Raw genomic sequence first — 57,671 nt, 5'->3', positions numbered from 1 at the left:
AAAACTGCCGTGAAAAAGCGGAGTTACAGGGGATAGAAGATGTTCAGACCGTCCTCCGCTCCGGAAATCCCCGGTCTGACATTCCGAAAGCACTGGCATCTGAGTTTGGTGTCGATTTGTTGATCGCTGGCGGAAGCGGATTAAACAGTGTCGAACGAATGATTATCGGCAGTGTCACGGAGGCATCTATGCGCCGAGCGCCTTGTGATGTCCTGACCGTTAAAACACAAAATAACGAATACCAGAATATTCTCGTGGCTGTCGATGGCTCAACCCAATCCGAGCAAGCATTAGCCAAGGCCATTCAGATAGCAAACAACAACTCAGCCACGCTTACGATTGCGCATGTCATTGAGCGAGGAAACTTTACCACGGATATGGCTTTCTATCCGCAAAACTACGAAGCAACAGCGCAAAAAAATGCGGAGCAGATGCTGCAGACTTATAAGGAAGAAGCAGAAGAACACGGGGTGGAAAATGTTCAAATTGTCACACGTCTCGGCAACCCCCGCGTTGATATTCCGCGTGTACTTACGGCTAAACATGGCATTGACCTTCTCGTTACTGCCGCAACGGGCCGAAATGCCGTGGAACGAATCTTTACCGGCAGTGTTGCTGAAGCCTCTCTGCATCGTGCTCCCTGTGATGTGATGACGGTGAAAAAATAATTTCCTCTATTAGTAGCTAGCGTCGTTGCTGCAACGATGCGTGGAAATTCATGTGAAAAACTTCACAATAAATCATGGAGGTGTTTATGATATGTTCATCACATTTTTGAAGGAATCAAAATGGGCAATGGGGATCTTTTTCATAGCACGGCTTTTTCTCGGTTGGACTTGGCTCACGGCAGGTATCGGGAAACTGAGGGAAGGCTTTGACGCGGGTGGTTTTTTGCAAAATGCAGTGGCCAATCCTGTTATCGATGATGGAGGAAATGCCGCATACCCCCTTTATACAGCCTTTCTCGAAAATGTCGTTTTGCCTAACGCCTCACTGTTTAGTGCATTTGTGATGTGGGGGCAAATACTCGTTGGTCTTGGCCTGATCGTCGGTTTGTTAACAACGACTGCAACCTTTTTCAGTGGTACAATGAACCTGGCTTTCTTACTGGCAGGCGCCGTGTCGACGAACCCGCTTATGCTCATGATCGCGATTTTCATCATGATCGGCAAGGGAAATGCCGGGGCAATCGGTCTTGACCGGTTTGTGCCAGTAGTGATGGACAACGTGAAAGGAAGGCGTGAAATAAGGAGCATCAGTCATGGACAAAAAGAGACCAGCACATAACCAAAATGTAGATGAATTCGTCGAAACGTATACGTCAGATCCAGCGTCGGGGCTTAGCCGGGAGGAGGCACGTAAGCGCCTCGACCAATACGGAAAAAATGAATTGCCGGCAGAAGAAAAAGAACCGCGCTGGAAAGCTTTTATGAGGCATTTTCATGATATCCTGATCTATGTTTTACTCGCCGCTGCTGCGATCACGCTGATTCTCGGGCATTATATTGATACGGCTGTCATTCTCGTCGTCGCGGTCGTCAACGCGGGCATTGGTTATTTTCAGGAAAATAAAGCGGAAAAAGCCCTCGAAGGCATTCGAAATATGCTCTCTCTTGAAGCTAATGTGCGAAGAGATGGCAAACGGCACACAGTCTCATCTTCAGAACTGGTTGTCGGGGACTTGGTCATGTTATCCCCGGGAGATAAAGTGCCGGCGGATTTGCGCTTGATCCGAGCTGAAGAATTAAACGTCGAGGAAGCGGCGCTAACAGGAGAATCCACCTCTGTTCTTAAACATACGGAACCATTGGAAAAAAACGCTGTATTGGCGGATCGGCTTAACATGGTTTTCTCCGGAACGACCGTTGTCTCGGGAACAGGTGCCGGGATTGTCGCGGCTACCGGCGTGAAAACGGAAATTGGTAAAATCAACCGCTCCATGTCCGATATTGAAGATATCAAAACACCGCTGCTGAGACAAACCGCTCAATTCGGGAAAATGATTTCCGTTGCCATCGTCGGCCTCGCGTTCGTGATGTTCGTCTTCGGTTATTTTTTCAGAGATTATGAGATCGGTGAATTGTTTCTATCAGTTATTGCTCTTGCCGTAGCGGCCATTCCCGAAGGGCTTCCCGCTATTTTATCGATTATCCTCGCGATCGGTGTCCAAAATATGGCCGGGCGAAATGCAATCGTCCGAAACCTTCCTTCTGTTGAAACCCTCGGTTCCGTTTCTGTCATTTGTTCGGACAAAACTGGTACGCTCACCAAGAATGAAATGACCGTAACTTCAGTGGTGACGGCCGACAGGGAATACAATGTATCCGGCACCGGTTACGCGCCGACAGGCACTATTTTTCATAACGAAGAAGAAGCGGACACAAGAAAAGATTCAGCTCTTCATCACTTTCTTTTAAGTGTAAAAAACAATAACGATGCCGAGTTGCACCAGGATGAGGAAGGACACTGGGGCATCATGGGTGAGCCCACCGAAGGTTGCCTTGTAACTCTGGCGGAAAAAGCGAGCACGGTAGTCGATGAATTAACCGTCGAATCGAAGATTCCTTTTGATTCCGATTATAAATATATGGCGACGTTGGTCACGTTGGAAGGCCAGAAAATGATGCTGATCAAAGGGGCGCCTGACCGCATTTTCGATATGGCCGAGCAAGAAGCTTTGGCAGACGGCGCAAAACAACCGTTCAATCGTGATGTATGGACACAAAAGATGGGCGCCCATGCCAAGCACGGCGAACGCGTTCTCGGTGTTGCCATCAAACCGATGCCTGAAGACACGGAGAAAATTACACGTGCTGATCTTTCTGAAGGGGTGACCATGCTCGGTCTCGCGGGGATCATTGATCCGCCGCGGGATGCCGCGGTCAGGGCGATTACCGAATGTAAGAAAGCCGGCATCCAGGTGAAGATGATTACCGGTGACCATGCCGAGACGGCGATGGCGATCGGCAAGCAGATGGGCATAGAGACTGGCGAAGCCGCCCTCGAAGGCAAGGACCTCGACGCTATGTCACAGGAAGAACTGGAAGAAGCGGTTGAAAAGTATCAAATTTTTGCCCGCACGAGTCCGGAAAACAAGTTGCGTTTACTGGAAGCTTTACAGGCAAAGGGGAAAATCGCGGCCATGACCGGAGATGGCGTCAACGACGCTGCTGCACTTAAACGAGCGGATGTCGGAGTGGCGATGGGCATTAAAGGCACCGAGGTGGCTAAAGACGCTTCCGAGATGGTGCTCGTCGATGACCATTTTAAAACGATTGTCAATGCCGTGGAAGAAGGGCGCAGAGTCTATGACAATTTGAAAAAAACGATTCTTTTTATTCTCCCGACCAATGCGGCTCAAGCTTTATTAATCATGGCAAGTATTCTTATAGGGGTGGCGATGCCATTATCACCTGTGCAAATACTTTGGGTGAACATGGTCACTTCTGTCACTATTTCGCTGGCGTTGGCTTTTGAAACCTTGGATAAAGGCACGATGGAAAGATCGCCCCGTCATCCGAACACCCCGCTTTTGAGTGGATACTACATTTTTCGTATTCTGTTTGTTGCGTTTTTGATCGGTGGAGGCACTTTGGCCATTAACTTCACTATGATCGGGCAAGGGTACGATCAAGGCATTGTCACTACGGTGACACTGCAGATGATTGTATTGGCGCAAATGTTCCACTTGTTTAACTGTCGCTCGGAACTTAATTTTGCATTCAATAAGGACTTCTTCAAGAACAAAGCCGTTTTTGTTGTTTCTGCCATACTGATCGGCCTCCAGCTCGCGATCACTTATGTCCCGTTTATGAACACGATCTTTGGCACCCAGCCGATTGAACTTGCACATTGGATATTCCCGATCATCATGGGCATCGTCGTGTTCATCGTCGTAGAGATTGAGAAGGCGATTACGAAGCAGATTGTTAAGAGGAAAGGGACGTAGTGTAGTCCTGTTATTAACATGATGGAAATAGAGCGGGCGCTTTTCACAACGTGAGAAGCCCTCTATTTATGCATAAGCTCGATCTCGCCTGTAAATGACTTTACCGGCTTTCATGATTTCGTCCAAAAACCCGCCTCCTTCATTTACATATAGCCTCTCGGCATTCGCCGAGGCTGATGCGCCAAGGGATTTCTTGACACATGCTTTTTAGTTTCCTCCTACCACCGGTAGGAGTTTTTAATTTTTTGGTTCGTATGAACCGCGAAAAATAAATTTTAAATTCGGGTCAAAAAGCACTTGACATTTCAAATCCACCCTCATAATCGCCGGTGAAGGGAACTTTTTTTCCCTTACTACGATTTTGGGGGTTTTTATTTGAAACCAACGGTTCGCTCTCATGACACGTACCAGAACTTTGTCCTGCAACAACTTCAGGAACATTACGGACGATCCATCATCCATCTGAATCAGGATTGGCCGCTCATCCTCAAATGCTGGCAGGCCGACCTTTCCGGCATTACCGCTCAGCTGCAGGATCAGTACTCGGATCAAGGGCCGGAGGCCCGTGACCCGGCTTCCATGTTGCGTTCCTATCTTGTCTTTTTGTTCACGAATCCCGGTATCGGGATCACTAAATGGATCGACGAAATGAAACGCACGCCCATTTATGCCATCCTCAGTGGTTTTTCTCCTGATGATCTCCCCGGGGTTGGCACGTTCTATGAGTTTATCGAACAACGGATCTGGCCCGAGGTGGACAAAAACATGAAGCCCAAGAAGCAAAAACCAAAAAAGAAAGGAAAAAAAGGTAAGAAGGGCCAAAAGCCGAACCCCAAGCCAGGCAAAGTCGAGCGTATCGTACGATGGCTGGAACGCCATATGGACATTTTTAAACCATTGCCCGGTGACCCTCTCTTTCAGTTTTTTGAGCAGAACATCTTAAAGGTTTCTGCGGACCTGGGCCTCATTGGAGATCCGAATGCGCTTAGTGTCGCCGGTGATGGTACTCCTGTGGTCACGCAAGCCTATCGGCGAAGCAAGCCGACCTGTGATTGTCGGGCAAACGGGATTTATGATTGTAGTCATCATCGCATCTATTCCCAGCCCGATTGCGACGCCGGGTGGGACAGCTCCCGTGAGAAGTACTTTAACGGCTATCATCTCTACATGTTCACGGCCGCGGACAGCCCACATGATTTACCGTTGTATCCACGTCTGCATCCGGCTTCCCGGCATGATGCGGTCAGTTTGGTCGCGAGCGCGGTTGAATTCAACCAACGCTACACCCTGGGATCCGTGGATCGTATGATTCTGGATGCCGCTCACGATGCCGGTATCATTTATGAGCTCTTGGATAAACAAGGGACCGAGCCTTTCATCGATTTGAACAACCGAAGCAAAGCAAACATCGAAACGGGCAGTGATATTCAGATTTCTCCCGAGGGCATTCCCATCTGTCCCAATGGAAAGAAAATGAAATCGAATGGCTTTGACAAAGCCCAGAACCGCCGGAAGTGGCGGTGCACGCGATCCTGCGGGTGTTCGGACGCGACATATGGTCGAACCTATCATACGAAATCAAGCGACAACCTGCGTTTGTTTCCAAAAACACCACGCGATTCTCAAGCGTGGAAAGACACCTACAAACGCCGAACTTCAAGCGAAAGGACAAACAAGCGCGAGAAGAAAGATTATCAGTTGGAAGCCGGCCGACACCGTTCCACGATGATGTGGACTATGCGCATTTATGGCATTATGATCTGCCAACATATAGACGCCTGGTACGAAAGCCAAAAAAACGACTGGAACAAGCTCAAAACGACCATCTGCCCGGCCGCCGCTTAAGTTTTTAAAAAAGCGACATTCAAAATTCTGCACGTATGCCCAATTTTGAAAATGGTTTTCATTCCCAGGTCATTTAGAGCTTACTTGGGACTATTAACCCTTTGATCGTTTGTCCGAACCACCTCCACCGCCTTCTAATTCCGAGAGGCTATTACATGTATTAGCGCTTCAACAGAAGCGGTTGGAGGCGGCGGTCAGGTAAAAAATGAAGTACGCAACAGTCTGACCGAAGTCTAGTTAAAAATCAACTCCAAGGCGTCTTAAACATAACCAAAAATGCTGTATTTTTGGTATAATAAAAAGAAACGACAGGAGTACGAAATCGTTAAGTCTATCATTATATTTCTGAAAGCCAAATTCCCCGAACGTTCCATGGATCGTTACAGAGAAAATGGAGTCCATCGAAAGCCCGGAATCGCTTGAAAAGATCCAAAAAGAGTTAGCTCAAACTGAAACGTGGACGGAAGTAGAGAAGTTGCTGGATTAGCAAAAACAGTAAAGGAGTATGCCAGCAATGAACCGACAGAAATTACGGCAACGCGTGTTCCAACATTCGGAACAAATTTTATCGGAAAAGGGCTATGTGAGTCCCATTGATGTTCTTCTGAAGCTGGAGCGCTTAACACCGAAAGAAGTCGAAGACTGGAGATTCAAACGGACACCCCACCTGGAACGCTCGATGCGGGGCAGTCTTCCCAGCCAAAATTTTGTCTTAAAAACCATTCGCGAATTTGCCCAAAAGAAAGGACTCAAGCCATCATTCACGTTTTATAAAAAGTGGGGAAAAGGCCCGAAGCAACGTTTGCAGTTTTCCAAGTCCGGGACGAAAGCAATCGAAGAACGGTACGCGACGCATTATATTTCGAAATGAATGAGGCGATAAAGTGGCTAACCTGGGTACAAGCAAAAAGCCAATCATCCTCCGTGTTCCTACAGAAGAACGAGCAGTTGAATTAAACGATTTTTGTGATCGTCGAGGCTGGAAGGTGATTGTCGGAATTGAAGAGGACAAGCCTGAGGACATTTCCGATTTGCAGAGGATGATGGGGGAGAAAGCCGAGAACACGAAAACGATTGTAAACGAAACGAAGGTCGGACGCAATGATCCTTGCCCGTGTGAAGTGGAAAAAAGTACAAGAAATGTTGTGGGTAGTACAATTGATCTGTCCCTGCAGGCATAAATAAGTGATTTTTTGATAGATTGACTTTAATAGAACCTTGGGGGAGGAAAAGCGTACGTATGGTTACCTTAAGTTATAAGGACTTCATGACTGAAGTGAGGTTGCGGTTGGATGATTTTTCAAAAGAAGATCTTCAAAACCTGATCTTGCAATGGGCAGGTAAAGAACACCCCTCTCGTAGAGAGGATTTTTTGTACAAATTGACATTTAAGGACGGAGAAACGGTAACGGCCATCAATAGAGACGAACATCTCATCGCCCAGATTGATGCATTTGCCGAAAGGGTGGAAGACGAAGAGTATGTGGATGGATTTGGCTGGGATCCTGTCCTCCGTGAGGAAAGGGAGTTCGGCGATGAAAGCTGGGCCGAGGAAATGGATGATTTGTTTCTGGACACCAGAGATTTGCTGATGCAGGGGGATTATGCAGTCGCGGAAGAGGCGTATAAAAAGTTGTTCGATATATTGGGAATGGGGGAAGAAGGGCTTTTACCTGGCGATTATGATATCACTCATATGCTGGATGTCAATGTGAGGGAGCATAATGCTCTTTTTCTCAGGGCGGTTTATATGAATATAGAAGCAGATGAGCGGATGCGTGTGCTGTATGATTCTATGATGGACTATGGTTATGTGGGCTTAACCAAAATAAAGCTCAAAGACATAAGAGATTCGTTAGATGCACCCTTGCCGGATTTTGCTGCTTTTTTGACAGACTGGATCGCATTTTTAAAAGGAAAAACGCCTTCTTCTGATGTGAGTGAGTTACTGAGAGAAGCTGTTTTTCTTAAGGGCGGCATCCCGGCGATTTCGGAATTCGCCAAGACGCATGCAGAGTCATTTCCGAAAGCGTATGTGGATTGGCTAGAGGCTTTGGAAATGGAAGGGGATAATACGTCCATTCTTCAAGCGGCTACAGAAGGTTTGTCCAACATTCCGAGCAATTACACGATAAGAGCAGAGGTAGCGGAAAAATTAACAGAGGCAGGCAAGAAACGCGGAGATAATGAACTGAAACTGAAAGGGCTTAGAGAAAGCTTTTACTCCAACCCGTTAATGAAATATTTGCTTGATCTGTATCTTACGGCGGATAAAGAAGGTTGTTTCGATGAAATTAGAGATGAAGTGGAAACAAGAATGTTGGAACTGAAAAATGAGGAAAGAGGTAATTTTACGTTCAAGGATCTGGAAAGGGTGACATCACCCTTTCGTGAGAGGGTTTTCATTCATGCCCAACTTCTCGGGGGTCATTATGAAGAGGTGTTTCATCGCTGTAAGGGAGAAGATTCTCTCGGTTGGAGTTTCGGTTCAAATTCTAAGCCGATCATGCTGTTATTTTTGATGGATGTTTTATCAAAGGATCAGAAACATTCCAAAATCCTTCTTGAACAATGGAAGTCTGTCATTACCCAGAGGCTTGATGACGGGGATAAAGTGGATGCAGAAAAATACATGAAAAACATGGCCCGCGTCAAAGCATCCCTTCATTTAACAGCGGAAGAAGAGGATTTTTACCTGGAATGGTGCAAAAAAGAAATCGGGCACAGAGTCGATGCTATCGTTAGCAATCAAAAACGGGGGAGCTATGATAAAGCGGCCAGAATTCTGGTCGCGATGGCCGAAACCCTGGCTAATAGGGAACAAGTACAAACAGCTCATCATCTTATAGCGAGGTATCGTGAAAAATACCCACGGCATAGGGCTTTTAAAACGGAACTTACTGAAGCGTTGCAAGAATCGGAAATGTAAGACCAATCATTCCCCGGCACGCCGGGGATGAACAAAATCACCGCTTTTCCCGCCGGTTTTTTCAATAAGCAATGTTTCTTTTATAATCATCGATTTGTCAACAGCCTTACACATGTCATAAAAGGTGAGCGCGGCGGCGGTGACCGCTGTTAAGGCTTCCATTTCCACGCCGGTGTTGCTTTTTACGGTCACGGTGGCGCGGATGATCAGTACATAGTCCTCGTCAGTTTCTTGGTAATCAAAGGATAAATCGGTGCCTTGAAGTGGAACCGGGTGGCACATCGGGATCCAGTCCGGTGTTTTTTTCGCGCCCATCACGCCCGCGATTTGCGCGGCTTGTAAGGGGTCCCCTTTTTTCAAGGCTTCGCTTTGAATGGATTCATATAATTCTTCGGAAAGCAAAATACGGCTCTCAGCCGTCGCGGTTCGCGTCGATTCCTGTTTTTGCGAGATGTCGACCATTTTCGAACGGCCTTCTTCATTATAATGGGAAAACTCACTCATGATGCTCCCTCCAGTCTTCAGGACGATTAATATTAATAAACGCCGGATGATCGTTTGAAAAAGACAGTGTACGAGTTTTTACGGCTTCGTATAAAGCTTTCATGCTGCTTTCATTTTCCACGAGCTCTCTAAGTATCGGCAAACAACGCGTATGATAAGCAGCGTGAAGGGGCTGATGCCGGCCATTGGTTGTAGGCAGGATAATGTCGGCGGAAGGATGAGCCTTGGCCGTTTGCAGGATGGTCTCTACCGTTGGTGCATCAACATAGGGAAGATCGCCAGCCAATACTTGCACCCAATCACTCGGCAACATCTCCATCGCCGTATGTAACGCGTGCAGCGGTCCGCCGTGGGGTTCTTCCTCGATGATGACCGGATGCTCAAAAGCGGGCGCGAGTTCCCGGTTCGTCACGATATAAATTGACGAGATCCCGGCATTTTGCATCGCTTTAATGCTTCGTTGAAAAAGAGCCCGCCCCTCATATGCTTCAAAAAGTTTCTGTTTGCCGTAGCGTGAAGACTTTCCCCCGGCAAGTAAAAGACCGACGATGTTCATTTGCGGAGTTCTCCAACGACATGAGGAAGTACTGGCAAAATCAGCTTATTCATGCCGAGTCGCACGGCATTTGAAGAGCCTGGAAGTACATAGACAGCCGTTTGCGCGATCACACCCGCGAGTGCCCGGCTGAGCATCGCTTTTGCCCCGATTTCCTCATAGCTTTTCATGCGAAATAACTCGCCGAAACCCTCGATTTCTTTTTCAAGCATGCCTGCCACGACTTGATGGGTGACATCTTTGGCGCTAATACCGGTTCCCCCGTTAGTAATGATGACATCGAGGTCATCATCGCTCGTCCAATCAGCGAGCACAGATTGAATCGCATCACGATCATCCTTGATGACACGATATTCGCTGATGTCGTGGTTGTGTCCCTCCAGGTACGAGCAAATGAGTGCGCCGCTTTTGTCGTCATCTTTCGTGCGCGTGTCCGACATCGTTAATATCCCTGCCCGAACCGAAGAAGCGTCTCGTTCATGATGCATTCTTTTCCATCCTCCTCCCGCCTGTGTTAAACTTGTATTATCAATTATTTTATCAGGTTGGCACGTCGATACCAAGGAAGGAGGCACTTGAATAAAAAAAATAGACCACGGATTCTGACTAATCTACAACTAAAGACACCTTTTCAAACCCAGCATCTGTGATTCTCATCAAACCCTTATCCGACAAACGTATCTCAGGGATGACGACCAGGGCCAGAAGCGATAATGTCATAAATGCATAATTCATCGTGCAACCTGCGTTGGCAAGCGTTCGACTAACCGCCCGAGAAGCTTCCGCTACTTGTTCAAATGGGGCATCCGACATCAATCCGGCTACCGGTAAAGGTAAACTGGTTTCCTCTGTTTCCGTAATAACGGCGACTCCCCCTTTCATCTGCACAACTTTGTTTGCTGCCTCGGCCATCTTGTCGTCATTATTGCCGATGACCATGAGATTATGACTGTCATGAGCTACGGTTGAGGCCATAGCAGCCGACTTATGAAAATCAACACCTTTCAAAATACCAAACCCTTGATTTCCATTCACACCGTGACGTTCAATCACTGTGATTTTACAGAGATCATCTGTAAGTTGGATCTCTTCATTATCACAAGGAAGTGTAACGTGTTGCTCTTTAGTACCGACCTGATTTTCCATCACCTCAATGGTGCGAATGGTTGTCTCATGACGATCGGTAGGTGCAGCAATCAAGAAATCATCTGCTTTGATTTCCTTCTTAATATGAACTGAATTAACGGCTTTTTCAGGTAGCGAAAAATTAGGGAGGTCGGAAAGCATCTTGCCGTTTTCCGCAATTACTTGACCGGCGGCAACCGTCATCTTAACGTTCACGTCAGCTAACGGTCCATCCAATAAAAGAAAATCAGCAAATCGTCCGGGAGCAACTATTCCGACATCGTTGGAAACTCCAAAACGTTCCGCAGGATTAAGCGTTGCCATCTGAATGGCTGTAATTGGCGGCACCCCTTGGGAAATGGCATGCCGAATAACGAAGTCCATATGTCCTTCATCGATAAGGGATTCAGGGCTACGGTCGTCTGTAACCAAAAGCATACGTCTTGTATTAATACCATGTTCGGTGTAAGCTTTTATAGTTTCTGCAACATCATGCCAAGCCGAACCTCGCCGCAGCTTTGCATACATCCCAAGCCGAACTTGGGAAATAATGTCTTCTTCTGACGTATTTTCATGATCTCCGCTTATTCCTGATGCTGTGTAAGCGGATAACTTGCGATCGTCTTCCGGTGGCCATGTATAATGACCATCTGCTTGTCTACCCGCATGCAATGTTTCTTCTAGAATTGATAACATTCTTTCGTCACCATAAACGACACCGGGGAAGTTCATCACTTCACCAAGGGCATTTATGTCAGTGCCCCATGAAAATGCTTCTGCGACTTCTTCAGGACCAATAAACGCACCGTTTGTTTCAAAGTTTTCGTTCGTCGAAGGCACACATGAAGCCACTTGCATATAAGCGGCCATTGGTGTCTGCCGCACGCCTTCCAACATGAGCTTAAGACCGTTAAGACCGAGAACATTCGTAATCTCATGGGCATCAAAAAACCCTCCGGTTGTCCCTCTTGGCATAACCGCTCTAGCAAACTGGGTCGGGGTAATTTGGCTGCTTTCGATATGACAATGTCCATCCAGGAAACCAGGGGTTAAATACTGACCGTCGGCATATATAACTTTTGTTTTGTCACCTATCGTATGATTCGCATTTTTTCCAACATAAGCAATTCGGGAATCTTTAACAGCAATATCTGTATTGGACAAAATTTCATGTGAGGTGACGTTTACGAGTTTCGCGTTTTTGATGACCATGGTGGCATTTTGATCCCCTCGAGCTGTTGCGATTAAATCTCTGATGCAATCAGCATGATTAGGACGTATAAATCGTGCTTTCGACATTTTATCGCTCCTTATTTATTAGTAGTTGATAAAAGTATACTGTTAAGCTAACCAAATGAAGTAAGCAATAAAAATAAATATTATAAGGTACATGATGGGGTGAACCTTTTTATAATCGCCTTTTACAATTTTTAAAATAGGATAAGCGATAAACCCTAGGGCTAGTCCATTCGCAATGCTATGAGTCAAAGGCATGGCAATGATAGTCACAAAGGCAGGTATGGCATATTCCATTTTGTCCCAAGTTATTGCCCCCATAGAAGATGCCATTAAAACACCAACAATAATTAATGCTGGGGCTGTTACAGCATCAGTCACAACTTCCAGAAGCGGTGACAGGAATAAGAATAGGAAAAGACAAACAGCTGTAATGATAGAAGCAAAACCTGTTCTTGCCCCCGCAGCAACACCTGAAGCGGATTCAATATAAGAATTAGTCGTTGATGTTCCTAAGATTGCAGCAATTACAGATGAAGTAGCATCGCTTCCCAATGCTTGTTTAGCTCTAGGTAATTTATCATCTTTTAAAAAACCTGCTTTTTTAGTAACTGCGATAATTGTTCCTGTCGCATCAAAGAAGTTTACGAAGAGTACGGTGAACACCACCGTGAACATTTCTGGTTGAAGAATGTTTGGCAATTCGGTAATCGCAACACCAAAAGTTGGTGCTAAACTCGGTGGAGTAGAGATCATTTGAGAGGGGAGTGGGATCAAACCAGTCATTATTCCAGTTACAGATGTGATTATCATGCCGAAAAAAACTGCTGCACTAAAACCTCGTACTAGCATGATAGCAGTGACGATGAGACCAAACAGTGCCAATACAGTAGTGGGAGAAGTAATATCACCAAGTGTCATTAGTGTTGCCTCATCTGCAGCCACAATCCCCGCATTCTGAAATCCTATAAAGGCGATAAATATTCCGATTCCTGCTACGGTAGCATCTTTTAATTGAGGCGGGATAGCATCGATAACTTTTTTGTATGAAAACAACCATTATTGGAGCAGCGCAAACCAATCAGTATAACCAACATATGTCACGATTATACTTTTTGCGCTAAATCAGTTGTTTTCATGGTAGATGGTGGCTACCGGCAGCGTAGCCACATTGTTTCCCTTAATCCAGTTAAGGTCATAAGAAGAAAGATTAAACCAGCTACCAACGTGCCAGCAATAGCTGTTTCCCATGGGATTCCCATGCCTATTACAATCGTATATACAAACAAGGCATTCAATCCCATTCCAGGAGCTATAGCGATCGGATAGTACTTAACATAGCCGGGTTGACGAAAAGTATATACGACATGGCCATAAAGGTGGTTATACCACCTATAGATTCTGTTTTGAAGTTCGTATTTTTTTCTCTGAAACCAAAATGTTGTTCAATCTTATTGTTCTTCACTTTATTAGTTTCGGGTTCCAGGTTCGAACTCATATTTACTTTTCTCCCCTCAACAAAATATGGACTTTCAGAATCCAGAATATGATTTACCCACCGTATAATTCGTACTTTTCCAATATAAAATTTTAATAGCAACTTTCGTTTTCGGTATAATGGTGTTTTTGGCATATCACTCCTTCCTGTGAAAGGAATTAATCTAGGAGTCGTACATTATCTAAGCTAACCAGATAAAATACGAGATAAAAATAGCTAACAACAGGTACATAATAGGATGCAACGCTTTGTATTCTCCTTTAACAATTCTTAAAATAGGATAAGCGATAAACCCTAAAGCAATTCCATTGGCAATACTATAGGTTAAAGGCATAGCAATGATAGTCACAAACGCGGGTATAGCATATTCCATTCTGTCCCATTTTATTGACCCTAAAGAAGATGCCATTAAAACACCAACAATGATTAATGCCGGGGCAGTTACAGCCTCAGTCACAACTTCCAGAAGCGGTGACAGAAATAAGAATAGAAGAAAACAACCAGCCGTGACTAATGAAGCAAAACCTGTCCGCGCCCCCGCAGCAACACCTGATGCAGATTCAATATAAGAGTTAGTATTTGAGGTTCCCAAAATAGAACCAACTACAGAAGCAATAGCATCAGCTCCCAATGCTTGTTTAGCTCTAGGTAGTTTATCATCTTTCAAAAATCCTGCTTTTTTAGCGACGGCGATAATTGTTCCTGTGGCATCAAAGAAGTTCACGAAAAGTACGGTGAAAACCACTGTGAATATTTCTGGTTGCAGAATGTTTGGCAATTCAGTAATCGCTACCCCAAAAGTTGGTGCTAAACTCGGTAGAGTAGAAACCACTTGAGAGGGGACTGGGATCAAACCAGTGATAATTCCAGCTACAGCTGTTATTATCATCCCGAAAAAAATTGCAGCATTAACACTCCGTACCAGCATTATGGCAGTCACGATAAGGCCAAACAGCGCTAATACAGTAGTGGGTGAAGTAATATTGCTAAGCGTTATTAGTGTCTCTTCATCTGCAGTTACAACCCCCGCATTCTGTAGCCCGATAAAAGCGATGAACATTCCGATCCCTGCCACAGTAGCATCTTTTAATTGAGGGGGAATGGCATCGATGACTTTTTCTCTTAGACCTGTTAATGTTAAGATCAAGAAAATTAAACCCGCTACCAAGAAACCAGCAATAGCTGTTTCCCATGGAATGCCCATACCTATTACGACTGTATAAGCAAAAAAAGCATTCAATCCCATCCCGGGAGCTAAACCGATCGGATAGTTGGCCCATAACGCCATAATAAGACACGAAATAGCTGCAGTTAGCCCAGTAGCTACAAACACAGCTCCTTCATCCATCCCTGCATCACTTAGAATAGCCGAGTTTACGAACAATATATAAGACATGGCCATAAAGGTTGTAAGTCCACCAATAGTTTCTCTTTTGAAATTGGTATTTTTCTCATTGAAGCCAAAATATTGTTCAATTTTGTTGTTCTTCAAAGCTTTATTAGTTTCGGGTTCTAAGTTCGAATTCATATTTGCCCTCCTCGAAATCCACCTTCAGATTAGAATGTCAAGTTTACGGAAAAGAATCAAAATATCGGTTCAATAAACACATCCATAATGCCTCCGCAAATTCCACCATCTTCATAAAAGAGACCGTCTGTTAAATCTACTTTAAGTTGTTGTGGCTTGGCTGTTTCAATAACAAAAAGTGCTTTTTCAATGACTTCGCCTTCACCGCAGCCACCTCCAATCGTCCCCTGCAATTTATAATCGGGATAAATAATCATTTTTGTGCCTATTTTTCGAGGAGTAGATCCTTTCGTGCGTATGATTGTAGCCATGGCTGCTTTTTGTCTTTGCTTGCGAATGGACATAACCTCTTCGAAAAAGTCGATATTATTCATATCCTGTTCCTTTCATAAAATTTGAGTTTTTCATAGTCCTTAATCTTTTCTCGTTTTGAATGACCGCTCGAACTGTTTTGAACTTTCAATATTTCAGCTAGAATGCTTATGGCAATTTCAGCAGGAGACTGGGCACCAATATCTAATCCAACAGGTGAGTAGATGTTTTTGAAGTGATGACTGGTAAATTCACTTTTTAACTGTTCAAAAACACCGGCAATACGTCTTCTGCTCCCAATCATTCCAATATATGTCGTTCGTTCTTGGGGTTCCAGCTGCTCTTCTCTTTTCAGAAGTTCCTGTAAGCTTATGACATCAAACTTGTGTCCACGAGTAAGAAGCAAAATAAAAGTTTTAGGTGTAATGGGAACTGATTTGAAAAAATCAAGATATGGCATACATATAACTTCATCAGCTTCTGGGAATTTTTCACGATTTGCAAAGGCTGGCCGGTCATCAATGACAGTGACATAGAATCCTAACATTCGTCCGATTTTTTCAACAGGTTCAGAGACATGACCGGCGCCAGCAATAATTAAATGTGAAGGTTTAGGATACACCTCGACGTAGCATTCTACTTCACCTGAATCGCACGTAAATGTGATCGCTTTTGTCTTTTGTTCCAACAATAAAGGCAGACAATATGAAACTAGTTGATTTGAAAAAAGGTGTGAATAATTATTTTCATCAAATATATGTCCGTCTGAATACAACAATGATTTGGAGCCTATAAATTGAACGTTAGGGTGCGCCGTTATCGTTATTAGTGCAACGTCAAATTGTTGTTTCAGTGAATGGGTCAACTTCTCATATAATTGGATGCTTAACAAAGCTATCACCTCGAGGACATCGGAACTGAACTAGTGGTTGATTTCATTGCATTGAATATACGCTCCGGAGTTGCTGGCAAGTGTTTAACCCTTGCTCCGGTTGCATCATAAATCGCAGACATAATGGCCGGAATGATTGGAATCATAACAACCTCCCCTATACCTTTGGCACCGAATGGATTTGATGGCTCTGGAGCTTCGACAGGAATGGTCTCGATCTCCGGTGTTTCCCTTATGGTCGGGATGATATAATCACCTAAATTACTTGTTTTATGGTAGCCTTCTTCAATAATGACATCTTCATATAAGGTATAACCAATCCCCATTATGGCTCCACCCTCTGTCTGTCCTTCAAGACCTTGTAAATTCATAACCCTTCCGCAATCAGGGATCGACACTACCCGTAAAACATCCGTTTCGCCGGTTAGGGTATCCACTTCGACCATTACAACGTTTGTCTGGTAACCGTAAATATGATGAGGCGCTCCGCCGGAACCTTTGATTGCTTCTTTTTCTTTCGGTAGATAAAACTGGCTATTTACTTTTGTGGATGTTTTGTTTATGGACAAATAGTCATAGAGTTCAGTGAAGGAAAGAAGTATTGAATGATCTTTTTTATGGATCACATTGCAGTCTTCAACATCTATATCTTTTGCCGGGATATTAAGCATTTCACTTGCTGTTCCCGTAAGCAGTTCAATCATGAGAGGTGCTGTAGTGGCTATGGCTCTTGAACCGGTATACGTGGATCGTGAGGCTGAAATGGTGCCGCTATCTAATGTCTCAGACGTATCACCTTGGACAACAGAAATGTCTGCCATATCGCAATGGAGTAGTTCAGCGCAAACTTGAGCATACACGGTACCATTACCGGTGCCTATTTCTTCGGGACCGACGGCTACTTTCAAACGACCATCGTGTAACAATTCGATAGAGGCGGCACCATAATCAGGTTTGTCGAGTCCCATTCCAACAGCGTGGAAAGACGTCGAGACAGCAACCCCTCTTTTTTTCCATGGTTCACTCGGTTGGCTTTTATAGATATTTTGATTCGTCCATAGTTCACAATTTTGAGCCTTTTCCAATGTTTCATGAGTACCAACACTGGATTTAACTATATGTCCTACGCTTGACTTTTCGCCTTGGTGGTATACATTTTTCTTTCTAATTTCAATTGGATCCATGTTGATTTGTTCTGCGATCATATCGATATGTGTTTCAATGCCAACACAAACTTGATTAACGCCAAAACCTCGAAAGGCACCGGCGATGCCGTTATTGGTATACACGCAAAATCCTTCAATATCGACATTAGGTATTTTATATGGGCCGCAAGCATGTTCGACAGCCAATGATATGACGGCTGGGCCTAACGAAGCGAACGCACCTGTATCTGCAACTGCTCTTACTTGATTGGCAGTGATGACTCCGTCTTTATTTGCGGCTGTTTTCACTTGAACTTTAAAAGGATGCCTCTTCATACCAGCTTGAACCGACTCTTCGCGAGTTAAATGAATTTTCACAGGTCGCCCCTCGGTATGCAGGGCTAATAAAGCAAGATAGATTTGTACAGTGATTTCATCTTTGCCGCCAAAACCACCACCGTTAGGACTGGAAATAACATGAATCCTTTCTGGATTAATACCAAGCGTTCGAGAAATTTGTAATCTGTCTCTATATGCATATTGGCCAGGGCATTGAATTTTTAACGTGCCGTCTTCTTCCACTAGGCCCCACCCCCCCTCAGTTTCTATAAAAGCATGCATTTGCCGCGGTGAATAATATGTGTTTTCGAAAATGTAGTCAGCATGTTTAAACGCCTGATCGACATCTCCGTTATTGATTTTAACATGGCTGTGTATGTTTCCGTCCGGATGTAGGTATGGAGCTTCACCGGTCATGGCGTATTCAGCATCGGTCACAACTTTTAATGGTTCATAATCAACGTGAATAAGATTGATTGCTTCATCCGCAATTTCGCTTGTTTCTGCGGCCACGAGTGCGACTGCATCCGCCGTGCAACGAACAACATCTTCACAAAGAACAGGCTGATCTGGTGTTACAATACCGAAACCGTTAAATCCCGGAATATCTTTATAAGTTAATACACAAATGACCCCGGGTAATGATTCTGCTTTTTCCGTTTCGATGTTTTTAATTTTGGCGTGGGGGTACTCTGCTCGGAGAACTTTTCCCCAGACCATGTTAGAGTAATTTTCATCCGTCATGTATTTTAGTTCACCGGTTACTTTTTCAGGACCGTCAATACGGGCAATTCTTTTTCCAATCCATTGATTCCGTTCGTTAGAATATTCTTTGTGTGTGTTTGCTTTTTCACCAATGCTCATTTGTTTTCCCACCTTTTCATTAATCGAAGTAAACCTCTTTCCAGCAATGCACTTGCCATATCTCTCCTATAATTTGATGAAGCCCGCGCGTCAGAAATCGGGGCGACTTCTTTCCAGGCTACTTTTGAGATATTGTGAGTAAGAGACTTATCGAAGCGATCTAATGTAAGCATTGATTCACATTTTTTTGCACGGATAATCGTCGGTCCAACTGAACCGAAAGCCAACCTGCCGGATGAGCAATGGTGTCCTTCTTTATCCAAATTTATGGATGCTGCGAAATTAACTATGGAAATAGACTGAGCCTTTCGAGGACCAAGCTTCTCGAAGATGCCTATTTCGCTTGTATCTTGTGGTCGAATGATGATATCTGTAATGATTTCGTCTGTTTGTATAACAGTTTTTCCCGGCCCAATAAAAAATTCTTCAATCGGAACTGTTCTTGTTCCGTAAAGTGAACTTAATTCAATACGCGCGTCCAACACATAGAGGGCAGGGATAGTATCACCGGTAGGAGAAGCGTTTCCAATATTCCCACCTAAAGTGCCCATATTTTGCATTTGGGTAGCGCCGACCTCTTTTGCTGCAAATGTGAGTACATCAGCCTTGTCTTGCAATAGTTTCGACTTAACAATATCTGTGTGCGTTGTTAGTGGGCCTACGTGTATGCCGCTGGGATCTTTACGTATATACCGAAGTTCATTCATGCCTTTGATGTTAATCCAAATATCAGGTGTCCATTTTTTATCCTTCATACGAACGACCGCATCTGTTCCTCCTGCGATCAGCCGGTTGTTCTTTTCTTGATCATTAAGCAAATATAAACATTCATCCAATGATTTTGGTGAGACAACCTGCATTTCAGATGTTTTAATCATTCTTTCTCTCCTTTCATATGAAGAAAGTCGATGGGTGTATTGAGGTTGAGTAGAACATTAGGATCAGAGACTTCCAATAGTGAGACATGATGATTAAATTTCCGGAAAATGTTCCGTAATCCTTGTGTTTCTTCATTGACTTTTAATAATTCGTGTTTTAAATGAGCATTGAATAATACTGGGTGCCCGCGCTTTTGTTTATATACAGGAACGACAATGGAAGCATTTGTTTTATTGAAATGAGTGATCATCAAATCTAGGGTATGTTTTGGAACCGGTTGGTCAACTGCGCTTATTAAAATCCCTTTTGATTTAGGATTTATTACTTCGACCCCTTTTCGGATCGATGAAGTTTTCCCTTCATGAAATCGATGGTTATAGACAATTTTTACATGAGAAGGTTTAATCATTTCAGCAATTTCTTCACTCTTATAACCTGTAACGACGATAAGTTCACTTATTAAGGGGTTTTGGAGTTGATTGACTTGAAATTCGATTAACGATGTTCCGTTCCAGGGAAGGGCAGCTTTCAATGTTCCCATTCGTTGAGAACGGCCAGCGGCTAATAATAGTGCGGATAAATTGTGATCCTCACTGGTTGTCACTATGCTTCACCGGATAAAGCAAATTTGTTTCTGGCTGCAGATTGAATGGCTGTGATAATTTTTTGGTATCCAGTACAGCGACATAGATTTCCGCCAAGAGCAGTTTTTATTTCTTCTACTGTGGGCACGTGTTCAATGTCTTTTAAAAAAGACTTTGCCGCAACGATGATACCTGGCGTACAATAGCCACATTGTGTCGCGCCTTCTTTTATAAATGCCTCTTGAACGACGTCCATATTATCTTGTAGGCCGATCCCTTCAACTGTGACAATGCTTTCATTTTCAACTTGGCCAACCAATATGAGGCAAGAACATATAGCTTCATCTCCTATAAGAACAGAACACGACCCACATTCCCCTTTACCACAGCATTCTTTGCTACCAGTCAGTCCCATATCTTCTCGTAATACTTCCAGTAGTGTTTTGGCAGGTGGACAATGAACCGTTTCTTTCTTCCCATTTAAGTGAAATTGAATCTTTTTCATTAAAAAGCCTCCTCGTTTTAATATCATTTTGACTAGACACAAAAAAGCTACAAAAAAGATTTCCAATGGGAAGAAACCTTTTTCGTAGCTTAGGAAATGTACGGTTTCCTGTAGAGACCCTCAATCCAATTATTGAGGTTATACGAAAAAGCAAAAAGTTATCAGGCTCTTAGCAAAAAAAGACCGCAACCATAGATCTATCTCTGTTAAGATATCTAAAGTTACGGCCCATATTTATTCCGTGAACAGAATAAATACGTAATCCGCTCATGTATATGAGCGAAAAAGCGCTTACACATTTTCGCTCAAAGCATGTTTATTATTGATACAAATTGTATCGAAAGTTCATTTTTTTGTCAATAATGAATTTTATATCTTTCCGGTGTTCAACTGTATTGAATAGTAGGTATACGTTTTAAAAGTCGGTCAATCGATTTATTGGATTCCTTTAAGATAATATCTTTATCCATCGTTTTCATTACTTTATTTTCCATCACAGGCTTCCCATTAATAATCGTTGTTTCTATATCAGCTCTTGTAGCAGAATATACTATACGAGAAATTGGATCAACGCCAAAAGAAGGATAAACATGGAAATCATTTAAATTGAGAATGGATAAATCTGCTTTCTTGCCAACTTCTAAGCTTCCAATATCATTTTCTAATCCTATTGATCTTGCTCCATCGATGGTAGCCATACGAAGAACTGATTGAGCATCCATGGCCGTTGGGCCATGGGTTGGTTTATGGATCGTAGCTGCCAACCTCATTTCATTAAACATGTCTAAATTATTATTACAGGGAGCACCGTCTGCTCCTAGGCTTACTCGTATTTCATTATCCAACATATCGGGCACTTCGGCAATGCCGGATGCCAGTTTCAGGTTCGAGCCGGGGCAATGGCTAACGTTAACGCCTCTGCTTTTAATAATTGATTTTTCTTCATCATTCAACCAAACACAATGTGCCAGGATCAAACGCTCGTTGGCTAATCCGATGTGATCGAGATAGACAACGTTCCGCATTCCGGTTTGCTGTTCAACGATCTCAATTTCCCCTCTGTTCTCTGCTGCATGAGAGTGAACATAAACATCATAATCGGCGGATAGATCTCGCACCTGTCTCAATAAGTCTTCCGAGCACGACACGACAAATCGGGGTGAGAAGGCGTATTGTATTCTTCCGTTGTCATGATTATGCCATTTTTCCAATAAATCCACGCTTTCTTGAATGGAATTATTTGTGTCTTCTTGCAGCAATAAGGGGACTTCATTCCCGTGATCCATCATGACCTTCCCGCTTAATGCTCTAACCCCACTTTCGTTAATAGCTTGAAAAGCAGAGTCGGCATGGTGAACCGTTTCCATATCAATGACAGTTGTAGTCCCACTTTGGATAAGTTCTCCAATGCCTAACATGGCTGAATAATAACTGGATTCTTCATCGTGAGATGCTTCAAGAGGCCAGATTCTTTCGCTAAGCCAATCGAGTAATTCCAAGTCGTCTCCCTGTCCTCGGAAAAGAGTCTGGCATAAATGAATATGAGTATGAATAAACCCTGGGACGATTGTTTTATGACTAGCATCAATCACTTTGTCTACATTCATCTCCTGAATATGAGAATCAATTTGAACAATGCGATCATCTTCAATCAATAAATCTCCGTATATAATCTCATTTTTAGGGTTCACAGTTACAATTTCAGCATTTTTTATGAGTAATGTTGACATAAAAATCTCTCCAATCTATATGTTTCTCATTGATTCAATTCATGGATTTTTCTTACTCTCACGTCTTTAACAGCCTGATAAAGGAAGAAAAGCCCCATAATTAAGTAACCTAAGGCAAACTCCGGCGCTGCACTGAACGCTAACTCCGGTGCGTGCATGAGTCCGAAAAAGGAGAAAACAGATGCAATACAAGCAAATATAGTTGCCCTTTTAAAGTCTCCATCAATAATAAAGACGACAATTGCTCCCATGATCAAGGCTGTAAACATGGCTCCGTCACCTAGCGGAACTATCCCTGACGAGATATCTGCAACTACTTCAGGCGCATCATCTTGAAATTGAGTCATTAAATAATTTGAAAAATATGGAAGCATGGCTATTACAACAGCTGGATAGTATTTTGTAGCATTCGTTTCAAATGCTGTTGAGATCATGGCAACACCTACATAGACAAGAATAGGGGCTATAACGGCTACGGGGATAATTTCCGAAACCGCAGCGATCAAACCAGAGATGGCTGTGAGTGTATACACAAACGCATTCAAAATGCTATAGCCACGCCCTGCTCCCATGTACTTGGCTCCAACTGTCGCGAGATAAACAGTAGTAGGGAAAGGTCCTCCAAAAACCGACCCCAACATTGTTCCTACCCCATCAACAGCTTGACACTCTCGGACATCATACTTATCCCCGGCTGCTTCCATTGCTTCCACATTGTTCATCGTTTCGATAGCATTATAGATTGTGATAGGAAGAACAACCGCAAATATGCCAATCATGGCACCGAAAAGATAAGTCATGCCTTCAAAAACTGCTAAAGAGGGTGTGAAGGGGTAAAAGCCCACATAGGCTAAACCTTCTGTGATCTGATCAATACTGGCAGGCCCAAAAGTATATGCTAAAATTGTGCCGATGATAATTGCAAATAAAGAAGCTGGAATCCTAAATGGCATGGTTATTTTTCCGATAACACCTACGATAATAATAGCCAAAGCCAAAAGGCCAGCTACTGGTATTTCCATTGTCATAAAAAGCATTTCACCTGCGATGAAGGTCAAAGCTACTCCACTTATGGCACCTAGCATTGCCGCTCTTGGTAAGTTTCTTTTAATCCATCTTCCAATTAAGCTGACGAGAACCTCAATCAGTCCGCTTAAAAAGGCAGCAGCAACCCCTATTGTCCAGGCCAATTGTGGATCATCAGTTAGTGTAATAGCCGGTAATAGAACTCCAAATAGGAAGATGAACATTACGGGCGTACTGACACCATAAGACAGGGCTGTTACATCTGTCCTTTGTTCTCTTTTTGCCAGACGATTCGCGGTGTAGGCATAATACAGATTGCCAAATAATACCGCTACGGCTGCACCTGGGATAACTTGACCGAAAACAATATCCGTGGGAAACCCCATTCCGAGCATTGTGATTGCAATAATAACAAAATTGGCAAGGTTATTTTGAAACAAAGCAAAAAAAGCATCCGTATCTTCTTTTTTGTACCAGGGATAATGAAAAGCCTTTTGCTCCATTATACTGCTGCCTCCTCTTATTAATAGGCTCATGGCATCAGCCGAGATACAAGTGACAAGGGACTCTCATCACAACCGAAGCAATGCGGTTAGTAATCTTTTTTTGGCAGGTAAGAAAGTATAAACCACTTTCTTATCCTGCATAAGTGCAACTAAGCCTGCGGTCCACGGCCAAATACGAAATCTTTATCCCTTCGCTCAAACCACCTCCACCGTCTTCTAATTCCGGATGTAACAAACATGTTCCAATAATAAAAAATGGACCCGTAGTTAGAAGAATCACTTCTTCATCTACGGCTCCAGGAACCTCCGATAAACAGAGGATGAGCAACCAGTAGTTTTGGCAAGAAAATGAACCGAATGAACGAATTCAATTTCAAGTTGATTTAAGTATAGAGAAGCAAAACGGAAAAGTCAATATATTAAAAAACTTGTAAACTTAAGTAAAAAAAGGATGTCAATATCTATTTCTGTTCGACATATATATAAAATCATCAGTGAGAAAGGTATTGACGTTTTTATAAAGTTATTATAAAATTTAAATCATAGAAATATCTAAATCGTTCCCAAATGATGTGTAATTTTTGTCACTTGTTCTCCAAACAACCTTTATACTTGGAGGGGTGATTGATGACGGAAGATGTTTCGGATCCAACAAAAAGTAATCTGAAGAAAGAAGTGTCACAACTTTACAACAAGATCAACAAAGAAGTTCATGGATTAGGGGTGAAGAAACAAAAAATCGAGACTTTTAATAACACTGTTGTCATTTTCAGTGAACATAAGCGTAATCCATCTTTAAATGCCCTTAACAATGAGTATAAAGAGTTGACTTTGGCTGCTGATGCGGCACTTATCAAGGAATTTAAGGGCAGATTGAAACTAGAGATCGAGCGTCATCTGGGCATAGGGGTATTCACTGTATTGAAGGATTTTGATCCTGATTCTGAATACGCATGTACGGTGATCCACTTCAATGAAGATTTTTAGATGTAACAACAGAGTAAGATCTAAGGGGGAATATAAGGCGATTTACTCGCTATAATTCTTCCACCTAAATGTAATGCGGGAGCTTATTCTCCGTTAAACCGGTGTAATGAGAAACCGTAGATGTAGAGAGGTATTACTTATGCCTTCAATCATCTACGGTTTTTTATTTATATAAAAATGATTAAAGGAAGGGATAATTTATGGATTTAATCTTGAAAAATGCCCATATTCCTCAAGGAGACAGGCAGGTGTTGACAAATGTTTTGGTGGATCAAGGAACAATCGTTGGTTTCACTAATTCTATAGAAGGCTTAGAAGCTGACGAAGTATTTGATGTACAACAAAAGCTGGTGGTTCCGGGATGTATCGACCCCCACACCCATTTTATGGAGCCTGGTTTTAATCACCGTGACACGTTTGACGCAGCTGGGCGATCGGCGGCAAAAGGAGGTTTAACATCTCACATTGATATGCCGTGCACAACCAAACCATCAGTACGTAGCCGAGAAGAATTTTATGAAAAATTAAATTCAATTAAAGAGAAAGCAGTCATTGACTTCGCTTTTTGGGGTGGGATGACAGGAGAAGATGTTCGCGAAGAAAAGCTCCACAATATTCAACCTCAAATAGATGAAGGCGTTGTTGCTTTTAAAGTCTATATGACACCTTCTGTTCCAACGTTCCCGCCGGTATCTGATGCGGAAATGCTCGAAATCTTTCGTCATGTGGCCCCAACAGGCTTGCCAATCGGGGTTCATGCAGAAAACCTCGACATATGTACATTTTATTCTAATAAACTGGAAAAAGAAGGCCGTGAAGATCCGGTTGCCTGGTCAGAAGCAAGAGGAGTTATAGCTGAAAAAACGGCTATAGAACTAATTCTCAGTTTCGCTGAAGAAACAGACGCTCGTGTTCATGTTGTTCACATGACTTCAAAAAAAGGTGTTGAGCTCGTTCGTGAAGCAAAGAAACGCGGAGTTAAGGTCACATCAGAGACGTGCCCTCAATACTTGGTGTTGAATGCAGAGGAAGCAATGAACAAATGGGGAACATTTGCAAAAATTGCTCCGCCTTTACGTGGGAAAGAAGACAATGAAGCCTTCTGGCAAGGACTTGCAGATGGCACGGTAGATTTCGTCGGAACGGATCATGCCCCTTATAATATTGAAACTGAGAAGAAGGGTTCGACCATTTGGACCAGTTTCCCCGGTATGCCTGGGGTAGAACAAATGGTGCCGATTCTGGTGAGTGAAGGTTTGAATAAAGGGCGTTTATCATTATCAAGGTTTGTAGAAGTGACCAGCCGAAACGCCGCCATACATTACGGCCTTTACCCGAAAAAAGGTGCGATGGAGCTTGGCAGTGATGCGGACTTTACTGTGATCGATCTAGAACGTGAGTATACCATTGACAAGGACAATGTGCTGACGGATGCTAAATACACTCCTTTCCACGGCATGGAACTAAAAGGCATTCCCGTGCAAACCATCGTTCGAGGCAAAACGGTATACAATGCCGATGACGGCGGTATTGTAAGCGAACCAGGCTATGGAAAATATGTCGAACGCCAAAGTATTCAACACCTTACAAGAGAGTTGAAATATGAAACGGAAAATACCTTGGGTAAACCTATAAAGGTGCAAGAAAAAGAAAAACAATCCGCAGGAGGTATTTAAAAAATGGAATTAAAAGGAAACAAGCACGCGGTCGTTGTCATCGATATGTTGAACGATTTTATTTCAGAAGGTGGAGCATTACGCGTAGAGAATAATGAAAAAATCGTACCCAAAATTAGAGAAATGATTGATTTCAGCCATGAGAATGACATTCAGGTTGTATTTATACAAGAAGCCCATCGAAAAAACGATGCTGATTTCAAAGTAAGGCCTGTTCATGCCATAAAAGGCACATGGGGAGCAGAATTTATACCCGAATTACAACCGGACGAGGACAAAGGGGATTATATTGTCCAAAAAAGACGTCATAGTGCTTTTGCACACACCGATTTTGACCTTTTCCTGCGTGAAGAGGGCATTGACACTGTGGTATTGACAGGGAATTGGACAAATGTTTGTGTAAGAAGCACTGCTTCCGATGCTTTGTATTACACTTATAACGTCGTATGCTTGTCAGATGCGACAGCCTCCAAAACTGATGAAATGCATAAGGCAGGTTTGGTGGATATGGGTTTATTTGGTCAGGTTATGACAACTGACGAATACAAAAAAGGCGTAAAACAGAAATTCTCCCAGAAACAGAGCAATTAACACATGAGAATTATCGTTGGTATTACAGGAGCAAGTGGGTCTTTGTATGCTTATACATTGATCCACGCCCTTCATCAATTGGGTGTTGAGACACACGTGGTTGCAACCGAAACGGGAGAAAAGGTAATGCAATACGAATGTGGTGTCGATATCAAAGATATGCAACAATTTGCAGAAGTACATGATGATAAAAATTTGTTTGCCCCTGTCGCCAGTGGTTCTTTTCAAACTGATGGAATGGTTATTGTACCCTGTTCGATGAATACGTTGGGGGCGATCGCAAATGGCATTGGAGATACACTATTAAGCCGTGCGGCCAATGTTGTAATGAAGGAAAAACGTAACCTCATTGTTGTTCCCAGAGAAGCACCGTTTCATTTGTTTCATTTGCAAAACATGACAAAACTTGCAGAAGCAAACGTATCGATTATGCCTGCTTCGCCAGGATTTTACCATCGACCGAAAGAAATTTGGGAACTAATAAATTTTATCGTTTCACGTATATTGGATGGACTTAATATTGATCACAGTCTTATCGACAGATGGGGGGAGAAAAGCAATGAACCCCGTATCAATGAGAGAACTGATTGAAAACTGGGAAAATCGAAGTATTCTCTATCGTATCAAAAAAGAAGTTGATCCTGAATATGAAATGGGAGCTGTCGTTAAAACAAAAGATGGCAAACAGCCTTTTCTGTTTGATAACATTAAAGGTTATCAATCTTCGATGGCGGCTGGACTTGGCGGTGACCGGGAGCTAATGGCCGACAGTATGGGCATTTCATCATCTGAACTGATTCCATCATTGATTGAAGGAATTGTTCACCCAATGAAAACCAATACTATCCATTCTCAATCTGCCCCTGTCCATGAGAATGTTATGTACAGTCCTTTCGAATTAGACAAATACTTTCCTATACCGACCTTTCACGAAGAAGATTGCGGACCTTATTATGTTTCGGGCGTACTCGTCGTTAAAGAGCCAGATGGACAAAAGAGATACACATCAATCCGTCGAATGGGGTTCATAGGTGAAAATAAAACAAACATTGCGATTACTTCTCCAGAGCTACAACGTCACTACGCCGCATTTGAGAAAAACGATGAACCATTGGAAGTTGCCGTCATGTTCGGTGTTCTCCCAGCTGTTGTGCTCGCATCACAAGTGAGTACACATTTATTCCATACGGATAAGCTTAATATAGCCAGCGCGTTGATCGGGCGATCTTTAGATGTGGTTCAATGCCGTACCGTTGACCTTGAAGTTTTGGCTGAAGCTGAAATCGTACTCGAAGGAAAAATTCTACCGCACAGACGTGATTCAGAAGGTACATTTGGAGAACTCGGGGGGTATTATGGAGGCAATATGCCGCAACCAATTGTGGAAATGTCAGCGTTAACTTATAGAAAAAATGCCATTTCCCAAACCATTATGCCGGCAAGTGCGGAAGAAAAATTACCGATGTGCCTCGTCCGTGAAATGACATTGTTGAGCACTGTCCGCCAAGTTGTTGAGAATGTGAAAGCGGTTCACATTACGATGGCTGCAGCTGCTCGTTTCCACGCGATTATCCAAATTGACAAAAAAACGGATGGAGATGGAAAACAAGCTGCTATGGCAGCTTTTGCAAGCGATAAAGATTTAAAGCACGTGGTTGTTGTGGATGAGGATGTTGACCTATTGAATCCTGAGGATGTTGAATGGGCAATCGCCACTAGAATCCAGGCGGATGTAGACATTTTTATTACACCCGGAGCAAAAGGGTCTCCACTTGAAGCTTCACACAATCTAAGAGGAGTAACGGCAAAAATGGGAATCGATGCAACCATCCCTCTAGATCAAAAAAATGAATTTAGAAGACCGGCTATACCAATAGATGTTGATTTAGCTGATTATTTGTAACCTAATGCATAGGGGGGAAACTTGTGAACGCAATTGGGTTAGTTGAAACGAGAGGGTTAACTTCGGCAGCAGAAGCCTTGGATTCGATGGCGAAAGCAGCCAATATTCGCTGTCTTGATTTAAAAAGAGTCGGATCAGGCTTGATCACCGTCATTATAGAAGGGGATGTCGCCGATGTTAATTCTGCTGTGGAGATTGGTAAGTCAGCCCCAAACCGTGTCGGTGGAGAACTAATTTCCAGTAACGTTATCCCGCGCCCGCATTCTGAACTCGAGAAGTTAATGTAAGGAGGTGATGGTGCTGCGATGTCTGATTTTATGAAAGAGATGGTTGGGCAAATATTGAATCAAAATGAAGAAATGAATGCCAATGACAGGAATAAAAATAGAGAGACTTTTCAACACGAGAATGGTACGCCTTCAATTGAATCAATAAAACGGCCAAACTATCAAAATCAAAACAAAGGAAAGCGGTTATCTACAAGTTTAAATAAAAATCCGTCATTTACGTCTAACGAATCAAACCAAACAAATCAGCATACACCACAGGCGCCCAAAGTAGAGATGACACCAACTAGCTATTCCAGCGATGCGCTGTCAAAATTACAAACCATGTCGCTTACCACAGGACAGAGCTCCGAGGTTTCGAGTTACCAAAATAATACCTTGAATGTTGCCGTAATGATCGGAAAATCCAAAACGGGGGGTTCGGCTTGGCTTTTCCCTAAACCTTCGATAGGCATTGAAAGATTATTTAATCGCAAACCACAAGGCGTTAGTGTAGGGATTCTTAACTTTTCCGAGTGTTATCCAAGCCAATTATTGTTCATAAATGACCTTATCAGAGAACATCAGTCAGTCAAGTTTTATATAGAGTGGGACAGAGAAAATAAAGGCGAGTTTTTACTGGAGTTATATCATGAGGATGAAATCTGGTTAAAAAAAGTACTCCATCAGTTATTTCAAAAACTAAACCGACACACAATGAAAAGCTATGAAGTATATAAAGTTGACTATCCGAGCACATGGTTGTCCAAACAACTTGGTCTTAATATAACCGTTGAGGGGTTAGGCATCATCGAAGGGTTGTCTTATTATAGTAATATTGCCTTGTTGGATCATGTATTAAAGATGCTTCCGGAAAGGACTATCAACTACAACATTGCACAAGAATATTTACTTGTTGCCGGGAATCAAGACACCATTAAAGAAGTAGAAAAAGTTTTCAAAAGTAATGGAGGTCAATTCATATAATATGACAAGGGATCACGGTAAAGGAGGTGGACGTAATGATTGCGCTCGGATTGATTGAATCGGTTGGATTTTCAACGGCCATATCTGCAGCTGATGCAGCTGTGAAAGCTGCCGATGTTGAAATTCTTGGTATTGAAAAAGTCATCGGTGTTGACGGGTATGTTAGTGTAACCGTTCATTTAAGTGGCGACGTTGCAGCAGTTACTTCGGCGGTTGAGGCAGGGACTCATGCAGGTGAGAGTGTGGGGAATATCGTTTCATCGCATGTAATTCCGCGCACACATGCAAATGTTAAAGAGACATTGATTGACAAGTATATGTCAACGGAAGAAGCGAATCAAAAATCAAAACAGCCTCATGAAAGTACAACAAAGAAAACAGATAATCAACGCGCAGAAAATAGCAAGAAGTCCACAAATACAAAACCTAAGGATCAAGAAAATGAGACCGTGAAAAACGAAAATGGTAAATAAACTAAGTTTAAATAGGAGGTCATAACGATGGGTGAAGCATTAGGATTAGTGGAAACAAAAGGTCTTGTCGGGGCTGTTGAAGCAGCTGATGCCATGGTAAAGGCAGCTAATGTAGAAATATGCGGTTACGATAAAATTGGCTTCGGGTTGGTAACAGTCATGGTGAGAGGTGATGTTGGCGCTGTAAAGGCCGCCACTGATGCAGGTGCTAATGCGGCAGGGCGAGTAGGAGAGCTGATTTCTGTCCATGTCATCCCGCGTCCTCACAATGAGATTGAGCGTACCCTTCTTTCTAAAGGCGAATAAGCATGGATCGTAAAAAGCAAAGTGCCGTTGTTACTTACACTTTGCGAGCACTTCTAACCAAAAACCAGTCGGAAGTTCCTCAACGGCCGGAAATCCTGGCTCTCCTTGCCCGGCACATGGTAGGTATGGAACAAGGCTTTTCGGCTTTGAATGTATTAAAATCGCAAGGTGCCACTGTTTATCTATGTATGGAACCATCTGTATTGAACGCATACAGCAGAAAAGAAATTCGTGAATTAACAGGAATCGATGCTTTTGTTCCGTACGATCGTCTCGAAGAAACGAAAGCACGGTTTTCATCTTTTTTTATTCCAGTGCTTTCTTTTTCATTTATATCAGATTTATTACGATTCAACGAACAACGTTTGTTCACTCAAACAATATTATGGGCATTAATGAAAGGTAAAACAGTCACTGCCTTGGAGATTGGTTCAAATCCTTATCATTCCATATGGGATGATAATGGATTGAACCAGGGAAGCCCATTTTTTAAACATGAACTGAAAAATCAATTAAATCAATTTCGCGGTTTTGGCATCAAAATGTTTGCCGATGAACAAGAAGTTAAACAGTATTTTTTTTCTCCATTTACAAGTAAACGTATTATAACGGCAAAAGAAATTGAACAAATGGTCTCTCAATCTCACAGTGAGATTTTCATTGATTCCCGTACTGTCATTACTCCTCTTGCCCAAGACTTAGCAAAAGAAAATAAAATTGAAATTTATAAAGAATGAGAGGACGTTTGATATGGAAATCGGTATTGTAGTCGGTACTGTTACAGCGACGAGAAAGGATGAGAGTCTGGTCGGCGCAAAAATGTTGGTAACGCAGCCGATTGGTATTGATGAACAGCCAGTGCAGTCGCAGCCTATTATTACAGTCGATACAGTCGGTGCGGGGGTAGGGGAAAAAGTGATTTTCGTTAAAGGAAGTATCGCTTCCAGAGCGTGTGATAACTATAGTGCACCTGTAGATGCAGCTATAGTCGGCATTATTGATATTTTGGAATGTGATTATGGGAAAGGGTGAAGCAAATGGAAGCAGAAAAATACAAAGAGGCCATCCAGCACCGTAAATTGATTGATGTATTATTGAATCACCATTTACATGCCGATCTTGTGCTTCAAGGTGGCTATATTATAAATACAGTAACAAGGGAAATCTATGAAGCAGATGTTGCCATTAAAAATGAGCATATTTTGCTCGTGGGGGACGCCGCGGATTTAATTGGATCATCAACAATCGTTGAAGAAGTACGGGGTAAATTTATTAGCCCCGGATTTATTGACTCACATATGCACTTTGAAAGTTCCATGTTGACGGCTACGGAATTCTCAAGACTCTCGATACCGACGGGTACAACGACACTTGTGGGAGACCCGCATGAAATCGGCAATGTACTTGGCGTTCATGGGATGCAAGAAATGATCAAAGAAGCGAAAACCTTGCCGAATCAAGTATATATTACTGTCCCAGCTGCTGTTCCGGATGCACCTGGACTAGAAACCGCCGGGGAAGACGTAACGGCTAAACATATGAAAGATCTACTGAATGACGATAATGTTCAAGGCATTGGAGAAATTCAAAGCTTCAGTAACATTCAGCCTGTATATCAAAACGCTCCTGAGATTATTGATGACTTAGTAGCAGCGGTTTCTTATGCAAATAGCATCGGGAAAACGGTTGAAGGAAACGCTCCGGGGTTGTTCGGGAAAGAACTTGCTGCACATATTATTAGCGGAGGGACACATGTTTCTTGTCATGAAACAACAACAAAAGAAGAAGCTGTAGAAAAATTACGTTATGGTGTCAGTGTATTTATGCGTGAAGGGTCATCGCAAAGGAATATGGCGGAATGTGTTCGTGCCATCAAGGAAGAAGGTCTTGATTCCAGAAGGGCTATGGTCGTCTCTGATGATATGGTGCCCGAAGATTTACTTAAAGACGGTCATATGAATGACATCATTAGAAGGACGATTGCCGAAGGCATTGATCCGGTTGAAGCCATCCAAATGGCAACTATTAACCCCGCTACTCATTTTGGGTTGAAAGATGTAGGAATGTTAGCTCCCGGTAAACGTGCTAATATTGCGGTCATTAACGATTTGAATGAAATGACGATCGATAAAGTTTACTTAAATGGAAAGCCGTCCGCGGAAAAAGGTGAACTGACCATCGATCTCCCTTCTTATACGTATCCGGAAAGCGTTAAAAACTCAGTGAAAAGAACACCTGTTGAAGCCAAAGATCTGCACATCTTAGCACGTGGAAATAAAGCTCGTGTGCGATCGATCGTCGCTATTCCAGATCAAAATTTGACAGGTGCAAAAGAATTCGATTTGAATGTCTCCGATGGAGTCGTGAAACCGTGTCTTGAACAGGATGTTCTCCCTCTTTTAGTTGTCGAAAGACATGGTCGGAGCGAGAAAATAGGTAAGACATTTTTGCATGGATTCAAGCTTAGAAGCGGTGCCATTGCTGAAAGTGTTGCCCATGACACCCACAATATCATTGTTACGGGAACTAACTATAATGATATGGTCACTGCCGTTAATCGAGTTATTTCCATGAACGGGGGCATTGCAATGATTAAGGATGGAAAAGTGGTTGGCGACCTCCCGCTCAAAGTCGGGGGATTGATCACGGATGAATTAAATGGAAAAGAAGTGAGTGAACGCGTCAGTGAACTTTCCCAGTTGGCCAAAGACGATTTGGGTTGTGATTTTCATGTACCATTCATGCATTTATCTTTCTGGTCTCTTGTGACAAGCCCTGAATGGAAAATCACTGATATGGGATTAATTGATGTTGATAAATTTGAAGTGCTGCCCACTGTGATAGAATAAGGAGGTTCTACGATGAGCGAAGTGAAATTGGTAGATTTATCACAAGAGATATATAATGGTATGCCGGTTTTTCCGCTACATCAAAAAACGTTTATATTTCAAAATAAAACACATGAAGAATCAAAAAAGGAAATTGGATTTGAATTTGCCACCTATAATCTGTTGATTAATGAACACGGACCGACACATACGGATGCCATATACGAATTTGATCCAAATGGCAAAAGGCTTGATGAAATGTCGCTGGATTATTTTTACGGTCCCGCCGTTTGTCTGGACGTTTCCCACGTTTCGCCGGATGGTTATATTACGGCTGAGGACCTTGAAGGGGCTTTGCACAAATCAGGTCAAGTGCTGGAAAAAGGCGATATCGTCCTTCTTTATACGGGTCATTACAATCGTGCGTATGGGACAGATGAATGGCTCACTCGTTATGCGGGATTAGATGTCGATGGAGGTAAATGGCTTGGTGAAAAAGGTGTCGTTAATATCGGAGTCGATGCCCCGGCCCCAGACAATCCTCAAGATCCGAAGTTTTCCGGACATCTTATGTGCCGTCAATACGAAATGTCTAACACGGAAAACCTGTGTAATTTAGATCAAATAGCGGGAAAACGTTTTTTATATTTTGGCCTGCCTTTACGGATTCGCCAGGGAACGGGTTCCCCTATTCGGGCTGTTGCCGTGTTTTTGGAGTAAGTTCATTTGAGGGAGGCTATAGATATGGAAGTTACAACCGGAGGGGTTAAAGAAGAAATATTCATCCCTCCTTATGAGGGAAGAAGTGCAGAACTTAGTGCCGGAGATGAATTAGTTATCATTGACGTGGAAGGGAAGCAGGTCGGGGATTTCGTTTGCTTCAATAAACATGATATTGAAGAGTTTGTATCACCGGTTCATATGCGTGCTTCTTTAAGTAGTATTCGTTTGAACCCTGGTGATGGGTTGTACAGCAACAAACGACGTCCTCTTATGGAACTTATCAAAGACACTGTCGGAAAACATGATTTCTTCTTTCCCGCCTGTGATTATTATAGATATAAGGTAGACTTTAGTGACGACAATCATCCTAATTGCCATGATAATTTAAAAAATGCCCTGAAAACGTATGATGTCAATCCCCTCATCATTCCGGATCCTATCAATTGGTTTATGAACAACGTTCTTGATGATGTCGGGGATTATACGATTCAGGAACCATTATCAAAACCGGGTGATTACGTACGGCTCAGGGCGAAAGAGGATGTTATCATCGCGTGCTCGACTTGTTCACAAGACATGGAAGCAGTAAATGGTTGGCGAGTAACACCGTTGAAAATGCAAATTTTGGGGGGAGTCCAGTGAATGATATTCAGTTTTTGCAAGAGTTGATACGCGTGGATTCCTCTAATCCGCCGGGAAATGAAACAAAAGTTTCTGAAATTCTGGCCGACCGTTGTAAGAAGAGTGGGTTGCCTTATAGTATAACTGATTTAGATGAGAATCGAAGTAACTTCGAGATCCGCTTAAAAGGAAAGAATAGAAGTGAGTTGTTTTTTTGCGGTCATATGGATACGGTTTTGCCCGGCAAGCAAGCGTGGGACTACCCTCCGTTTGCGGCAGAACGAGTAAATAACAAATTATATGGTCGGGGTACTTCAGATATGAAGAGTGGTCTTGCCGCCATGTTTTTGGCTGTAGAATCACTCTTTTTGGAAGAAGCAGGATTGCCACATGACGTTGTTTTCCTGGCTACAGCCGGGGAAGAAGTTGACAGCTGCGGGGCAAGAAAGTATATGGAAGACCAAGGCGTGTCAAATGTTGCGGCAATGGTGATCGGAGAACCTACGCGGGAAAAAGTAGTCATAGGACATAAAGGAGCCTTATGGGTTGAAATCCTTACTTTTGGGAAGACAGCCCATGGCGCTATGCCTAACCAAGGAATTAATGCGATTGAACAGATGAAAAAAGTGATGGCGTTACTGGATGAATGTCGTCTTAATTGGAAAGTAACCGGCGCCCCACTTGGAGAAAGTAGTTTGTCAATAAATAAAATTGATGGAGGCATGCAGGCAAACGTTGTGCCGGATCAATGTAGTGTATATGTTGATATTCGAACCATCCCGCCTCAATCTCACAAAGAATTATTTTCGGAGCTGAAAACAAAGCTGCAGGCTCTTTTTGTTGGGGATCATGAAGTTGGCACTTTCCAAGTGCAAACGTTATTGGATAGACCCGGTATTTTGACAGAGTCATCAAGCCGTATCATTCAGACCGCAAAAGATGTTAAGGGTGCTGACAACGACGTTTATGGTGTTTCTTACTATACGGATGCAGCTGTCTTAAATCCCGAAAGTAACATCCCGACACTTATTTATGGTCCCGGTGACGAACAGTTGGCTCATCAACCTAATGAATATGTGGACATCGATGCTTATCTGCGATCGATTGAATACTATAAAACGCTGGCGCTTGCTTTTGAGGGATAAAAAAGGTTGAGGGTAATTAAGATTTTGGATACAAAGAGGATCGATAACTTGTTACGGATTCTTATGGATTTTTGTAACGAATATCGATAGGGTTGTATCCATCATCGAATACATCCTAATATTCATACATATCGAATTATTATATGAAAAATAAAGAGGTTGAATTGCTGTTCGGCCCAGGGATCACCGCGAGTGATTTCAATGATGCGCTGGGACGGTCTTAGACCTTCCAAAACACCCAAGGAAAAAGCCTTGGATAAATTTCTCAATCAGCATCGCAAAGAAGCATCCCTCTTTTACCCTTGTCACCAATGCGGGGAACGACACGAGCCTCCGACGTGGATTTATTGAAAAGCTATAAAGGAGCCAACAAACCGTGGAAAATCGTTTCCGTTTTCTCAAAGATCCGTTTTTTGTCCGGCAACTTTTCCTGAAAAACCCCACCGTGTTGAGTCCTCGCATATGTGATGATGATGAGTATGATGACCTATTCCCCTTTTGAACACCTCATTCGCAAAAGCATAGAAACCGAAGACAACCACCTGAACTTGAGGGGGGATGGTGCCGTAGAAGCATTCGACCAACGGGCAAAGCTGTTTTAGAACAACTGTTTGTTCTTGGGCAACCACGAGCTGCAATTGTACCGCATCCTTGGTTTGTTAGGGATGGGTCGGAGCGTTTATACGATACCAATAAGCTCAAAAGCTGTAGAAATCAATAGCCAGTAATCATGAATCGGGCATTCTATTGCCCGTTTTGTGGCGAAGGTTATGACTATTATTCAAAGAGATTCACGTCCTGAATGGTGTATCCATATCTACTCCCCTACAATCGTTGAAGGGGTTAATGCAAATGACGTAAAAGACGTTGTTATTAATGGGAAAATTGTTATGAAAAATCGAGAAGTCTTAACGGTCGACGAGGAACGAGTACTATTTGAAAGTAAGAATATATTTAAATCGATGGCTACAAAAGCGCAAATTTAACGAAGGCCGTCCTTCATTATGTGCTGAAATAAATGGAAAAGATGGGCTGGCCCCTTCCTGTTTCATCTTCCTTCCATAGAAGTCCCTATAACTGAACATTCCCACTACATTTCTGCAACGCTAGTGTATAAAATCCTTTGTTTACACTTTACACGTGTATATGTCAGTTGCCTTGGCCAAAAGGGATATGCTGCAATTTATAAAAATAATGAAATGATCATGTAGGTCGCTGTTAAAATAGTAAACCATGTAATGAATTTACGTAATTGGTTTAATTCTACCTTATTAGATAAATATGAACCTGCTAATATACCTGCAATTTGCCCTATTATGCTCGCCACGATCAAGGGGTATAACGTCTCCATATTCGCGTATTGAAAATAACCAAACATTGATGGCAAAGCAATAATTACAGAATTAAATAAACATACCCCTACAGTGACTCGAATACTGAGACCTAATTTGGTTAATAAAGGCACAAGTAAAATTGGCCCCCCTGCTCCGGACACTGCGCAAACTGTTGCTGTAGAAAAGCCTAACAGTAAAGTGAACAATTTATTTTCTAGTATGCTTGCCGCAGGACTTTCGACATGATCGCTTTTACCGTTAAATAAAAGGGAAATCCCTGAAATTAATACAAATATATATAATATTAGGGTGGCTATATGATCGGAGATTATTACATTTAACTGTACTCCTAAGAAAGCGCCAGGAATACTTCCTATACTAATGATAATGGCTAATTTTACATCAATGTTTTTGGATTTCCAATAAGCATAAGACCCAATAATACCTGCTATAGCAAAGGATAAAAAACTTAAAGCTAAGGCGTCTCTTAACGGTAACTGTAAAAACCCTACATAAATTAACGGGAGGAGAAATCCTCCTATACTAGACATTCCCAAGAGGATACCCACTAAAAGATTTAAAGCTAATATCAATATAAATAAGTAATCCAACATCTAACCCTCGCTTCACTGCTATGTATGGCATCGTAATATATTATAAAGAACGAAAACGCACTCGAACAAAAAGGTAAAAAAAGCGCCACCAAAAATACCAATTGCGAGGTGCGTTTTCATAAATTTGTAGTTTGGATTGGTTTAATACCTTTATGCACACCTTTTGGATTTGGAATCGACCGTAAAAATGCATAGACTTGAAAATGTCACTCATTCACATATTAATTAGAACTTATCGATTCAGAAGTTTTGATTAATTATAGATAAGCCTCTTATTCAATTTGTGATGTTCATGACAACTTGTGCGATAATCACAGATGCTATAAACGTACTTGACATAACAACTAACGCAACTACAATAATTCTCCAATTAAGTTTTGTGAACTCCCGGACACTAGCTCCTATTGCTATCCCGGCTAACGCTCCTACCATCGTTATCGGAGCTCTAAATTCTATGTTTCCTGCTGCTTCACTTACAAAATCGCCTATAGGGGAGATTGGTAATGCAAGTAGCATGCCTAATACTGAACAATAAATAATAAAAGGGAGCTTTAATGGAATTATTTTTGACACGCATACGGCAATAAATGCAATTGAACATAAAATTAGTACTCCCATTAAAGAGTCTGAAATTGGGGTGTTAAAACCAATAAGATTTGTTGTGATAATCCCGATGGCCATAATACCTAATAAAAAAGCCCATTCTTTAAGCTTCATAATCTGTTTCCTCCTTTTTGACAGTAGATTTCTTCTTGCGACCAATTTTAGGTTCTAGTAGCTGATATATTTTATTCGCAAGAGGAAGAGCTATAAATAGAGCGGCATATAGTCCCGTCATTCCCGTCAACATATCTCCCGCTCCACCAAGTGCGAAGATATCGTCGGCATACGTCGGATAAATATGAGATAAACTAGTTGTGGCAGCAGCCATCATGATGCCTGCACCTACGCCTGATGCAATTGCAAGAGCATGAGGGTGGAAAAGTCCTGTTGAAGCCACTAATGAGGCTAAAAAACCAAAAAATATGGTGCCAAATAGACCGCCAATGATGTATAGTGCTAGTGTACCTCTCAACTCAGCGGAGTCTGGACCATATACACTAGTAATTAAAGCCAAGTTTGTTTCCCTGTTAATAGAATGTGTAGCGCCAACTGCTTCGCGTTTTAAACCAAGGAATAACGCTATAGGCAAAGCAATTATGACCGTAAACAGGTTACCAAGTTCTCCGAAAAGTAAGGCTGGTCCTAAAGAAACAATCAAAGGTAGATCCTGAGCCGCTATAATTCCTATATTTACAATGAATGGTGCTATAGCTACCAAGACTAATGGTGAGGCAGCTTTTACTTCCTCGCTTTTAAAAAAGCCAATTAAATCAGGTCCCAATAAAACGCCTATAATTATCCCGTAGAAAAGAGGGAACAAAATCAACATTCCAGGCCCGACGTCAATTTCAAATTCTCCAATAAGCTCTGACAAAATAACAATTAAAAAGGCTGATATGTATATCTTGTATTCCTTCTTAACCCTATGAAAAATTGACTTATATTCCATACTGTTCCCTCCAATAGAAATATTGTGAATTCCGATAGATTATTAATTATTCGTACGTATTGTTGGCAGCTCCTCATCTATTTCACCAATGGACAGAATAATCATATAATTTATTTTATTCGCCCCCTTTTGTTTGACATATCATCGTTGAAATTTTACTGTAAAGGTAATATAAAATAATCTTTTGTATTTATCAATCGTTATTTCCAGAAATCCTTGCTATGAAGATGAGTGAAGAATAATGATTAATATAACCAATAAATTCCAAATGTTTAAATGCTAATTAGGGTTATCAACCCCAAACTCTTTTTGGCAGATAAGAAAGTATAACTTTCTTATCATGCATAAGTGCAACTAAGGCTTTCGCCAGGCTTGGCGATAAGCCAAGTTTTCTTTAAATTTCTTACTTTTTCTATAACTTACTGAGAGGTGTTCAATCATGCAAAAGGAATTGAACCTAATCACTATGCAAGATGCAATGGATATGCTACATGTTAGCCGTTCGACCATTGATCGATGGAGAAAATCAAAGGGACTTCCATATATAAAAATCGGTAAAGAGATTTTCTTTAACGAGAAAGATGTGTATACATGGGTCAAACAACACACAAAAATAGAAGAAACTTATGAGGATCAAAGAGATCTTCCCGAAACCATCATCATTGGATATCAAAGTCAAACAGCTCATATGTGGAGTTCACTTATTATGAAAGAACTTCACCTATTCGAAGAAGAAATAGCCTTAACACATCCAAACCGAAGGATAAATATTCAATGGGTAAATGCCACTAATGGACTGGATCTAGTAGAAGGAATGATATCCGGGAAGATCAATATTGCCTCATTAGGGGATTTTCCAATAATCATGAGCCAACAAATTAGTAACCTTTTACCAAAATTTAATCCCGTTTTGCTTGGATTTGATGGAAAAACATCTCATAGCGCAGGAATATCTCTTGTCATCCCGAGGGGGAAAAAATATCGAGATTTGTTCCGTTCAAGAGGCAGTACAATTGCTACTGTTGTTAATTCAAGTGCAAGTCACCGTTTAAATCAATGGCTGCCAAATACTGACTTTAATTTTGAAATCATTAACCAAGATATGAACTCGAATTATACGAATATTATGAATGGATACGTTGAAGCTAGTGTTATGTGGGAACCATACGTGAGCCTCTCCCAATTACAAGGTGCGAGAACCATCGATTGTGAAGGTTTTAACGATGATTATTTGACAGGGGTTATGGCTCAAGATCAATGGGCGCAGAAGAATGATGATTTAGTAATTGCCTATTTAAAAGCACATATTAGAGCACACCAAATCGCCCGTCGATCCCCTTCAAAGGTTGCAAATATAATTAGTAAATCTATTGGAATTCAACATTTAATTTCTACAGAAATCATTTCCAAAGTTAGGTGGGATGCAGCAGTCTACCACCAAGATCTAAAGGCCCTTAAAAACTTATGGAACAATAATAATTCAAATTATGGTTCGGACTACCCGGATAACATGAGTATTAATTATCAAGGTTACTATATAGACGAAGCTTCAAAAAAATTAAACTTAAATAGACCACTTGATCAGCCTTTAGAAGGAGAATGGGATAGGGATATATTATACTAAAATGGAAAAACGAGGGAAAATTGTTCGATGTTCATCACTGGCACTCATATGGTTTCAATGTTTTCAAATCCATATGAAATATATATTAATAAATGATATTTTGAATAGTAGCATTTATTTTCTGAGAAGATTATGTATTAACAAAAATCAAGTTCGAGGTGGTATCTCATAATGGTTTCAAGAACTGAACTAAATCCTGAAATGTTTGATGCGCAGCGCCTTTTGCTTACTCCAGAATATCTTATACAAAGTCATGAATCTGTTTCCAACCATGCTGTGGTTATTGAAGATGGATACTTCTCTGATGTTGGTCCTGCAGAGAATTTACTAGCACGATACCCTGATGCAGTTCACATTGACCTTCCCGGATTTGCTCTAATGCCAGGATTTATAGATGCTCATCATCATCTTACCCAATCATTTGGAAAGGCGTTGGCTTTTGGAGAACCTTCGGAGATTTTTAAAAGAGTCTGGGTACCACTCGAAGGTAATCTTGATTCTGAATTAATGTATCTTTCAGGTAAACTAGCAGCACTTGAATCTCTACGTGGAGGATTTACGACTGTTGTTGACGCTGGAGTCCGTACAGAAGGTAATTTAGAGCCTATCGCAAAAGCTGTAACTGAAGCTGGTATTCGTTGCGTTCTTGGTATGATTTGTACTGATAAAGGTGAAGATCCATCTAGTGCTCAGAATAAGACCCTAAAGCAGGCTGAAAATCACCTTGATGAATGGGCAAATCATAACTTGATTCACCCTTCACTTGCTATATCTATACCAGAGGCAGCTTCCGATGAGATGATTTATGCTGTTTCCAATTTGTGTAGGGAGGCAGATGTGGTCTTCCAAACGCATGTGAATGAACACCTAGCTTCTGTTGAACGTTCTTTAATACAACGTGGCTTAAGGCCACTTGAGCATTTACATTCAATTAAAGCACTAGGTCCTCAAACGTTAGTTGCTCATGCCACCTTAGTAACCCCTAAAGAAATTTCCATATTGCAAGAAAGTGGCACAGCGGTTGCTTATAACCCTGTTGCATCTCAATGGAAGGGAAATGCTACAGCACCTGCATTATATATGCATGAACAGGGTATTCGCTTGGGACTTGGCACCGATGCAACACGTAGCGATGGGTTTAGACTGATAGACGCTGCTGAAGCAACCCAGAGATTGTCATATGGTCATCAAACAGGTGATTTCTCTAGTGGAGGAGGTTGGCCTTGGTTAGACCAAGCAACTGCAAGTGGGGCTGAAGCAATTTCCCTAGGAAAACTAACGGGTGAAATAAAAAAAGGTAAAGTTGCAGATTTCTTACTTGTTGATGTTGATACTCCAGAATTTCAGCCATCAAGAGACCTTGTTTGGGAACTTACACGTTTTGGTAATCGTGATCAAATCGTTGGTGTTTTTATAGCTGGTGATTTACGTCTTTGGGAAGGGTGGCCTGTGGACTGGGATGGAAAAGCTCTAATGCGCGAAGTTTCACAACGTACTAGTGAAGCCATCGAAAAAGCTCCCATTCAAAAAATACACCCTCATTCCAATAAACATCGTATTCTATTTGAAGAACGGAAAAGGGATTAAATCTTTATCATTGATCGATGAATTTGTCTACTCTACTTATAATATGGAAATGAAGTAACTAAGGAGACAGCAATAAAAAATAAGGAGCACCACATTTTACAACTCATCTTCCTAGCTAGCAAGAGCAAAAAATGGAACCCTGAGCCTTAGACACAATTATTCTTTTTCAAGTAAAACCAGTAATAAAAAGAAACTCATAAATAATTTTCAAATAATTTTCGAATAACCATTGCCACTCGACCTCTTTTTTGCTACACTAATAGAAAATATGAATATTTGCGAATGAACATTGTGGGAGAGACTGACATACACGTCGGCACCGAAGGGGCAACATTCACATAAAAACCTTGTGAATGAATCTCTCAGGTAAAATGACTGCAATGGGACGCATCTCTGGAGAGCGCTTAAATCACCAAAGGGGTAAACTCCGTCATGGGGAGTTGAACTCTCAGGTCCAAGGACAGAGAAAAGGTGTATATACCTTTTTCTGTCCTTTTTTATTTTGTCCAAGGGAGGGATTTTCGATGAGTTTAGAACATAATGACCCCTTCGTTTCAGCAGCCATTGAAAAGGAAAGAGAAAGGCAGCGCGAAACACTTGAACTGATTGCATCAGAAAATTTTGTCAGCGATGATGTCTTGGAAGCCATGGGATCAGTGATGACCAACAAATATGCCGAAGGTTATGCAGGGAGGCGCTTTTACGGCTCAATAAAGCCGTCTTCCCGGGACTTCAAGGCGGACCTCTCATACATGATTGCCGCTAAAGCTGTTTCCTTTAAAGAGTCGCTGCAGCCGGATTTTAAAACGTATGCCCAAAACAATGTCGATAACGCATCTGTTCTGGGCGAAACGTTGCTGGAAGAAGGCGCATCGCTCGGTGGGACCGACAACCACTTGCTACTTGTCGATGTTAAGGCCTGGGGCCTCACGGGCAAAGAGACGGAATAACTGCAGGAAAAAGCCGGGATCACGGTTAATAAAAATGATCCCCTTCGATCCGGAAAATCCGTTTGTCACGAGCGGTATTCGCATCGGAACAGCAGCGCTCACGACCGGGGCATGTTGAGGCAGGAAATGATCCAGATCGGGCAAATCATCGCCGAAGTGTTAAGAACTCACGGGGCCTCGGATGTGCTTGAAAAGGCGAAAAAGCAAACGCATGAGATCTGCAAAGCGTTTCCTCTTTTCAACCAAGTCGCAAGCGTTTAAAGATGGGAGGGTTAGAGATGGAATTCCAAAGCTGTTTTGATATTATCGGACCAATCATGGTTGGCCCGTCCAGTTCCCATACCGCGGGAGCGGTTTCGATCGGAACATTCACGCATGAACTCCTCGGTGGATGGCAACCGGAAAAGGTACGAATCACTTTGTACGACTCATTTGCACAAACCTACCAGGGGCATGGAACCGACAAGGCGTTTATCGGTGGTTTGCTCGGTATGAAAACAAATGATACGGGGATTAAAGATGCACTTACGATGGCGGAGGAAAACGAGATTGATTACCGGTTTTCACTTGAACAAGGAGCTTGTCCCTATTATGACCACCCGAACACCTCGATCATCGTTGCAAAAAATGGTCGTCGTGACGTCAAAGTAGGCGGAGCTTCCTTGGGTGGCGGTTTAGCAAAAATTTTTCTCATCAACGATGTTGAAACGAGCATTCGTTTAAGTACCGATGATGATTTGCGATCGATTTGCAATCGTCTACCAATGTATATGTTTACCCACAAAGAGCGGGAGGCGTAAATGATGACCTTTGACTCGATGAAAGAACTACTCACCTATTGTGACACATATCAAAAAAGCATTGCCGAAGCAATGATGGATATGGAAATGGAGAAAACGGGGCAAATTCGTGATGATATTTTTCAAAAAATGAAGGACCGTTTAATCAAAATGCAAGAGGCTGTGGACGCCGGGAAATCTGATGCATCAACGGCTCCGAGCGGCATATCGGGTGGAGATGCCGTTAAAATGGGAGCATATATGGAAAGCGGAGAAGCGCTCTCCGGAAACCTGATCCCCAGAGCGATGCGCTACGCCATGGCTACATCTGAATGTAACGCGCGCATGGGTGTTATTGTGGCAACACCGACCGCGGGTTCTGCCGGTGTTCTCCCTGGCATTTTGTTCGCTCTGCGAGATCGTGATCAATTTTCACTTGATGCTCTCACGCAAGGATTGTTTACAGCCAGCGCGCTCGGCTACATCATCGCCAATCGTTCGTTTATTTCAGGGGCAGCCGGTGGGTGTCAGGCGGAGGTCGGATCCGCGACAGCGATGGCGGCGGGGGTCATTGTTGAATTGAAGGGCGGCACGCCTCAGCAAGCGGTTCACGCGACGGCTATGGCGATGAAATCGTTGCTTGGGCTTGTCTGTGATCCAGTGGGCGGGTTGGTTGAGGTGCCTTGTATTAAACGGAACGTCATAGGCACGTCCATCGCCTTTTCGTCTGCGGACATGGCGCTCGCGGGTATTGAAAGCCGTATTCCATGTGATGAAGTGATTGAAACGATGTATAGAGTCGGGAGCGAAATGCCGCGAACATTACGAGAAACATCCCTTGGAGGGTTGGCGACCACACCGACAGGTGAGGAAATTAAGCGAACTTTGCACAATTGAAAGGAGAAATATATGAGTAAATGGTTTAGCGAAGAGCACGAATGGGTGGAAATGTTAAACGATGACATTGTTCGAATCGGGATAACCGATTATGCGCAGCAAGAACTGGGAGACATTGTTTTTGTCGAGAGTCCAGAGGTAGACGATTCGATCACCTCAAATGAGAGCATGGGGACGATTGAATCGGTGAAAACCGTTTCGGACATTTACGCTCCGCTATCAGGGATCGTGGTTAGAGTGAATGAAAAATTGGAAGATGAGCCGGAATTGGTCAATACAAACTCTGAAGATGAAGGGTGGTTGATCGAAATGAAGATAACAGATCGCGAAGAACTAAATGACCTCTTGGATGAAGAGACGTATAAGAAGCATATTGAAGATGAGGGAGACTGATTTGTAGAGTTAATTACATGGCTCAACATGAAGTTGAGTAAATACTTTCAATACTGAATGAAAAGCAATTCCGCTTCTTAAAGATATAGCTGAGAGCTTTAGATGTGATATTTCCGGAGGTTAGAGTTTAGAGGTTGGAAGTTGGATGAAGACATCGGCCAGCCGATGTCTTCAAAATGAAAGAGGTGATGGTAATGATGGAAATGATGGATCGGCAATCGGCGTCTGAACTGATCGGACAAATGAGCGAGCCACGTTTTGAACTCATACCGGCGAATCGCATCGTTGAGCGGACCACGGCGGCACTCCCGCCTTACGCTACGCTTACGATTACCTGCTCGCCGAAAAAAGGTGTCGACGCAACGATTGAGACGGCTGTTGCTCTGGCCCCTCAGTTCGCCCGGGTCGTTCCCCATATTGGCGCGAGGATGATCCGGAGCGAAGAACATCTTGAGACGATGCTTGATAAGCTCCGGGACCATGGCATTGATGAAATCTTCGTCGTCGGAAGCGATCAGGATCAACCACTGGGCCCGTATCGGGATGGACTCGAACTGTTGCAGTCCCTGGCCGCACGTGATCACGGGCTGCGCCGCATCGGCATTCCGGCGTATCCAGAAGGGCAACCTAAAATCGATAATGACATTCTCACCAAGGATCTCCAGGCAAAAGCGCCCCTCGCGGATTACGCCGTGACGCAAATGTGCTTCGATTCCGGCCAGGTCCTTTCCTGGTTACGGGAACAGCGTGAAGCCGGTCTGCAACTTCCGTTCTACTTGGGTATCCCAGGACCGGTGAAGCCGGACAAACTGCTTCGGATCGCAGCCAGTATTGGTGTGACCGACTCTCTCCGCTTCCTTAGAAAAAATCTGAAGTTGTCAGGAAAACTGTTGCACGGATACGACGCCTCAGACTTGATGAACGCCTACACCCCGCACTTAAATGATCCGGACTATGGGATCGCCGGATTTCATATTTATACTTTTAACGAACTGGTTACGCTAAAAAAATATTATGAGCGCTTAGCTATGTAATTGCAGCGCTTATTTTTTTAGCAGGTAAGAAAGTATAAACCACTTTCTTATCCTGCATAAGTGCAACTAAGGCTTTCGCCATGCTTGGCGATAAGCCAAGTTTTCTTTAGTATTTTACTCCTATCCGATGCTTCCGGTTCATGTAAGCGATTACGTAATGCTCGGGATTTGTTCACACAACTCCAGTCAAAAGAAAACTGTTAGGGAGTGATAATCAAAGATGATTTATGATTAGTTGGAGATATATTCAAAATGATAAGAAGCATTGATATTTATGACATAGCTTCTTATGTTAAAATGAAAAGTATAAACAGATCGCTATCATTCAGCCACCAAGGAAGGAGGCCCCCGATGACAACCCCAGTCGTTAACGATCAATTGGCGCGTCCCCTTCAGGATTTACGGATATCGATCATGGATCGATGCAATTTTCGCTGTACGTATTGCATGCCGAAAGAAATTTTTGGTGATGATCATGTGTTTTTGCCGGAAGAAGAGCTGCTTTCTTTTGAAGAAATTACGCGGGCGGCGGAGCAATTTGCGGCCCTTGGTGTAAAAAAAATAAGACTCACCGGCGGGGAACCGCTGCTTCGCAAAGATGTTCCGACATTGATAGCTTCTTTAACAAACATAGATGGTATTGAAGATATCGCCCTCACGACGAACGCGGTGATGTTGCCGAAGCAGGCCAAGCCTTTATATGAAGCGGGCCTTGAACGCGTGAACGTGAGCCTGGATGCCCTAGACACTGAAGTTTTCCAGGAGATGAGCGGGCGCAAGACAAAGCCCGATGCCGTGCTTAGCGGGATTGATGCGGCTACAGAAGCTGGTCTTGGCGTGAAAGTGAACATGGTCGTTCGCAAAGGGGTCAACGATCAAGAAGTCATCCCGATGGCGCGTTATTGTAAAGAAAAAGGGCTGACGTTGCGTTTTATCGAGTTTATGGACGTCGGGCAGACGAACGGCTGGGATTTTTCCCAGGTCGTTTCGAAAAAAGAACTCCATGAACGCGTGTCGCAGATCGCGCCCCTTGAAGCTCTTGAACCCAATTATTTCGGCGAAGTGGCCTCGCGTTATCGTTACGTCAATTCGGATGTGGAGATCGGCTTTATTTCTTCGGTGACGGAGACGTTTTGCAGCTCGTGTACGCGTGCCAGGCTTTCCGCCGATGGCAAGTTGTTTACCTGCTTATTTTCAGAGACGGGTTCGGATTTGCGAACGATCATGAGAAATGGCGCTACCGACGCTCGTATTCGTGAATGGATCTCCGCGATTTGGGAGAAACGGGAGGATCGCTATTCCGAGCTTAGAACCGAGGAGTCGGCACGCCATCGCAAAAAAATCGAAATGTCTTATATCGGCGGATAAAAGGCGGGAGAGATTTTTATGGATCGTTATTCAAGGCAAATATCGTTTAAGCCGATGGGCACCGAAGGGCAACATCGCTTGGCCGAAGCTCATGCCTTAATCGTCGGGGTAGGTGCGCTGGGGAGCACGAACGCGGAAATGCTTGTGAGAGCAGGGATAGGCACACTCACCGTAATTGACCGCGACTATGTGGAAACCAGCAACCTGCACCGCCAACAACTGTATACGGAAGCCGACGCCGCGGACGAGCTCCCGAAAGCGGTAGCGGCGAAAACCCATTTACAGGCGATTAACCAGGAGACCGATGTGCGGACTCACATCATGGACGCGAACGCCGAAAACCTGGAACCTCTGCTCGTGTCGGTCGATCTCATGATCGATGGCACTGATAATTTTGACATTCGTTTTATCATCAATGACCTGGCCGCCAAGTATGAAATTCCGTGGTTATTCGGCGCTTTTGCCGGCAGTTATGGGATGGCTTACATGGTGAGGCCGTGGGATGGCCCGTGCCTGAACTGTCTGCTCGCCTCGATTCCCTCTTCGGTGATGACGTGTGAAAGTGATGGGGTGATCGCACCCGTTGTGCAGCAAACCGCGCTTTTGCAGCTGGTGGAAGCGATGAAGTGGATGACTGGCAATCGCGCAGAGGTGGAAGAGCGGCTGGTGATTTATGATGTTTGGCGCGGTGAGCAGCAGCGGCTAGACGTTCAACGGGCAAAGGCGAAAGATTGCCCGACATGTGGTGAAGCGCCGGTTTATCCATATTTAACAACGGGAGCAGACACGAAAACGGCCGTGCTTTGCGGACGCGATACGGTGCAGATATCTCCGGAGCACCAGCGGTCTTTTGACTTGACCCATTTGGAGGCAAAACTGCAAGTACATGGTAAAACGAAACGAAATCCGTACTTATTGTCGTGTGTGCTGGACGACCATCGCCTCGCTATTTTTCAGGATGGGCGCGTGCTCATTCACGGAACGAAAAACATTGACCATGCCAGGGATATATATGAAACGTACGTATTGTGAAAGGGGGATACGAAAAAATGGTTGAAAAAAGAAAACCGCTCCCCGTGGCCGAAACGGTGCAAGCGGTCATGGACGTTGATTTTCAGGCAACAAAAGAAACCGTTCCCCTCGCGGAAAGCTACGGCCGTGTTTTGGCCGAAGATCTCGTCGCGGATCATGACGTCCCCTCCTTTGACCGCTCTCCGTACGATGGCTTTGCCATATGCGCTGAAGACAGCTCTGGTGCTGATCGGAATCATCCCGTGCATTTCCGTGTCGTCGGAGAGATCGGCGCAGGTACGGTATTTCCCGGAGAAGTCAACGCCGGTGAGGCGGTGCGTATTATGACCGGGGCGCAGATTCCCGCCGGCTGTGATGCCGTCGTCATGCTGGAACTTGTCCATGAACATGGGGAGGCGGATATCTCTATCAAGCGTTCGTTTTCCCCCGGTGACAATGTTTCGTTTCAAGGCGAAGATACCAAGAAAGGTACACCGCTCGTCCCTGCGGGGACAACGATTGATCCCGGCGTTACGGCATTATTGGCCACGTTTGGATACGCGGAGGTCTCCGTAGCAGTCAAGCCGCGGGTAGGGATTCTCGCCACGGGCAGTGAACTGTTGGATGTTCATGAACCACTGGAGCCGGGAAAAATCCGCAACAGCAATGCGTACATGATGGCCGCACAAGTAGAGCGAGCCGGCGGGGAGCCGGTGCTATTTGGGAAGTTACCCGATGATCTCGAAGCATGCATCGAACTCGTATCGCGCGCGTTGGGAGAAGTGGACATGTTGATCACGACCGGCGGCGCCTCAGTCGGCGATTATGACTATGTCCCCGCCATCATCGAACGGATCGGCGCCCGTACGTTGTTTAATAAAGTAGCGATGCGGCCCGGGAGTGTCACGACGGTCGCGGAAACCAACGGACAGCTGTTTTTCGGCCTTTCCGGGAACCCGAGTGCCTGCTTTGTCGGTTTTGAATTGTTCGTGCGCCCGATCTTGCGGCGGGGGTTGTTTTCACAAAAACCTCATCTCAGAAAAACGAAAGCCGTACTCGGAATGGATTTTCCGAAGCCGAACCCATTCATTCGTTTAGTCAGGGCGAAACTGGAAGATAGCGACGGCACATACGTCGTTGAGCCTGCCGGCCTCGATAAATCGGGGTCTGTCACTTCGATTGCCGGCGCTGATGTACTCATCGCTCTTCCGGGAGGCTCACGCGGTTACGAGAAAGGGATGAACGTCGATATTTTCATGCTGAACGATCACAAAGGAAGCGAGTGGCCATGGGACAACATTGTCGCGTCTTACAAATCGTAGGCTATAAAAATAGCGGGAAGACCGCACTGATGGAACAGTTGATCCAAGCGTTTTCCGCGCGGAATATGCGCGTCGCTGCGTTGAAACATCACGGTCATGGCGGCGCGCCGGATCGTCTTGAAGCATCGGTCGACAGCGAACGCTTTTCGCAGGCAGGAGCCATGTCCTCGGCTATTGAAGGCGACGGCGTTCTCCAACTTACCGCGGAGCAAGATACGTGGTCGCTGGATGAGCTGTTGCGCATGCAAGCTCATCTGGAACCGGATGTCGTGCTCGTCGAAGGCTGGAAACAGGCTGATTATTTAAAAATTGCTTTACTTCGCGGCCGAGAGGATGAAGCATTATTGTCACAACTGAGCAATGTTTGCTGCGCGCTGTACCGAGGTGATATTAATGATGAGGCCTATGTTCAATTTATCGTAAGGCAAGTGGAGGATAGCCATGGATACAGATTTATTTAGTTTGTCGTGGGAGCCCCTCGATGTCCAACCCGTCATTGATAAAGTGGTCGACCGCAATTGCGGGGCGATTGCTACCTTTATTGGCACGGTGCGTGAAATGACTCACGGCAAAAAAACGTTGAAGCTGGAATATGAAGCTTATGAACCAATGGCGGTGAAAACCTTGGCGCAGATCGGCGATGAAGTAGAAGCCAAATGGCCGGACACAACGGTTGCTGTCACACATCGTCTCGGAACGCTTGGCATCTCGGATATTGCGGTCATCGTTGCCGTTTCATCCCCGCATCGAAAAGCCGCGTATGAGGCTAATGAATATACAATGGAAAGAATCAAGGAAATGGTGCCGATCTGGAAAAAAGAATTCTGGGAAGACGGGACGCAGTGGATTGGCGATCAGCTGGAGACAACATCCTATGATAAGGAGGAAAAGCCATGAATGAAGTGCTTCTTTTTGCCCGGATTCAGGACGAGGTCGGACAGAAAAGTCTGGAAGCGGATTTGGCGGGAAAATCGATTAAAGAATCAAAACGCTGGGTCGAAGACAATTACGAAGTGTCATCCCTTACACGTACGATGGTCGCCGTAAATGAAGAATTCGCCAAAGATGATGACGTGATAGACGAAGGGGATACCGTCGCGTTTATTCCGCCAGTAAGCGGAGGATAAAAAAATAAATAAAAGTGAGTTGACAGCTGACATGTTTAAAAAATTATTTAAAGGCAAATCTGATGATGAAGGAAACATCCTCGCGCCCATGAAAGGGAAAGTCATTAAGCTTGAAGACGTTCCCGACCCCACCTTTTCAGAAAAAATGATGGGCGACGGGCTTGCCATCGAACCGTCCGAAGGACGGGTCGTGTCGCCGAGCAAAGGGAAAGTTGTGCAAATGTTTCCAACGAAGCACGCGGTGGGAATCGAAACGGAAAATGGCGTCGAAGTATTGATCCATATTGGCCTGGAAACGGTCTCGATGGACGGTGATGGATTCGAAGCTCACGTTGAAGCCAATGCCAGGGTGAAACCCGGCGATGTACTCGTTACGTTCGATATGAATAAAGTACAGGAAAAAGCCGCTAGCACGATTAGCCCCATTATCGTAACCAACGGCCAGAATGGAGATCAGATGGAGAAAACGAGCGAGGAAGAGGTTGAAGCAGGAGAAACAACGCTATTCACATATCACAAGGGGTCCTGATCAGGGCTCCTTTAGGAGAGATCGCTGATATCCGCCACGAGCCCTACCTCTGCACTCTCCTCGCAAAATCCACAAACCGGAATTTATCGGAGCGGTGTCTGGACTCCGTGTATTGAAATAGTGTCGTATCATCCAGATACGTATAGCTTTTAATAACGACGATGACATGATGATCAGCCAGATCCAAATAGCGACGGTCTTCTTCCGAAGGCTCTTCAATGACAATTTCCTTATGCGCAAAACTAATTGTGAGCCCGAGCTCGTTCTCGATATAGTCATAGATACTTGTTTCGCAAATGGCCTTCGTTAATTGAGGGATAACTTCTGCCGAGAAGACATCTTTATCCAAAATGATGCGTTCCCCGTCAATATGACGGATACGATGAACATGCCAAACCATGCTTTCGACTTCTAGGTGACCGAGATCTTGTTCCAGATAAACGACCTCTGTTTTCGCACGAGAGCCCAGCTTTTGGCTAAGTTCCCGAAAGCTCGTTACACCGGAAAAAGGGAAATTGATTCTCGACATATCGAGTACGATCGAGCCTTTTCCCTGAACTTTTTGGATGTATCCATGTTCCGATAACATTTTGAGCGCTTTCCGAATGGTCTCTCTCGAGGTATCATATGTCTCCGCCAATTGATTCTCGGAAGGCAGCGTATCCCCTGCCCTATAGTATTCTGACTCAATGCTCTCACTTATCTGTCTGTAAATATCCTGGAATTTTTTCTTCATTATCTTCACCGCCTATTCCGTTACATAAAAAACAAGCGATTCATAAGGGGCGAGTTTCATCGTTGACTGTAACTGTCGATGGTGATCATTGGTTAAGAGTAAGCTTGCATTTTTTTCGAGTAAATCCACTGGGCAGGCAAACGTTGTTTCCGTGTCAAAAAAATTATTAATAACGAGAAGCGTGTCTTTTTTCCACGTCCGTCTGTATGCGAAGATTTGCTCGTCCTCCGGGGCGAGGAGCTGATAGTCACCATAAGTGATAATGTCATAGTCTTTGCGTAACTGAATCAATGCTTTGTAGTGATGAAAAATAGAGTTATGATCCTCTATCGCTTGCTCAGCATTCACTTCCTTGTAGTCTGCATTTACATCAATCCATGGTGTCCCCGTTGTAAAACCGGCATTTGGGCTGTCATCCCATTGGACGGGCGTACGCGCGTTGTCACGGGATTTTTCTTTTAAAATCGCCATGACAGTTTTTTCAGCTAGACCATCATTGAGAAGTTGCTCGTACATATTGTGGGATTCTACATCTCTATATTGGTTAATAGCAGCAAACTTAGGATTCGTCATGCCGAATTCTTCACCCTGATAGATGTAAGGGGTGCCTTGCATCAAATGGATCGTGGTCGCCAGCATTTTTGCGGATTTATTATGAAACTCATATTCATCGCCAAACCGACTGACGATGCGCGGTTGATCATGATTGCACCAGAAAAGCGCGTTCCAGCCTCCGCCTTCATACATACGAATTTGCCACTCGGATAGGATGTTTTTCAAGGATTGAAAATCAAAATCTGCAAGAGCCCATTTCTCCCCATCCGGATAATCGACCTTTAAATGATGAAAGTTGAACGTCATGCTCAGTTCCTGGCGATCGGGATTGGAATATTTTATGCAATGATCAATGGATGTCGATGACATCTCACCGACAGTCATACTATCATAATGAGACAAAACTTCCCGGTTCATTTCGTGCAAATATTCGTGTACCCGTGGTCCGTCGGTGTAGAATTTTCGTCCATCTCCAGTGTCATCATTAGGGAAACGCTGATCCTTGGAGATGAGATTAATGACGTCAAGCCGAAACCCATCAATGCCCTTATTAAACCAAAACCTCATCATCTCATAAACGTGGTTACGAAGCTCTTTATTTTCCCAGTTAAGGTCTGCCTGTGTGACGTCGAATAAATGCAGATAGTAATCGCCTGAAGCCTCGTTATATTCCCACGCATTGCCGCCGAATTTTGATTGCCAATTGTTCGGTGTATCTTTCCAGATATAAAAATCCCGATACCGTGTATCTTTGGACGTTTGTGCATCTTGAAACCAGGCGTGCGCTGTGGACGTATGATTGACAACGAGGTCCATGATTAATTTCATCCCGCGGCGGTGGGTTTCACTTAATAGATGTTCAAAATCTTCCATCGTGCCATAATCCGAATGGATGCTGTAATAATCGGCTATATCATAACCGTGATCGTTTTGGGGGGAAGTGTAGATGGGTGTTAGCCATATGACATCAACGCCCAATCCCTTCAAATAATCAAGTTTTTCGATGATTCCCTGCAGGTCGCCGATCCCATTACCGGTGGTATCATTAAAGCTTTTCGGATAAATTTGATAGACGGCAGACCTTCTCCACCATTCTTCCATGTTTGTCACCACATTTCTCTAATGTTTATCATTCGTGTAAGCTTTTCGGGTTTGCAAATCGACCGAAAAGAAGCGTTAATATAAATGGAACTAGAATGACGATAATCATTCCGATGCCGAACGCGCCCCAGCTTCCGATTTGGATCGAAAATATTCCCGGAACACCGCCAATGCCTACGGAAGTTGCCAATACTTCATTAATCGTAATAAACATCCCGGCTAAGGATGCGCTGATAATGGCGCAGATAAATGGAAAACGGAAGCGCAAGTTTACCCCGAATAACGCAGGTTCGGTTATACCTAACCAGGCAGAAAGCCCTGCCGTTCCGGATAAACCTTTCAGATTGTTGTTTTTAAAGACAAAATACATCGCAAAAGCTGCCGAACCCTGGGCGATATTCGATAACGCCAAGATTGGCCATAAGAACGTTCCGTCTGTTGTCGTTGTCAATTGTATATCCACAGCAAGGAACGTATGATGCATTCCGGTGATCACGAGCGGTGCGTAGACAGCACCGTATAATAATCCGGCAAAGGCTGGAAACGTGCCGAAGAGCCAAATGAATCCATCAATAATCCAGTTCCCGATGGCAAATGTGACCGGTCCAATCAGGATGAAAGCAAGAAATCCTGTAATGAGAAGGGCAATAGGTGCAACTAAAAGCAATTGAATCGAATCAGGAATCCGTTGACGCAAAAATACTTCAAGCTTGGCAAGAATAATCCCTGCAACAAAAATCGGCAGTACCTGACCCTGATAACCGATCGCCTGAATGTTCAGCCCAAAAATGTTCCATGTGGGGATGCTTTCACCGGCTGCCACCGCTTCTCCATATGCGTTAGCATCCATTAAATCAGGATGAACTAAAATAAGACCTAAAACAATACCCAAAAGGGGGTTGCCCCCAAACCGTTTCACAGTTGACCAACCAATTAACGCTGGCAAAAACACAAAGGCTGTACTGGCAATCACATTAATGATATCCGCAAAATCAGCCCATTGCGGGTGAACATCAATAACAGATGCTTCATCATAAAAGATGCCCTCACCGGTTAAAAGATTATCAATGCCGAGCAATAACCCGGCGGTTACAATCGCAGGCAGGATCGGGATAAAGACATCGGCCAAAACCTTGATTGCCCGTTGTAGCGGACTCCCTTTGTTTGTAGCATCTTCTGATGTTTCTTGTTTCGATTGTTCTTCTCTACCGGTAATCGCCATTAATTCTTTATAAACTTTATCGACGACGCCGTTTCCAAGAATGATCTGCAACTGTCCATTCGAGTAAAAACATCCCTTTACAGCTTCAATGCTTTCAAGCTCTTCGGTGTTGACATTATCCATGTCGTTAACGACTATTCGAAGGCGTGATACACAATGGGTAGCAGATGATATGTTTTCTTCCCCGCCGATCTTTTCCAGGACTTGTTCCGCTGTCTTGCGGTAGCTGTCGCTCATTTTTATCCCCTCTCTTGTTAACGCTTACAATGATCGAAAATAACTTGTATATACAGGACGGTTCGCACATGTAGTTTAGCTTGTATATACAAATTCGTCAATAAGAAAAACGCTTGCCATTAGGACAAGCGTTTTCCCTTATATCCATAGTTCTCTTCACGATAATCCCATAAAAGCTTCCTTAAAAATGGAGATAACAATACGATGAATATCAGGTTGCCCATTGCATGATAGGTATCAAAAGGTAATCCGGCCAAATAATAAGCCAAAAAATGATTAGCAATGACCAGCATATTTAAAGACACAATAAATCCATAGAGGTACCCTAACAGAGCACCTATAAATGCTAATGATTTTATTTTCATATTAGGAAAAATGACACCTAGCCAACCACTGAATAAACCGATCGTTCCCCAGGCGAGTATCTGAAAAATCGTCCAAATGCCTGAACCTAAAAATAAATTTGTCAAAATAGCACTGCCTACGGCTAGTATCAACCCGAATACGGGGCCCATGAAAAATGAGCAAATAATAATAATGGCACTCACAGGTTGTACATTCGGGATATAGACAAACACTATACGTCCAACCACACAAAGTGCAATCAGTACAGCAAGTAAAGTAATCTTCTTCGTTGTCATTTTTACCACTGGGCATAGTCAAACTGAACATCGTCTTCCGGGTCTAATTCGTAATCTGCCGCCCCTTCAAAAATTTCTTCATCATTGACAGTGTATGTCCAGAAGTATCCCTCGGATTCTTCGGACTCGATGCCATTAATACCAGAGATGAATTCATCGTCATCTTCTGTCGTAATCTCGAAATTTTCCTCCATCACGTCCATCAAACTCTCACCGTCGGTAAATTCGACTGTATTTTCTTCAATCGTTTCTTCTCCACCATTTTCCGTCAGCGTAATGGTTGCTTCATGTAAGTCTTCGTCTGTGCCATTTTCTTGCGGCTCGGTCGTATCCTCGTTTCCGCAACCTCCTAAAGCTGTAGCAAGTACCCCAACGAGAACCCATTTTTTCAACATATGTACGACTCCTTTTTGACCTTTGTCAATGCTATTTTACCAGATGAAGGGCTAATTTTTCCCTTAATGAATGTGCTCAAACACGGATCCGTCAAAGTCCAAATATATTCGCGGATATCCGAGGGAACGGAGATCGCTCCGATCTTTATGACACTTGAATCGCGTTGTTATACCCCAAAAGCAGGGCATCTCACTCCGAGAGGGA

At 43.4% G+C, this 57,671-nt stretch carries 57 protein-coding genes, 3 pseudogenes and 3 riboswitches (1 of these 63 only partly in view); of the genes and pseudogenes, 37 read left to right on the top strand and 23 right to left on the bottom strand.

What is annotated here, in order from left to right:
• The 7 genes and pseudogenes from BLS58_RS08080 to BLS58_RS08050 all read left to right on the top strand — a co-directional run.
• Positions 1-668, top strand: the 3' portion of a protein-coding gene (locus BLS58_RS08080) for a universal stress protein (RefSeq protein ID WP_090397775.1). The gene continues 199 nt to the left of window position 1, outside the view; 668 of the gene's 867 nt are visible here — the last part of the coding sequence; its start codon lies beyond the left edge, outside the window; its stop codon occupies positions 666-668.
• 91 nt (positions 669-759) lie between these two features.
• The gene (locus tag BLS58_RS08075; protein ID WP_090397774.1) at positions 760-1,287 is read left to right on the top strand and encodes a DoxX family membrane protein; all 528 of its coding nucleotides are present in this window, start codon (positions 760-762) and stop codon (positions 1,285-1,287) included.
• Complete coding sequence (locus tag BLS58_RS08070; protein ID WP_090397772.1) at positions 1,262-3,949, top strand: cation-transporting P-type ATPase; 2,688 nt, start codon at positions 1,262-1,264, stop codon at positions 3,947-3,949. The genes BLS58_RS08075 and BLS58_RS08070 overlap by 26 nt, the downstream gene beginning before the upstream one ends.
• A gap of 375 nt (positions 3,950-4,324) precedes the next feature.
• Positions 4,325-5,794 carry a transposase gene (locus BLS58_RS08065; protein WP_090397770.1) on the top strand — a complete coding sequence of 490 codons (1,470 nt, stop codon included), beginning with the start codon at positions 4,325-4,327 and terminating at the stop codon, positions 5,792-5,794.
• Positions 5,795-6,308: 514 nt separating this feature from the next.
• The gene (locus BLS58_RS08060; RefSeq protein WP_090397768.1) at positions 6,309-6,665 is read left to right on the top strand and encodes a hypothetical protein; all 357 of its coding nucleotides are present in this window, start codon (positions 6,309-6,311) and stop codon (positions 6,663-6,665) included.
• Positions 6,666-6,867: 202 nt separating this feature from the next.
• Positions 6,868-6,947: pseudogene (locus tag BLS58_RS18385) on the top strand (SEC-C metal-binding domain-containing protein); the annotation flags it as partial.
• Between the two features lie 87 nt (positions 6,948-7,034).
• The gene (locus tag BLS58_RS08050; protein ID WP_090397764.1) at positions 7,035-8,723 is read left to right on the top strand and encodes a hypothetical protein; all 1,689 of its coding nucleotides are present in this window, start codon (positions 7,035-7,037) and stop codon (positions 8,721-8,723) included.
• Between the two features lie 6 nt (positions 8,724-8,729).
• On the opposite strand, the gene moaC is transcribed toward BLS58_RS08050, so the two are convergent.
• From moaC to BLS58_RS07975, 15 genes and pseudogenes are all read right to left on the bottom strand, one after another.
• Entirely contained in the window at positions 8,730-9,227 is a 498-nt protein-coding gene (moaC, locus tag BLS58_RS08045) for a cyclic pyranopterin monophosphate synthase MoaC (protein WP_090397762.1), read from the bottom strand.
• On the bottom strand, positions 9,220-9,783 hold the full coding sequence (gene mobA / locus BLS58_RS08040; RefSeq protein WP_090397760.1) for a molybdenum cofactor guanylyltransferase: 564 nt from the start codon (positions 9,781-9,783) through the stop codon (positions 9,220-9,222). Before mobA ends, moaC begins: the two co-directional genes overlap by 8 nt.
• Positions 9,780-10,271, bottom strand: coding sequence for a MogA/MoaB family molybdenum cofactor biosynthesis protein (locus BLS58_RS08035; RefSeq protein ID WP_090397758.1), 492 nt, complete (start codon positions 10,269-10,271; stop codon positions 9,780-9,782). Before BLS58_RS08035 ends, mobA begins: the two co-directional genes overlap by 4 nt.
• Before the next feature lie 118 nt (positions 10,272-10,389).
• On the bottom strand, positions 10,390-12,207 hold the full coding sequence (gene ade, locus BLS58_RS08030; protein WP_090397756.1) for an adenine deaminase: 1,818 nt from the start codon (positions 12,205-12,207) through the stop codon (positions 10,390-10,392).
• Positions 12,208-12,249: 42 nt separating this feature from the next.
• Positions 12,250-13,200 (bottom strand): NCS2 family permease, encoded by a 951-nt coding sequence (locus tag BLS58_RS08025; RefSeq protein ID WP_090397754.1) that lies wholly within the window; start codon positions 13,198-13,200, stop codon positions 12,250-12,252.
• Positions 13,201-13,319: 119 nt separating this feature from the next.
• Positions 13,320-13,594 (bottom strand): annotated as a pseudogene (locus BLS58_RS17995) (NCS2 family permease); the annotation flags it as partial.
• 229 nt (positions 13,595-13,823) lie between these two features.
• Complete coding sequence (locus tag BLS58_RS08015; protein ID WP_176764676.1) at positions 13,824-15,119, bottom strand: NCS2 family permease; 1,296 nt, start codon at positions 15,117-15,119, stop codon at positions 13,824-13,826.
• 107 nt (positions 15,120-15,226) lie between these two features.
• Positions 15,227-15,544 carry an XdhC family protein gene (locus BLS58_RS08010; protein ID WP_090397750.1) on the bottom strand — a complete coding sequence of 106 codons (318 nt, stop codon included), beginning with the start codon at positions 15,542-15,544 and terminating at the stop codon, positions 15,227-15,229.
• A complete protein-coding gene (locus tag BLS58_RS08005) occupies positions 15,541-16,374 on the bottom strand; it encodes an XdhC family protein (RefSeq protein WP_090397748.1) in 834 nt (277 codons plus the stop codon). The genes BLS58_RS08010 and BLS58_RS08005 overlap by 4 nt, the downstream gene beginning before the upstream one ends.
• A gap of 5 nt (positions 16,375-16,379) precedes the next feature.
• Positions 16,380-18,722, bottom strand: a complete 2,343-nt coding sequence (locus BLS58_RS08000; protein WP_090397746.1) for a xanthine dehydrogenase family protein molybdopterin-binding subunit — start codon at positions 18,720-18,722, stop codon at positions 16,380-16,382.
• A complete protein-coding gene (locus BLS58_RS07995) occupies positions 18,719-19,600 on the bottom strand; it encodes an FAD binding domain-containing protein (protein WP_245723105.1) in 882 nt (293 codons plus the stop codon). Before BLS58_RS07995 ends, BLS58_RS08000 begins: the two co-directional genes overlap by 4 nt.
• Positions 19,597-20,205, bottom strand: a complete 609-nt coding sequence (locus BLS58_RS07990; RefSeq protein WP_090397744.1) for a nucleotidyltransferase family protein — start codon at positions 20,203-20,205, stop codon at positions 19,597-19,599. Before BLS58_RS07990 ends, BLS58_RS07995 begins: the two co-directional genes overlap by 4 nt.
• Positions 20,205-20,690: a (2Fe-2S)-binding protein gene (locus tag BLS58_RS07985; RefSeq protein WP_090397742.1), complete on the bottom strand. Its 486-nt coding sequence runs from the start codon at positions 20,688-20,690 to the stop codon at positions 20,205-20,207. Before BLS58_RS07985 ends, BLS58_RS07990 begins: the two co-directional genes overlap by 1 nt.
• A 65-nt stretch (positions 20,691-20,755) precedes the next feature.
• A riboswitch (purine riboswitch) is annotated at positions 20,756-20,856 on the bottom strand.
• 220 nt (positions 20,857-21,076) lie between these two features.
• Entirely contained in the window at positions 21,077-22,420 is a 1,344-nt protein-coding gene (locus tag BLS58_RS07980) for a 5'-deoxyadenosine deaminase (RefSeq protein WP_090397740.1), read from the bottom strand.
• 26 nt (positions 22,421-22,446) lie between these two features.
• Positions 22,447-23,949, bottom strand: a complete 1,503-nt coding sequence (locus BLS58_RS07975) for a uracil permease (protein WP_090397738.1) — start codon at positions 23,947-23,949, stop codon at positions 22,447-22,449.
• 630 nt (positions 23,950-24,579) lie between these two features.
• Between BLS58_RS07975 and BLS58_RS07970 the strand changes: the two genes are divergently transcribed.
• The 16 genes and pseudogenes from BLS58_RS07970 to BLS58_RS18380 form a co-directional block, all read left to right on the top strand.
• Complete coding sequence (locus BLS58_RS07970) at positions 24,580-24,939, top strand: Na-translocating system protein MpsC family protein (RefSeq protein ID WP_090397737.1); 360 nt, start codon at positions 24,580-24,582, stop codon at positions 24,937-24,939.
• A 200-nt stretch (positions 24,940-25,139) separates the two neighbouring features.
• Positions 25,140-26,615 carry a dihydroorotase gene (locus tag BLS58_RS07965; protein ID WP_090397735.1) on the top strand — a complete coding sequence of 492 codons (1,476 nt, stop codon included), beginning with the start codon at positions 25,140-25,142 and terminating at the stop codon, positions 26,613-26,615.
• A 3-nt stretch (positions 26,616-26,618) separates the two neighbouring features.
• Positions 26,619-27,206, top strand: a complete 588-nt coding sequence (locus BLS58_RS07960; protein ID WP_090397733.1) for a cysteine hydrolase family protein — start codon at positions 26,619-26,621, stop codon at positions 27,204-27,206.
• A 3-nt stretch (positions 27,207-27,209) separates the two neighbouring features.
• On the top strand, positions 27,210-27,797 hold the full coding sequence (locus BLS58_RS07955) for a UbiX family flavin prenyltransferase (RefSeq protein ID WP_090397731.1): 588 nt from the start codon (positions 27,210-27,212) through the stop codon (positions 27,795-27,797).
• Positions 27,766-29,109, top strand: a complete 1,344-nt coding sequence (locus BLS58_RS07950) for a UbiD family decarboxylase (protein WP_090397729.1) — start codon at positions 27,766-27,768, stop codon at positions 29,107-29,109. Before BLS58_RS07955 ends, BLS58_RS07950 begins: the two co-directional genes overlap by 32 nt.
• A 23-nt stretch (positions 29,110-29,132) precedes the next feature.
• Positions 29,133-29,396 (top strand): BMC domain-containing protein, encoded by a 264-nt coding sequence (locus BLS58_RS07945; protein WP_090397727.1) that lies wholly within the window; start codon positions 29,133-29,135, stop codon positions 29,394-29,396.
• Positions 29,397-29,414: 18 nt separating this feature from the next.
• Positions 29,415-30,362: a hypothetical protein gene (locus BLS58_RS07940; protein ID WP_090397725.1), complete on the top strand. Its 948-nt coding sequence runs from the start codon at positions 29,415-29,417 to the stop codon at positions 30,360-30,362.
• Positions 30,363-30,397: 35 nt separating this feature from the next.
• Positions 30,398-30,835, top strand: a complete 438-nt coding sequence (locus BLS58_RS07935) for a BMC domain-containing protein (RefSeq protein ID WP_090397723.1) — start codon at positions 30,398-30,400, stop codon at positions 30,833-30,835.
• Between the two features lie 27 nt (positions 30,836-30,862).
• Positions 30,863-31,141, top strand: coding sequence for a BMC domain-containing protein (locus BLS58_RS07930; RefSeq protein WP_090397721.1), 279 nt, complete (start codon positions 30,863-30,865; stop codon positions 31,139-31,141).
• Positions 31,142-31,143: 2 nt separating this feature from the next.
• On the top strand, positions 31,144-31,878 hold the full coding sequence (locus BLS58_RS07925; RefSeq protein ID WP_090397719.1) for a hypothetical protein: 735 nt from the start codon (positions 31,144-31,146) through the stop codon (positions 31,876-31,878).
• 13 nt (positions 31,879-31,891) lie between these two features.
• A complete protein-coding gene (locus tag BLS58_RS07920) occupies positions 31,892-32,173 on the top strand; it encodes a EutN/CcmL family microcompartment protein (RefSeq protein WP_090397717.1) in 282 nt (93 codons plus the stop codon).
• 5 nt (positions 32,174-32,178) lie between these two features.
• Positions 32,179-33,990 carry an adenine deaminase gene (gene ade / locus BLS58_RS07915; RefSeq protein ID WP_090397714.1) on the top strand — a complete coding sequence of 604 codons (1,812 nt, stop codon included), beginning with the start codon at positions 32,179-32,181 and terminating at the stop codon, positions 33,988-33,990.
• Positions 33,991-34,002: 12 nt separating this feature from the next.
• A complete protein-coding gene (locus BLS58_RS07910) occupies positions 34,003-34,689 on the top strand; it encodes a cyclase family protein (RefSeq protein ID WP_090397712.1) in 687 nt (228 codons plus the stop codon).
• A 24-nt stretch (positions 34,690-34,713) separates the two neighbouring features.
• Positions 34,714-35,334: a DUF1989 domain-containing protein gene (locus BLS58_RS07905; RefSeq protein ID WP_090397710.1), complete on the top strand. Its 621-nt coding sequence runs from the start codon at positions 34,714-34,716 to the stop codon at positions 35,332-35,334.
• Positions 35,331-36,458 (top strand): M20 family metallopeptidase, encoded by a 1,128-nt coding sequence (locus BLS58_RS07900; RefSeq protein ID WP_090397708.1) that lies wholly within the window; start codon positions 35,331-35,333, stop codon positions 36,456-36,458. Before BLS58_RS07905 ends, BLS58_RS07900 begins: the two co-directional genes overlap by 4 nt.
• Positions 36,459-36,689: 231 nt before the next feature.
• Positions 36,690-37,186, top strand: a pseudogene (locus BLS58_RS18380) (IS1634 family transposase); the annotation flags it as partial.
• A gap of 455 nt (positions 37,187-37,641) precedes the next feature.
• Here the strand turns inward: BLS58_RS18380 and BLS58_RS07885 are convergent.
• From BLS58_RS07885 to BLS58_RS07875, 3 genes are all read right to left on the bottom strand, one after another.
• Positions 37,642-38,403: a sulfite exporter TauE/SafE family protein gene (locus BLS58_RS07885; RefSeq protein WP_176764665.1), complete on the bottom strand. Its 762-nt coding sequence runs from the start codon at positions 38,401-38,403 to the stop codon at positions 37,642-37,644.
• A gap of 279 nt (positions 38,404-38,682) precedes the next feature.
• Positions 38,683-39,123 (bottom strand): hypothetical protein, encoded by a 441-nt coding sequence (locus tag BLS58_RS07880; RefSeq protein WP_090397700.1) that lies wholly within the window; start codon positions 39,121-39,123, stop codon positions 38,683-38,685.
• Positions 39,113-39,958 carry a DUF3100 domain-containing protein gene (locus BLS58_RS07875; RefSeq protein WP_090397698.1) on the bottom strand — a complete coding sequence of 282 codons (846 nt, stop codon included), beginning with the start codon at positions 39,956-39,958 and terminating at the stop codon, positions 39,113-39,115. The genes BLS58_RS07880 and BLS58_RS07875 overlap by 11 nt, the downstream gene beginning before the upstream one ends.
• Before the next feature lie 439 nt (positions 39,959-40,397).
• On the opposite strand from BLS58_RS07875, the gene BLS58_RS07870 reads away from it, so the two are divergent.
• The 14 genes from BLS58_RS07870 (at position 40,398) to BLS58_RS07805 (ending at position 52,579) form a co-directional block, all read left to right on the top strand.
• Positions 40,398-41,582: a helix-turn-helix domain-containing protein gene (locus tag BLS58_RS07870; RefSeq protein WP_090397696.1), complete on the top strand. Its 1,185-nt coding sequence runs from the start codon at positions 40,398-40,400 to the stop codon at positions 41,580-41,582.
• A gap of 171 nt (positions 41,583-41,753) precedes the next feature.
• Positions 41,754-43,169, top strand: a complete 1,416-nt coding sequence (locus BLS58_RS07865) for an amidohydrolase family protein (RefSeq protein WP_176764664.1) — start codon at positions 41,754-41,756, stop codon at positions 43,167-43,169.
• A gap of 282 nt (positions 43,170-43,451) precedes the next feature.
• A riboswitch (glycine riboswitch) is annotated at positions 43,452-43,557 on the top strand.
• A gap of 2 nt (positions 43,558-43,559) precedes the next feature.
• Positions 43,560-43,636, top strand: a riboswitch (glycine riboswitch).
• Between the two features lie 57 nt (positions 43,637-43,693).
• Positions 43,694-44,119: a PLP-dependent aminotransferase family protein gene (locus BLS58_RS18375; RefSeq protein WP_425433682.1), complete on the top strand. Its 426-nt coding sequence runs from the start codon at positions 43,694-43,696 to the stop codon at positions 44,117-44,119.
• 278 nt (positions 44,120-44,397) lie between these two features.
• Positions 44,398-44,919, top strand: coding sequence for a serine dehydratase beta chain (locus BLS58_RS07855; RefSeq protein WP_090397693.1), 522 nt, complete (start codon positions 44,398-44,400; stop codon positions 44,917-44,919).
• A gap of 3 nt (positions 44,920-44,922) precedes the next feature.
• On the top strand, positions 44,923-45,795 hold the full coding sequence (gene sdaAA, locus BLS58_RS07850) for an L-serine ammonia-lyase, iron-sulfur-dependent, subunit alpha (protein ID WP_090397902.1): 873 nt from the start codon (positions 44,923-44,925) through the stop codon (positions 45,793-45,795).
• Between the two features lie 12 nt (positions 45,796-45,807).
• Positions 45,808-46,188 (top strand): glycine cleavage system protein GcvH, encoded by a 381-nt coding sequence (gene gcvH, locus BLS58_RS07845; protein ID WP_090397691.1) that lies wholly within the window; start codon positions 45,808-45,810, stop codon positions 46,186-46,188.
• A 194-nt stretch (positions 46,189-46,382) separates the two neighbouring features.
• Positions 46,383-47,222, top strand: coding sequence for a methylenetetrahydrofolate reductase (locus BLS58_RS07840; RefSeq protein WP_218126190.1), 840 nt, complete (start codon positions 46,383-46,385; stop codon positions 47,220-47,222).
• 351 nt (positions 47,223-47,573) lie between these two features.
• Positions 47,574-48,590: a GTP 3',8-cyclase MoaA gene (moaA, locus tag BLS58_RS07835; protein WP_090397687.1), complete on the top strand. Its 1,017-nt coding sequence runs from the start codon at positions 47,574-47,576 to the stop codon at positions 48,588-48,590.
• Positions 48,591-48,608: 18 nt separating this feature from the next.
• Positions 48,609-49,622 carry a ThiF family adenylyltransferase gene (locus BLS58_RS07830; protein ID WP_090397685.1) on the top strand — a complete coding sequence of 338 codons (1,014 nt, stop codon included), beginning with the start codon at positions 48,609-48,611 and terminating at the stop codon, positions 49,620-49,622.
• A gap of 17 nt (positions 49,623-49,639) precedes the next feature.
• Positions 49,640-50,923: a molybdopterin molybdotransferase MoeA gene (locus BLS58_RS07825; protein ID WP_090397683.1), complete on the top strand. Its 1,284-nt coding sequence runs from the start codon at positions 49,640-49,642 to the stop codon at positions 50,921-50,923.
• Positions 50,890-51,384 carry a molybdopterin-guanine dinucleotide biosynthesis protein B gene (mobB, locus tag BLS58_RS07820; protein WP_090397681.1) on the top strand — a complete coding sequence of 165 codons (495 nt, stop codon included), beginning with the start codon at positions 50,890-50,892 and terminating at the stop codon, positions 51,382-51,384. Before BLS58_RS07825 ends, mobB begins: the two co-directional genes overlap by 34 nt.
• Entirely contained in the window at positions 51,365-51,820 is a 456-nt protein-coding gene (locus BLS58_RS07815) for a molybdenum cofactor biosynthesis protein MoaE (protein ID WP_090397678.1), read from the top strand. The genes mobB and BLS58_RS07815 overlap by 20 nt, the downstream gene beginning before the upstream one ends.
• Complete coding sequence (gene moaD, locus BLS58_RS07810) at positions 51,817-52,050, top strand: molybdopterin converting factor subunit 1 (RefSeq protein ID WP_090397676.1); 234 nt, start codon at positions 51,817-51,819, stop codon at positions 52,048-52,050. The genes BLS58_RS07815 and moaD overlap by 4 nt, the downstream gene beginning before the upstream one ends.
• Before the next feature lie 31 nt (positions 52,051-52,081).
• The gene (locus BLS58_RS07805) at positions 52,082-52,579 is read left to right on the top strand and encodes a PTS sugar transporter subunit IIA (RefSeq protein WP_090397900.1); all 498 of its coding nucleotides are present in this window, start codon (positions 52,082-52,084) and stop codon (positions 52,577-52,579) included.
• Between the two features lie 43 nt (positions 52,580-52,622).
• Here BLS58_RS07805 and treR read toward each other — a convergent pair whose 3' ends face one another.
• The 5 genes from treR to BLS58_RS07780 all read right to left on the bottom strand — a co-directional run bounded on the left by treR (position 52,623) and on the right by BLS58_RS07780 (position 57,466).
• On the bottom strand, positions 52,623-53,315 hold the full coding sequence (gene treR / locus BLS58_RS07800) for a trehalose operon repressor (RefSeq protein ID WP_090397675.1): 693 nt from the start codon (positions 53,313-53,315) through the stop codon (positions 52,623-52,625).
• Positions 53,316-53,327: 12 nt separating this feature from the next.
• Entirely contained in the window at positions 53,328-54,983 is a 1,656-nt protein-coding gene (gene treC / locus BLS58_RS07795; RefSeq protein WP_425433681.1) for an alpha,alpha-phosphotrehalase, read from the bottom strand.
• 16 nt (positions 54,984-54,999) lie between these two features.
• The gene (gene treP, locus BLS58_RS07790; RefSeq protein ID WP_090397671.1) at positions 55,000-56,430 is read right to left on the bottom strand and encodes a PTS system trehalose-specific EIIBC component; all 1,431 of its coding nucleotides are present in this window, start codon (positions 56,428-56,430) and stop codon (positions 55,000-55,002) included.
• Between the two features lie 119 nt (positions 56,431-56,549).
• The gene (locus tag BLS58_RS07785; protein ID WP_090397669.1) at positions 56,550-57,071 is read right to left on the bottom strand and encodes an ECF transporter S component; all 522 of its coding nucleotides are present in this window, start codon (positions 57,069-57,071) and stop codon (positions 56,550-56,552) included.
• A gap of 2 nt (positions 57,072-57,073) precedes the next feature.
• Positions 57,074-57,466, bottom strand: coding sequence for a DUF4430 domain-containing protein (locus tag BLS58_RS07780; protein WP_090397666.1), 393 nt, complete (start codon positions 57,464-57,466; stop codon positions 57,074-57,076).
• Between the last annotated feature and the right edge of the window lie 205 nt (positions 57,467-57,671).

This window comes from Natribacillus halophilus (assembly GCF_900100185.1).
Classification (GTDB): domain Bacteria; phylum Bacillota; class Bacilli; order Bacillales; family Marinococcaceae; genus Natribacillus; species Natribacillus halophilus.
This window is presented reverse-complemented; position numbering and strand designations above follow the sequence as displayed.

Coding starts and splice junctions, on each gene's coding strand:
- mobB (WP_090397681.1), top strand. CDS start 50,890: ATGGGACAACATTGTCGCGTCTTACAAATCGTAGGCTATAAAAATAGC.
- BLS58_RS08050 (WP_090397764.1), top strand. CDS start 7,035: ATGGTTACCTTAAGTTATAAGGACTTCATGACTGAAGTGAGGTTGCGG.
- BLS58_RS07935 (WP_090397723.1), top strand. CDS start 30,398: ATGATTGCGCTCGGATTGATTGAATCGGTTGGATTTTCAACGGCCATA.
- mobA (WP_090397760.1), bottom strand. CDS start 9,783: ATGAACATCGTCGGTCTTTTACTTGCCGGGGGAAAGTCTTCACGCTAC.
- BLS58_RS07940 (WP_090397725.1), top strand. CDS start 29,415: ATGTCTGATTTTATGAAAGAGATGGTTGGGCAAATATTGAATCAAAAT.
- BLS58_RS07955 (WP_090397731.1), top strand. CDS start 27,210: ATGAGAATTATCGTTGGTATTACAGGAGCAAGTGGGTCTTTGTATGCT.
- BLS58_RS07805 (WP_090397900.1), top strand. CDS start 52,082: ATGTTTAAAAAATTATTTAAAGGCAAATCTGATGATGAAGGAAACATC.
- BLS58_RS07780 (WP_090397666.1), bottom strand. CDS start 57,466: ATGTTGAAAAAATGGGTTCTCGTTGGGGTACTTGCTACAGCTTTAGGA.
- moaD (WP_090397676.1), top strand. CDS start 51,817: ATGAATGAAGTGCTTCTTTTTGCCCGGATTCAGGACGAGGTCGGACAG.
- BLS58_RS08060 (WP_090397768.1), top strand. CDS start 6,309: ATGAACCGACAGAAATTACGGCAACGCGTGTTCCAACATTCGGAACAA.
- BLS58_RS07960 (WP_090397733.1), top strand. CDS start 26,619: ATGGAATTAAAAGGAAACAAGCACGCGGTCGTTGTCATCGATATGTTG.
- sdaAA (WP_090397902.1), top strand. CDS start 44,923: ATGACCTTTGACTCGATGAAAGAACTACTCACCTATTGTGACACATAT.
- BLS58_RS07905 (WP_090397710.1), top strand. CDS start 34,714: ATGGAAGTTACAACCGGAGGGGTTAAAGAAGAAATATTCATCCCTCCT.
- BLS58_RS07815 (WP_090397678.1), top strand. CDS start 51,365: ATGGATACAGATTTATTTAGTTTGTCGTGGGAGCCCCTCGATGTCCAA.
- BLS58_RS07830 (WP_090397685.1), top strand. CDS start 48,609: ATGGATCGTTATTCAAGGCAAATATCGTTTAAGCCGATGGGCACCGAA.
- treR (WP_090397675.1), bottom strand. CDS start 53,315: ATGAAGAAAAAATTCCAGGATATTTACAGACAGATAAGTGAGAGCATT.
- BLS58_RS08070 (WP_090397772.1), top strand. CDS start 1,262: ATGGACAAAAAGAGACCAGCACATAACCAAAATGTAGATGAATTCGTC.
- BLS58_RS07980 (WP_090397740.1), bottom strand. CDS start 22,420: ATGTCAACATTACTCATAAAAAATGCTGAAATTGTAACTGTGAACCCT.
- BLS58_RS07970 (WP_090397737.1), top strand. CDS start 24,580: ATGACGGAAGATGTTTCGGATCCAACAAAAAGTAATCTGAAGAAAGAA.
- BLS58_RS07855 (WP_090397693.1), top strand. CDS start 44,398: ATGGAATTCCAAAGCTGTTTTGATATTATCGGACCAATCATGGTTGGC.
- BLS58_RS07865 (WP_176764664.1), top strand. CDS start 41,754: ATGGTTTCAAGAACTGAACTAAATCCTGAAATGTTTGATGCGCAGCGC.
- BLS58_RS07930 (WP_090397721.1), top strand. CDS start 30,863: ATGGGTGAAGCATTAGGATTAGTGGAAACAAAAGGTCTTGTCGGGGCT.
- BLS58_RS07950 (WP_090397729.1), top strand. CDS start 27,766: ATGAACCCCGTATCAATGAGAGAACTGATTGAAAACTGGGAAAATCGA.
- BLS58_RS07925 (WP_090397719.1), top strand. CDS start 31,144: ATGGATCGTAAAAAGCAAAGTGCCGTTGTTACTTACACTTTGCGAGCA.
- BLS58_RS07965 (WP_090397735.1), top strand. CDS start 25,140: ATGGATTTAATCTTGAAAAATGCCCATATTCCTCAAGGAGACAGGCAG.
- BLS58_RS07995 (WP_245723105.1), bottom strand. CDS start 19,600: ATGATTAAAACATCTGAAATGCAGGTTGTCTCACCAAAATCATTGGAT.
- BLS58_RS07875 (WP_090397698.1), bottom strand. CDS start 39,958: ATGGAATATAAGTCAATTTTTCATAGGGTTAAGAAGGAATACAAGATA.
- treP (WP_090397671.1), bottom strand. CDS start 56,430: ATGAGCGACAGCTACCGCAAGACAGCGGAACAAGTCCTGGAAAAGATC.
- BLS58_RS18375 (WP_425433682.1), top strand. CDS start 43,694: ATGAGTTTAGAACATAATGACCCCTTCGTTTCAGCAGCCATTGAAAAG.
- BLS58_RS07920 (WP_090397717.1), top strand. CDS start 31,892: ATGGAAATCGGTATTGTAGTCGGTACTGTTACAGCGACGAGAAAGGAT.
- BLS58_RS07840 (WP_218126190.1), top strand. CDS start 46,383: ATGATGGAAATGATGGATCGGCAATCGGCGTCTGAACTGATCGGACAA.
- BLS58_RS08010 (WP_090397750.1), bottom strand. CDS start 15,544: ATGAATAATATCGACTTTTTCGAAGAGGTTATGTCCATTCGCAAGCAA.
- gcvH (WP_090397691.1), top strand. CDS start 45,808: ATGAGTAAATGGTTTAGCGAAGAGCACGAATGGGTGGAAATGTTAAAC.
- BLS58_RS07910 (WP_090397712.1), top strand. CDS start 34,003: ATGAGCGAAGTGAAATTGGTAGATTTATCACAAGAGATATATAATGGT.
- ade (WP_090397714.1), top strand. CDS start 32,179: ATGGAAGCAGAAAAATACAAAGAGGCCATCCAGCACCGTAAATTGATT.
- BLS58_RS07880 (WP_090397700.1), bottom strand. CDS start 39,123: ATGAAGCTTAAAGAATGGGCTTTTTTATTAGGTATTATGGCCATCGGG.
- BLS58_RS07975 (WP_090397738.1), bottom strand. CDS start 23,949: ATGGAGCAAAAGGCTTTTCATTATCCCTGGTACAAAAAAGAAGATACG.
- BLS58_RS07985 (WP_090397742.1), bottom strand. CDS start 20,690: ATGAAAAAGATTCAATTTCACTTAAATGGGAAGAAAGAAACGGTTCAT.
- BLS58_RS07825 (WP_090397683.1), top strand. CDS start 49,640: ATGGTTGAAAAAAGAAAACCGCTCCCCGTGGCCGAAACGGTGCAAGCG.
- ade (WP_090397756.1), bottom strand. CDS start 12,207: ATGTCGAAAGCACGATTTATACGTCCTAATCATGCTGATTGCATCAGA.
- BLS58_RS07870 (WP_090397696.1), top strand. CDS start 40,398: ATGCAAAAGGAATTGAACCTAATCACTATGCAAGATGCAATGGATATG.
- BLS58_RS08000 (WP_090397746.1), bottom strand. CDS start 18,722: ATGAGCATTGGTGAAAAAGCAAACACACACAAAGAATATTCTAACGAA.
- BLS58_RS08075 (WP_090397774.1), top strand. CDS start 760: ATGTTCATCACATTTTTGAAGGAATCAAAATGGGCAATGGGGATCTTT.
- moaA (WP_090397687.1), top strand. CDS start 47,574: ATGACAACCCCAGTCGTTAACGATCAATTGGCGCGTCCCCTTCAGGAT.
- moaC (WP_090397762.1), bottom strand. CDS start 9,227: ATGAGTGAGTTTTCCCATTATAATGAAGAAGGCCGTTCGAAAATGGTC.
- BLS58_RS08035 (WP_090397758.1), bottom strand. CDS start 10,271: ATGCATCATGAACGAGACGCTTCTTCGGTTCGGGCAGGGATATTAACG.
- BLS58_RS07785 (WP_090397669.1), bottom strand. CDS start 57,071: ATGACAACGAAGAAGATTACTTTACTTGCTGTACTGATTGCACTTTGT.